The following is a 57,671-nucleotide window of genomic DNA, read 5'->3' on the forward strand; positions in this document are numbered from 1 at the left end:
GAGCTTTCCTTGACCTCCGTTTCCAGAAAGACCCGGATCCTGGGATGTTTTTCCACCTTTTGGATCAAGTCATTGAGGTATTTGGAGACTTCTTCGCCCCTCCAGGTCTTCCGGAGCCTTCTGGCAACCCCTCCAAGTTCGCCGGTCTTCTCAACCAGGTAGGCTTGGCAACCCTGTTCCGCCACGCCCAGGGCGGCTTCCATGCCGGCTACTCCTCCGCCCACGATTAATGCAGCAGGTTTGACTTCAAGCGTTACCTGCTGGAGCGGTTCGATCAATGTCGCCTTGGCTACGGCCATACGGACCAGATCCTTGGCCTTCTGGGTGGCTTTTTCCGGTTCGTTCATGTGAACCCAGGTGTTTTGGTCCCTGATGTTGGCCATCTCAAAAAGGTACTTGTTCAATCCCGCGTCCCGGATCGTTTCCTGGAAAAGGGGCTCATGGGTGCGGGGCGAACAGGAGGCCACCACGACGCGGTTGATCCCTTTTTCCTTAATGACCTCTTTCATCTTGTCCTGGGTGTCCTGGGAGCAGGTGAAGAGGTTATCCTCCACGTGGACCACATTCGGCAGGGTTTTGGCGTATTCCCTCACAGCGGCTACGTCGGCGATACCTCCGATGTTGATGCCGCAATTACACACAAAGACCCCGACCCGGGGTTCCTGTCCGGAGACATCGAGTTCCGGGGGCAGCTCCTTTGTCCGGGTCAGGGAGCCCCTTGCCTCGGCAAGGTCTTGCGTTGCCGCAGCGGCGGAGGCGGATGCCTCCATCACCGATTGGGGAATGTCTTTGGGGGCCTGGAAAACACCGCAAACATAGATCCCTTCGCGGCTCGTGGCCACAGGCGTGAAACTTCCGGTCTCGGCATAATGGTGATGATTCAGGGTGATACCCAGACGTTCCGCCAGTTCACCTATCTCTTCGAGGGGAGAGAGCCCGACGGAGAGCACGACCATATCGAAGACTTCCTCTTGGGGTTCCCCGTCTTCCGTAGCATATTGAATCTTGAGGTTGCCGTCCTCGACCGGCGTGATGGAGTGGATTCTGGATCGGATGAAACGGACGCCGCTCTCCTGTTCGGCCCGGTTGTAGTATTTTTCGAAATCCTTCCCATAGGTCCTCATGTCCATATAGAAGATGGCCGTATCCAGGGGACCGGGGCTGTGTTCCTTGGCGATCACCGCTTCCTTGATCGCGTACATACAACAGACAGCCGAGCAGTACCCGTGGTCACACCGATTGATATCCCGGGATCCCACGCACTGGAGCCACGCGATCTTTTGCGGTTCCTTGTGGTCCGAGGGTCTTACTAGGTGCCCCTCGAAAGGGCCCGATGCCGACAGGATCCGCTCGAATTCCAGGCTGGTGACCACATTGGGATGAGTTGCGTAGTTATAGGTCTCGTATTGTGTCGGATCGAAGGTCTTGAATCCGGGTGCCAGTACGATGGCTCCCACCTCGACGGTGTGTTCCCTTGGTTGCATGGAATGATCGACGGCCCCGGCCAGACAGGCGGAAACACATTGGTAACACTCGGAACAGATACCGCATTTCAGACAACGCAGGGCCTCGTTCCTTGCCTCTTCCTCGCTGAATCCGAGGGCCACTTCCTCGAAGTTGCCCTCCCTGTCTTTGACGGGCCTCACCCGCATGGGTGTTCTGGGGGAAAGGGCCTCTCCCTCAACATCGGGCTTCTCGTAGTTCCATTCGCGGGTCCTGCCTTCTGAAAGATCTTCACCGTTGAGGTAACGCCTGATGCTCTCTGCGGCCTCCTTTCCGCAGGCGACGGCTTCAACAACGGACTTGGGGCCATAGAGGGCGTCTCCCCCGGCAAAGACCCATTCGAGGGGGGTCTGCAGGGTCACGGGATCAGCATCCAATCCACCCCTGGGAGTCGTCCGGATGCCCTCCCTCTCGGCAAAGGAGAGGTCCGGGGCCTGTCCGATGGCAGTGATGACGGTTCCGGCCTCGAGGGTGATGAGGTCGGAATCATCATAGCGAGGATTAAATGCACCCTTTTCATCGAAGACCGCCGTACACCGCTTGAATTCAACGGCTGCGACTCGTCCGTCCTTCTCAATGAAACGCTTGGGACCGAAGCTGTTTACGATTTTTACACCTTCCTCCAGGGCCTCTTCGATCTCGTAGTCCCAGGCAGGCATCTCTTCCCGCTTCTCCAGGCAAACCAGTGTAATATCCTCCGCACCCAGCCTTTTGGCCGAAAGGGCCACGTCGATGGCAACGTTTCCACCACCGATCACGATGACTTTTTTGTTCAGCTGAATTTCCTGCTTGAGAGCCGTTTCCCTAAGAAATTCCACGCCCTCCAGGATTCCAGGAAGATCTTCACCCTCTACATTCAGTTTGCGGCTGAGATGAAGCCCGGTAGCCAAGAAGACAGCCTTGAATCCATCCTCCTTCAAGGTCTTCAGGGTGATATCTTCACCGAAACAGACTCCTGTTTTGATTTCCACCCCCAGGGACTCGATCACCTGGATTTCTGCAGCGATGATATCGCGGGGGAGGCGGTACTCAGGAATCCCTACGGCCATCATCCCTCCAGCCACCGGCAATTTTTCAAAAACCGTGACAGAAAACCCTTGCCGGGCCAAGGAATAGGCCGCGGTCAGCCCTGCTGGCCCCGCTCCGATAACGGCGATCTTTTCTTCTCTCGGCTCTTGAGCCTCGGGGATATAGCGGGTTTCCTCGGAAAGATCCAGATCCGCAATGAAACGGTGGAGATACTGGATGGCGACGGGTTCATCTACATCGTTCCTGGTGCAGGCCCCTTCGCAGGGATGATGGCACACACGACCGCAGATCGCGGGGAACGGATGATCCTCCTTGAACAGTTCCAGTGCCTCCCGGTATTTCCCCTGGTTGATCAACGCGATATAACCCTGGATGCTGACATGGGCAGGGCAGGTGGCCTTACAAGGGGCCGTTCCCCTCTTTTCGATGGCATAGGCGCTGGGCATGGCCTGGGGATAGAGCTTGTAAGCCGCTTTTCGGGTCCGGAGTCCCTCATCAAAGAGATTCGGGACCTCGATGGGGCAGGCCTTGGCGCACTCATCACACGCCGTGCACTTGGCTATATCCACGAATCGCGGTCGTTCGAGGAGCTTGACCTTGAAGCGGCCGGGTTCGCCAGAAACCTCCAGCACCTCCGTCATGGTCCACAGGTCAATATTCAAATGTCTCCCGCATTCCACCAGCTTCGGGGATATGATACACATGGAGCAGTCATTGGTGGGGAAGGTTTTGTCCAACTGGGCCATGACCCCACCGATAGCGGAATTTTTTTCCACCAGGTGAACGAGATATCCGGAATCCGCCAAATCCAGTGAAGCCTGGATGCCGGCGATACCGGCGCCTATGACCATAACCGATCCAGTTGGTGTATCCTTTTTCATGGAATTCATCGTCTCCTTACGGTTTCATTCCAAACAACTTGATTTTTTTGTGGATTTTTATCGATGAAACTCGTCTTACAGGCGTCGGTCCGAGGCAGGGCCGTAGTCCTATCCATAACATTTTCGATTCTACTGCTTTCCGGTTCGGGACCATATTAGGGTAGGGGAGTTGTCCCTCGGGAATAATACCTACCGGAAAAATATGAGAAACAGAACATGCCATATTCAAATCAGGGGTGTCAAGGGAAATAAAGGTCTGACGAACAAGGAGCATTTTCCAGCGGATGGAATCCCCCCTTTAACCGGAAAAGCCGATCATTTCCGCTAAGTTTTTCGTGAAGACGAAAGAAAAAGGGACGATTCTTTTTCCCCAAAAGCAGCAGGGGAGATATATGTCCCGGCTTTTTATAACGGAATGTGTTAAGATTAACCCGATTTATAACGATCCTAGGGAGTGCCCATCCATAAATAGGCAATTTTGTTCAAGGTCAAGGAAGGCGAAGATTTTAACCGCAGGAATACATTAAAGTATTTCGAGGATTAAAATCTGAGCCTGACGCAGCCTGTCCGCCGCTGTCTGGCGGGCTTGTCACGCCGTAGCCATAGCGAAGGCGGAAGATTGGGGAAAAGGGCCATTTATTATCCAATCATCGCCAAGATCGATCGAACTCGAAAAGGTTGAACGGGAATCCGGACCCTATTGTATGAGCTTTGAGCCGGATCTACATTCACTCTTACAATCGGTGAAGATGGTGGGCGTTTTGAATCCTCCGATCCTGCTGTCCAACGAGAGGGATCGTTATGATGTCGTGACCGGCTTCAGGAGACTCGAGGTCTTAAGGGAACTCAAACAAAAAAGGGCGCTTTGCGTGGTCCTACCTGATGGGGCCCGTTTTTCCCCACTTGATTGCTTCCGCATGGCGCTCTTTGAGAATCTGACGGTTAGGCGTTTCAACGAAGTTGAAAGATCCATGATACTAACAAGACTCCTATCCTGGGTGCCCCGGGATGAAGTCGTGTCTGGCTATATGCCTTTGCTGGGGCTTTCACCCCGTGAATCACTATTGGATTTTTATTTGTCGTTGGAGAGCTTTGAAAGGCCCATCCTGGTCCTCCTTTCTAAGGGTCTCCTTTCGATCCAAACGGCTCGCCAACTCTTTCGCTTCAATGAAAAAGATCGTTTAGCGGCGGCCAAGTGGATATCAAATTTAAAGTTAAACACGAATCAACAGGTCAAATTTATTGAATACATTGAAGATATTTCCATTAAACATCATATTTCTATATATGAGATTCTCGACAGGGAGCCTTTTGCAGGGCTGTTACAGGATGGTGCCCTGAAGAACATCCCTCAGCAGGCAAAAAGAGTCATGAGGCTTTTACGGGAAATGCGTTTTCCAAGGCTGTCACGGATTGAACGGTCTTTCAAGAAGAAACTTTCCCGGATCCCTCTACCCGAAGGTGTCAAGATAACGCCCCCATCCCATTTTGAAGCCAATGAATACAAGTTGGAAATAGGGTTTGAGGACCTGCAAACGTTGAAGCGAAAGATCAAGGAATTTCTCGCCAACGAGGAGACCCTGGAGGACATGGAAAGGGAGTTAAGGGAGGATCCATGAATCCAAAGGGCCGATTAAAACAGGTCATGATAGGGGAGGGGGCTGAAGGATATGAACTCACGGAAAAAATCCTTTATCGTTTGAGAGGCGAACCCGGGATCAAGGTTATACGGAACGGCGATCCATATCCAACAGGGAACAATACAACTTTCCCGGCGCAGGGCAAGGAAACCTTGAGGCTTGAAAGGTTTCCAGGGGAGATGTTCAAACCATGCCCGGGAACGATTCAGTATATCTGCTGTGGTTATTGGATTCTTCATGGTGCCACAAATTGCCCGATGGATTGCAGCTATTGTATTCTTCAATCCTATTTTGAAAAATCATCCCTATCCGTCTTTATCAACATTGAAAATGAATTGAATGAAATCTGCCGACAAATCGAGAACCATCCCAATAGGATTTTCAGGGTCGGTACCGGGGAGTTCGCCGACAGCCTGGCCCTAGATCCCCTCGTTGGGTGGACACAACTCCTTACCCCCAGGTTTTCACGCCTAAAAAACGCAGTTTTGGAGTTCAAAACAAAAACGGATCAAATCGCGGGATTGCTCTCTTCTCCTTACAGGGACAGAATTATCGTTTCCTGGTCCATGAACAGCCCGTTTATCGTTACGCGGGAGGAGGGCGGCACCTGTTCCCTTAGACGGAGGCTTGAAGCGGCCAAGAGATGCCAGCAAGAGGGTTACGTGATCGGATTCCATTTTGATCCGATAATAGAACATCATCGTTGGCGGGACGGTTACAAGAGGACCATTGAGATGATGGATAAGTATATCGATCCCAGGGGAGTAATCTGGATCAGCCTGGGCACCATGAGATATATGCCCTCCCTGAAATCCATCATCAGGGCACGACATCCTGGATCCCATGTGCTGGACGGAGAATTCATCCCTGGACTGGACGGAAAGATGCGCTATCTGAAAACCATCCGTATCGATATGTATGACTGGATGAAAAGGGAACTGGATCAGTGGAGCAGGGATCTGGGGGTCTACCTGTGCATGGAGAGCGATGAAGTCTGGAAAAGGAGCCTGGGTTGGAGCGTGAAAAATTCAGAGGGGCTCGCCCGATACCTGGATCAACGGGTAAAAATGTTCTTCCCTTGAGAGGTCGTCACTGGGAGAAAGAAACCCCGTTGCGCTTTGATATTGTATTGTTTCGCAGTGTATGGTAAAGAGGTTAAACTTGAAAAATTATGGAGGAAAAGATCACATGCTTAAGGAAAAGGTCGAAGCCGCCCTGGAAAAGGTGCGACCCTCATTGCAGGCGGATGGGGGAGACGTTCAGCTCGTGGACGTTGATGAAAACGGGGTGGTAAAGGTAAAATTGCAGGGCTCCTGTGCGGGGTGTCCGATGTCTCAGATGACCCTGAAAATGGGTATCGAGAAGATGCTCAAGCAGAATGTTCCTGAAGTCACGAGAGTTGAATCTGTTTAATTAAACAACGAAGAGACCTTTGAAAAACGTTTGATTTTGTTCATGGTCAAGCCTCCGACCCGGAGATAAAAACGAAAATGTTGACTACTTCGGCTTAGGATGCCAAGCGGGACAGGCAGCCATATATCGCAGTATTTCGAGGATCAAAATTCGTCCGCGTTTCACTTGGACTTCCCACACCTTTGGGCGGGCCCCGGTTTGACTATGACGCAGCCTGCCCGCCAGCTGTTTGGCGGGCTTGTCACGCCGTAGCCAACCGTGTAATGGAGACGGAAGACCGGGCAAAAGGGACGTATATTGCAAAGGTCTCAATGAAAAAAGGAACGATGGAGGAAAAAGTCTATGATGGAGATCAAAAAGATCGGTGTTGTCGGTGCCGGAACCATGGGGAACGGTATCGCCCAGGTGGCCGCCCAGAACGGTTATGATGTCATCATGCGGGATATCAAGGATGAATTCGTCGAAAGAGGCCTGAAAAATATCGAGAAATTTCTCACCAAGAGCGTTGAAAAAGGAAAGATCGAGGCATCGGAAAAGGACGCCGTCCTGTCCCGGATCAAGGGCACCACTGATATGAATGATCTTAAGGATTCAGACCTTGTGGTTGAAGTGGTCATAGAAGATCTTGAACTCAAAAAAAAGGTCTTCAAGGAACTGGATGAGCTGTGCCGACCCGAGGTCATCCTGGCGTCCAATACGTCATCCATGTCTATCACGGAAATCGCCGCTGCCACAAATCGCCCGGAAAAGGTATGCGGGATGCATTTCTTCAATCCCGTACCCCTCATGAAGCTCGTGGAGATAATCAGGGGCGTTGCAACGAGCGATGAAACGATCGCTGTCTGTACGGAGCTCGCCCAAAAGATGGGTAAAATCACGGTGGAGGTCAAAAAAGACTCCCCTGGGTTCATCGTGAACAGGTGCATGATTCCCCACATGATCGAGGCCATCAGGATCGTGGAGGAAGGCGTTGCCAGCATCGAGGATGTGGACACGGCGGTCAAAAACGGTCTCAATTATCCCATGGGACCCTTTGAATTGATGGACCTTACGGGAATTGACATCGCTTACTTTGTCACTGAATACTTTTTCAAGGAATTGAACAAGGAACTGAAATGGGCGGCTCCCACGCTCATGAAAAACATGATTCGTGCCAACAAGCTCGGCAGGAAAACCGGAGCAGGATGGTATGATTACGGAAAATAGTTGAGAGTTTCCATCTGAAGACAAAAAAGGCAGCCCTTTCGCTCATGATGGAGGGTTGCCTTTTTTATTGCAGAAACTCTTAAAACAAAAAATCGAGATTAGCGTGGAGGGTGAATATTGTTACTTATTCTTGTGACGCATCAATTTTCTCATTTTTCGATACTTGTGTTTCCGGATCTTTTTGCGGCGCTTCTTCACTACGCTTCCCATGCAGTATTCTACCTCCAGTTCGAATTCAAAACGCATTATATCTACCTTTCATCAGGTAACGTGTCAACCAAAAAAACAGGAGAAGGGATTGTGAAGCATCAAGGAGGGTGAAAAGACGAAAGAGGTCGGTTTGGGAAACCATGTTTTAGTTTACATAATATAAATTATCAGAATCAATCTCCCGAACTCCTGTTCCTCGCGTTTTTTGCGGCATAAAGCCTCTTATCCGCTTCGCCCACAAAATCCTTGATCGACATCTCCTCCTCGAACAAGGCGTAACCAACGCTTGCCATAATATCACCCTCGGCCTTGAAAGATTCCTTAATACGCTTAACGATTCCTTCGGCTACTGCCAAGTCGGCGCCAACCAGAATGATGGCGAACTCATCTCCTCCATATCGATATGCCGAATCCACTCCCTCACGGATACTTTGTTGGATCAGCCTCCCTACGCTCCTGAGAACCTCGTCTCCAGCAAGGTGGCCATGGGTGTCGTTGTAATCCTTGAAGTTGTCCAGGTCCAAGAGGATCAGGGACAAGGGGAATTTTTGCCTCTTTGCCCGCACCATTTCGTCTTTGAGGCGGTCGTAAAAATGCCGCTGGTTGAACAATCCAGTCAGGGAATCCGTAATGGAGAGCCGGTTGAGCTCTCTCCTGAGGTTCCTCTCGTTAAGAATACGCCTGATCTTGGCTTCCAGTTCTTCGAGATCAAAAGGCTTTTTTATAAAATCACTCGCCCCAGCATTAATTACGTCCACATATTTGTATCCTTCTGAATACCCTGTCATTGCAATTATGCTGATATCCGGGTGGGTCCCGGAAACCCGCTTGATCAGTTCCATCCCATCCATTTCGGGCATCTTCATGTCCGTAAGGAGAAAGGTGAAGTCGTTGTTTTCCAAAGAGTCGAGTGCCTCCGGGCCGCTGGAGACCGAGGCCACAGAAAAGCCGAGGGCTTTCAGCAGGTCGGTAAAGACCTCCCTGAGGACCGCATCATCGTCCACGATCAATATGGATTCTTGCGAGTAATCGAAGTCCTGTTTCATGATTCAACCAAAGGGAAAAGTCTCCCCCATCAATGAAGGGAGGTTTTTCGCGTGGGGTCTGATAATCATTTCGTAACAAGCGCCCCACGAAGAGAATTGACGAACGCTTTTTCAATCAAAACTTTTACAATGTCTCCCAAGATATTGGATAAACAAGAAAAATTTACAACTTTATTAGTGTCTGTTCGCCCTGTCCACTGATCCCCTTTTTTGCTGGGGCCCTCTACTAGTACTTCAACACTTTGTCCCTCGAGTTCCCTGTTTTTTGAAAGGGTGATCTCCCGTTGAAGGGACTGAAGGATCGAAAGGCGGCTGGACTTCGTTTCCTCGTCCAGTTTGCCGTCCATACGTTCCGCGGCCGTACCCTTTCGGTCAGAGTATTTAAATGAAAAAAGATTATCAAATCGTATTTTTTGCATGAGATCAAGTGTCAATTCGAAATCCCGGTCGGTTTCCCCGGGAAAACCGACGATCATGTCACTCGTTATCGCTATGGCGGGGCGGGTTTCCCGCAAACGGCTGACGAGTTCCATATAGTGTTCCCGAGAATAATGTCGGTTCATTCTCTTCAACACGGCATTGGAACCCGATTGAACCGGAAGATGGATATGGGGGCATAGGTTTGGAATCTCGGCAAAGCATCTAATCAGATCATCCGAGAGGTCTTTTGGGTGAGATGTGGTGAATCGAAGACGCACGATGCCTTCAACCCGACTCAATCTCCTGAGCAAAGCAGGAAAATCAATGGTTCCCGCGTCCTCGACCGACCGATAAGAATTCACATTCTGTCCCAACAAGGTGATTTCTTTGATTCCTTGGGAAACCAAATTTTCGGCTTCCGCGAGAATGTCCCGAGTCTGCCGGCTTATCTCCCTGCCCCGGACATAGGGAACGATACAATAGCTGCAGAAATTGTCGCACCCCTGCATGATCGTTATGAATCCCTTGACCCTTCCGCGGAAGTAGTCTTTTTTCGAAAGAGGTGGAATCGGGTCAGGGCGAAGTTCAGTAGCCGATACCCTCCTCCCCTCTGAGTAAACGAGATTAAGGATTTCACCGAATCTTTCAATTTCACCCGTTCCCAGCACGAGGTCAAGCTCGGGGAATCTCTTCAGCAGCCTCTCGCCTTCCTTCTGGGCAATGCACCCCACCATGGCGATCTTGACATGGGGTTTCCGCTTCTTGAGGGCTATTATTCGGCCGAGCAGGCTGAATGCCTTTTGTTCCGCTTTGGCCCTAACGGCACACGTGTTGATGAGAACGAGATCGGCACGGGCGGGATTATCGGTCGGGTAAAACCCGGAATCCAGGAGGAGTTGACCCAGATAGTCCGAGTCGTATTCGTTCATTTGGCAGCCCATGGTGGCGATATGATAATACCCAAGCAAGGTTCAGAATGCCCCTCTACAACCAATTGAAATTATTTAGTGTCCATCCATAAATAGGCAATTTTATTCAAAGTCAAGGAAGGCGAAGATTTTAACCACAGGAATACATTGAAGTATTTCGAGGATTAAAATCTGAGCCTGACGCAGCTTGTCACGCCGTAGCCATAGCGAAGGCGGAAGATTGGAGAAAAGGGCCATTTATGGATGGGCACTATTTATTTTACAGCCATAAAACAGATTGCGCTATTTGAATCTCCAGGAATATTCCCTCTCCCCCACACTACAAAAGCAAAATTATTCAGGCTCAGGGCTCTTGTGTCCAGGTGAATCGATACTTTTTAATTGAAGCCCTTCCCTTCCGGAAAGATCTTCAACCAGACGTCCGATAAGATATTCACATCCCGGAGCTATCAGTATTTCGAGTAAAGCTTCTTGAGGGTCAATGGTCCTGACGACGGCTGCTCCGTCATAGGATTCGATGGTGTAGCGGATATAGTGGATGTCCTTCCGGTCGACCCGGTAGTATCGTCTAACCGTTTCCATCATGGTTTTTGTAAGTGGCACCACCCCACATGAGTTTGGCCCTTAGGATCTCAAAGTAGGTTTGATCGGGTGACTTGAGCAAGCGAATCCTTTTATTGGACGCATGGATCATTACCTTGTCCCCGTATTTCAAATCAAACCCCACCTGTCCGTCAAAGGTAATGGTCACCTTTTCTTCCCTGGCCTTTCGCATGGTGATGCAGACCGTATCGGAATCAGGAAGAATTATCGGGCGGTTGGTCAGCGTAAAGGGGCAGATGGGCGTTAGGATAAGGTTGGACATCGTGGGGTAGAGAATCGGTCCACCCGCAGCCAGGTTATAGGCCGTGGAACCGGTGGGGGTTGAGATAATCAATCCGTCGGATCGAAAAGCGGTCAGGAACTGATCATTGATGTAAACATCCAGGTCAAGGATTCTTGCCAGAGCACCCTTGTTGATCACCACATCGTTCAAGACGAGGAAGCTGCCTATATTCTGTCCCCCCCTGACCACCCGGGTTTCCAGCATGAGCCGGCTTTCCTCATCAAGTTGGCCTTTGAGCATCATCTCAACTACCGGATAAAGCCTTTTTAAGGGCACCTCGGTGAGAAATCCCAGCCCTCCAAGATTCACTCCCAAGATGGGCATCCCGAATTTTCCCACCTTTCGGGCGGCTCCAAGAAGGGTACCGTCTCCCCCAAGGACGACCACCCATCCCACATTTGAGGGAATTTTCGATACCCGTTCATGGTATTGTGTTGCGGAACGAGAACCTTCGTTTTGCTCCGCGTTCATGGAATCCATGAAGACTTCGTAATTTCTTGCCTCAAGCCACTCTTTGAGCTTGTGGGCCTCGATTCTTGCAGGCTCATGGTTGTGTTTGAAAAAAATGCCGACAGTACGAGCTTTCATAATGGTCTTTTCCGGGTTTTTAACATCAATGAAGTTCACTTTTGATTGCAGAAAAAACGAATGAAAAACGGGTCCTTATTTGCAAAGGACGGTTTTTTCAACGACCCGCCACTCATGAAGAGAATCTTTACTGGTATCTACCTGGAAAAAATGAATCTCAAGCCCTGGATAATCCCTTACGATTTCCTTGAGATCCACTTTCTCATACCGCCTTTTATTATTGTGATAGGCTTCTTCACTTATTGCATTCGATTCGTAATGGCCCTTGCTTCTCTGCCGAATCCTTCTGAGACAAACCTCATCAGGACAAAGGATCTCCTGAATAAAAAAATTTTTTCCGTATTTCGCAGCGATCTCAGCCGCCCTTTTCCTGAGCGCTTGGGAGACGAAAGTGGCGTCTAGGATAACATCCTCCCCTTTGGCACACAATTGATCGGTCAGCCTGAACATCTCATCATATACCTGATACCTCTTGCCCATGTCCGAGGCCACCCTTTCGTCAAATACGTCTTCATTTCTCAAGATCTCCAGCCGGAGAAGATCCGACCTCAAGATTCTAAACCCCGTGATCCTTGCGACCTGTTCGCTCGTTTTCGTCTTCCCCGAGGCGGGCAACCCGCAAGTAATATACAAGACATTTGAAGTTAATTCATTTTGAATAAAGTGTAAGAAGGGCTCATTCATTTCCAAAATACGTCCCCACTAGGAAAAAATCAGGCACCGCTTTCCTCCGGCTCGATGGAACAACCCGGATTCGGGAGCGGCCGCAGAGCCTTTATAAAGATAAAAACAGGTTAGTCGACATAAGATCGAGCCAATTCAAAGTACCGTGAGGCCTCGCGGATCGCCCTGGTCTTCTCCCCTTCGGGGATATTCGGATCATCGAGCCTGAAACTGTTCACCTTTCCGCGTACATAGGCCCGATATACCTTGTAGAAGGTGAGCAATTCCATCATTTCGGAATCTCCCGTCTCCTCTGCATACAGGGACCACAGGCGGTCCGCGACCTCCTTGCCACCGTGGAATTCAAGATCCATCAGCAGAAAGGCAATGTCGGCGATTGTGTCACTATAGCGGAAACGGTCATTGAACTCGATGCAGTCGATTACGGACACCTTGTCGGTGAGACATACGTGTTCCATGTGTAGATCCCCGTGGCAATCCCTTATTTTTTGCATGGAGATTCTTTCACGGAATAGAGATTCTTTGTTCTTTAAAAAGAGGTCCGTCCATCTACTTAGATGCCTGTAATCCTTTTCTTTTATTGTGATATCAATGTATTTTTCAGTCTGCTCGAAGTTTTCCTCTGTATTGATCCGAAAGGCATCCGGCTCTCCAAAATGATCGATCTCCGGGGATCGCTCAGCGTTCAGGTGAAAGGTCGACAATTTCAAGGAGATCTTTCTCAAGTGTTCTTCCGTCAATTCACCTCTTTGAAAGAGGGATTTCATGAGACGATCCTGGGGAATCCTCCGCATCTTTACGGCGTAATCCACGATCTCACCGCCCGTGTGGTTCATACCGATCCTGTGCACCTTCCCGTCAAAGATGACGGGCAGAACGCCGAGATAGATATCTTCGGCCAATCGACTGTTCAACTTGACTTCCTGGTGGCAGTAAAATTTTCTCTTCTCAAGATCCGTGAAGTCCAAGAATCCGAAATCAACGGGCTTTTTGATTTTGTAAACGAAATTATCCGCAACCAGTACCATTGAGATATGGGTCTGAATCAACCGGACTTCCTTCGTAATATCGGGCAGTGAAGAGGGTTCCAGCAGGTCTTTGATCATGTTCGCCATTTCTTTGGATATCTCCTTTTCCAGATTCCAGGTTCCCGGGGAAGCAAAGGCTCAGCATGTGGGTGCGAAAATCCCTGGGAGCGTACCTCCCCCTGAAACAGTCAGCTGGTTTCCATCCATAAATGGCCTTTTTGCACAATCTCTGCGTCAATCTGCGGGATTCCTTGTTCCCGCCTCTCTTGTAGGGCGGGACGCGTAATCCCTTAATTTGTCCGCGCGAAGCGACGACTCCCCACCCTTTGGGTGGGTCCCCGGTTTCCTTGATCTTGCACAAAAATTCTCATTTCTGGATTGGAAACTCGCCAGTGCCTAAAATTTATTTTATGGATGGGCACCAGCTAATGTTGTTTCCTCATCCCAAAGAGGCAGGCTCCTCTCAATTCAACGAAATCGGCCCTTCCTATTATCCTTTCGGTCGTTTGTCAAGGAAGATCCCCCTTGCGGCAAAATGATACTATTTGCCATCAAGAAATTATACGCGAAAATTTGGAGCCCCTCTTAAAAACAGCTGCCGGGAACAGCATTTCAATTTTAGATATTTTATGATAACAAATTTTCATTATTCGGTCTCAAGAGGCTCGTTAAACACATCCTTGGAACGATTGAACGTTTCATCATCCGGAGGGAGGATCCTTCCCATGCAGCGGGAAATTGTGGCGGCAACCGAATACCTTTCTTCACGTCTTTCCGTGAGTCCCCGGATCGGCATGATTACCGGTACGGGATTAGGTGACCTTACCGGGAAAATTTCTGTTGAAAACAGGATCCCTTACGAGGAGATTCCCCACTTCCCTGTTTCCACGATTCCAGGACACAAGGGAAATCTGGTCGCGGGGACCCTCCTGGGAAAAAGGATACTGGCTATGGAGGGACGCTTTCATCTTTATGAAGGCTATTCCCCCCAACAGATCACCTTTCCCATAAGGGTGATGTCGAAGCTCGGTGTCGATACCCTTCTCATATCCAGTGCAGCCGGCGGATTGAATCCACGATTTCGGCCGGGAGACATCATGGTCGTAACGGATCACATCAACCTGACGGGGCAAAATCCCCTGGTTGGACCAAATCTTGAGGAATTCGGCCCCCGTTTTCCTGATATGTCCTGTGTCTATCCTGAAGAGTACCTCGCCCTGGCAAGGGAAAAGGCCCTCGAATTGGGAATACTGCTGTGGGAAGGGGTCTATGTCGCCATCACCGGTCCGAGCCTGGAAACCCCAGCGGAAACGCGTTTTCTCAGGATGATCGGGGCGGACGCGGTCGGTATGTCTACGGTTCCGGAGGTGATTGTAGCCGTTCATTGCGGAATGAAGGTTATGGCCATTGTAGCTATTACAAACCTCAATCTGCCTGATTGTATGGAAAGCACCTCCATCGAGGAAGTCATTTCCAATGCAAAAAAGGCGGGAGGAAAATTGGCGGACCTGTGGGCGACCATTATTGAAGAATTGCCCGAAAAAAACCCCTGAAAATCGCTTGACATTGAAACCAAAACATCCACGACCGTAAAAGGAGAGGTGTCCCATGACGCAATATGATCTCATCGTCAAAGGCGGGACCATCATCACCCTGGATAATGATCTCTCGATCCTTGAAAACGGCATCGTTGCCGTTAACGGAGACAGGATCGAAGCTCTCCTGCCCCACCCTGAGGAGGGGCGCATACAGGCAAAAGAAGTAATCGACGCAAGAGGAGGACTGGTACTTCCCGGGTTGATCAATGCCCATACCCATGCCGCCATGTCCCTTTTTCGAGGACTCGCCGACGATCTTCCCTTAATGGATTGGTTGAATTATTACATCTTTCCCGCTGAAAAAAATATGGATTCGGATTTTGTATACATCGGGAGCCTTCTCGCCTGTGCCGAGATGATCCTTTCCGGTACCACGACATTTTGCGATATGTACCTCTTTGAAAACTCCGTTGCTCAAGCGGCAGGCCGGGCGGGCATGCGAGCACTCGTTGGGGAGGTCCTTTACGATTTCGATTCTCCGAACTATGGTTCGATCGAGAATGGATTCTCATACACCGAAGGGTTGATTTTAAAATGGGCCGATGATCCCCTGGTCTCTGTAGCTGTAATGCCCCATTCCACTTTCACTTGCAGCCCCGACCTCCTTGTCAAAGCCAATGAACTGGCATTGAAGCATCATGTCCCCTTGGTCATTCACCTGGCAGAAACGCAGGCTGAAGTTCGGGAAGTGGTTGAACGTTATGGGAAAAGACCGGCCGAACATTTAAAGGACCTGGGAATCCTTGGTCCCCATTGTCTTGCGGCTCACTGCATTCACCTGAATGAAAATGAAATCGATCTCCTGGCTGACAAAGATGTGAAAATCGCCCACAATCCCGAGAGCAACATGAAGCTCGCTTCCGGCGTAGCGCCCATCCCGGAAATGATCGACCGCAACTTGGCAGTGGGACTGGGGACTGATGGATGTGCATCCAACAATAACCTGGACATGTTCGGGGAAATGGATACGGCCGCCAAACTTCACAAGATCGTTATGATGGACACCACCGCGGCGGATGCCATCACTGTCTTGAAAATGGCTACCATTAATGGGGCGAGGGCCCTGGGGATGGAACATCTCATCGGCACTCTGGAACCCGGCAAAAAGGCAGATATTATCGTGGTGGATACCCGAAGCCCCCACCTGACTCCGCTTTACAATCCTTACTCTCAACTTGTTTACGCGGCGATGGGAAGCGACGTTACAACCAGCATCATTGACGGCAAGGTGGTGATGAAGGATAAGAAACTCCGTACCCTGGATCCGGAAGAGATCATGGAAAAGGCCAGGGAAAAGTCCTTTCAGGTGAAAAAGTGGATTTCCATGGGCGGGAAACAACAGGATTAAACGAATAAGGGCCTAGATCTCTATCTCCATCCCCTCCCTTGCGAAGAAGACATTCACCTCCCCTGCATAATCGGGGTTGCAGTATTTCCTGGCAAGCTCATCGATCTGCCTGTCCGTACGAAGGGGTTCATGGTGAAACAGGGCCAGCCTCTTGACCTTTGCCCGTTTGGCCGCTGCTATGGCGTGCTCAAAAGAGGTATGCCCCCAACCCACCTTCGAGGCCCTATATTCTTCCTCCGTGTATTGGGTATCGTGAATGAGCAAATCGGCGCCGGCAAAGAATCTCTCGATCCTGCGGTTCTCCTCAGCGGCCACTTCCTCACCTTCCATCGCCATGGTTTCGTCATAGGATGGATCATCGGGATCAGTACAAAAGACATTTCGAAAGGGTTCAGTATCGCATGCTGTGCACACAATTTTGCCATTAAATTCAAAACGATAACCCAAACATAAAATGGGATGGTTTAAATATTTTGTTGTTACCTTGATCCCGTCTCCCAGGTCGATGGTTTCTTCTTTCAGGTCGATATAAGAGATCTCGGCGGCGAGTTCGGCTTGCCGGACGGGAAAATATCGGTAGGATAACTGCCCGCCGACCACCTCCTCAAGGGTTTCATCCTCATAGGTTACAGGTCCGTAAATTTTGAGCCTTGTGTCCGGAATGTAAATCGGGGTAAAAAAGGGGAAACCCATGATGTGATCCCAGTGGGTATGGGTGAGGAAGATTTCGGTTTGGATGGATCCTTTGCTTGAAAGATCGTGGCTGAGGAGTTGATTCCCCAATTCCCTGATACCCGAGCCCGCATCGATAATGAGAAGCCGGTCCGTATCCTTGATTCTGATTTCAATACAGGGCGTATTCCCCCCGTACTTTACGGTTTGAGGCCCCGGGCATGGAATGGATCCCCTGACTCCCCAGAATTTGATCTTCATCTTTTCAACCCTTCCCTGACACTTGGAGGAATATCTTTGCCTTATCCACCTCCTCTGAAACCGTTTCCTTGAGTTCCAGGAGGAGATCCAATGACAAGTTCACCTTGTCAAGAAGGTCCAATATTGTTTGATTTTCGGAAACAAAACGGTCATCATCACCTTTCTGGATTGCATGGGAATAGGTATTTGAAAGGGCGATGGTGGAAAGCAACCTGAAGGTCTCCTCCCCTGCCTGGTGGGGATGGTGATGGAGTGATAAGGAGTCGGTTACCATGGGACTCAGTTTCCATTTTTCTGCGATCAATCTCCCGACGATACAATGGTTGATACCAAACACACTGCTCTCAAATCGATAGAGGGAGCCTTGATCTTCTTCAGCCATTTTCATCGCCTGCAGGTATTCATCCGGAAACCGATTATTCAATGGAATTTTTCCTAAATCATGGAGCAATCCGGCCACAAAATACTCTTCACGTTCGGAAACAGGAACCCTTTGAGCTGCGGCCAAACGTTTCGCTGTAACGCCTACGGTCAGGCAGTGGGTCCAAAATTGTTCCATCGAGAGGGCCTGAAATGAATTCTTTTTCCCGATGCTTTGAAGCACCGCTGTACTCAAGGCTAGATTTTTTACGGTATTCAGGCCCAGCATGATGATGGCCCGCGTAAGAGAACTGACTTGGTTGGGAAGGGAATAATAGGCCGAATTGACGAGTTTGAGAACCTGACCTGTCAGTACCGGATCAAGGGAAATCACCCTGTTCAAATCGTTGGGAGAGGTATCAGGCCTGTTGCAAATTTCCAAGACCTTGGTTACGGTCGTAGAAAGGCTCGGCATCTTGGCGATATCGTTCTGGATGGTCCTCAAGCGCCCTTCGGGCGTTTTCAGTGTATCTGTCATCATGTCGAGCATCATGATCCCACCCCGGTGGAGGGATATTCATCGGAAATCTGCAGGTATAATGGAAGAACACCGAGAAATTACATGCAAAGATCATACCTTAAGAGGTTTCGAGGGTCAAGAGCAGTTCGAATTTCCCTCCCCTAGTCCCTGAGGAAACACCAACCGCTCTCTCCGATTATGCGGGCATTTTCAATCCACAAATTCTTATGAGGGGCCAGGAAACTGCTGAGATATATCTTACTAGTGGGGATGAATTCGAGAAATGAATGAAATCAACCCTTCCTTTGTGGCCCTTGGAAACAGGCTGAAGGGGGTTCCGGAGGTCATAACCCTGGGGCTCAAACCGAACTTTCACGATTATTCATCCCGGGAAAGGAGCCTGATCTTCCGATCTCCACTTATACTCTATCCAACGTTAAATTATGCCCAGTTTTTCAGCACGATTGGTAAAAGAATCTTCCCGAGCCTCGAGAACCACCTTTACGCGGACGAAAAGATCAAACAGACGACGCTGTTTTACATGTTGGGACTCCCCCACCCACGAACCCGCATATATTACGGGAGTCAATGCCGGGAGATCTTGAAGGATTTTTCCCCACCCTTTATTGCAAAACTTCCCAGAGCCTCTTCGCGGGGAATGGGCGTATTTTTCATTGAAGGGATAAAAGACCTGGAGGCCTATTTGGATCGTACAAGGGTCGCCTACATCCAGGAATATATCCCCCATGAGCGGGATCTCAGGGTGATTCTGATCAACGGCGACCCGGTTCTGGCTTACTGGCGATACAGCCCGTCCGGGGGGTTCAAGACCAACGTGAGCCAAGGGGGGAGGATCAGTTTTGAGAGCGTGCCGGATCAGGCCTTGGAACTGGCCCGCAAGGCCGCTCAATTGTGTAACTTCGATGACGTGGGTCTGGACTTGATCCTACATGAGAATAGGTGGTATCTCATTGAGGCCAACATGAAGTACGGGCTTAAAGGGGCGGAAAAAAAAGGCATGAAGATTCGTGACATCATAAGGAAGAAACTTCTTTCAGGGGAGATCGGGGGATCGGTTTCCCATAATCGGTAGAATGAACGTGTTGTCCAAACGCCGGCATCAAAGTTCAATGAAGAAAGGCATCTTTCGGGTTATTCTCGTAATCGTATTATTTGGATTTCTCGGCGGTGCTCTTTTCCTGGGTCTCCTCTATCACACGGTTTCCAGGGAGGCGACCCAGCGGATTCAAAGAGGACTAATCGACAAGATAATCTTTTCCGAAAGCCCGGTCTATTATGATGACGAAAAAAGCATAATTGGCGTATTTTTCGAGAAAACCCATAGAAAATATATTCATTACAAGGATATTCCCCCCTATTTCATCAAGGCCTTGGTGGCTGCTGAGGACAAGAATTTTTTTCATCATCCCGGATTTGATATCAAGGCCATCGCCCGGGCGATGATCGCTAATATTCGTGCCGGAAGAGTGGTTCAGGGCGGAAGCACCCTTACCCAGCAGACGGCGAAAAACGTCTTCAGAAGAGAACGCAGATCCTTCAAGGCTAAATTGAAGGAACTCATGCAGGCCCTTCTCCTTGAAAGAAAATACACCAAGGAAGAAATCCTTGAAATGTACATAAATCAATTCTTCGTAACCGGGTACGGTTGTGGGCTGGAAATCGCTGCGCAATACTTTTTCAACAAGGAGGCCAAGGACCTTGATCTAGTGGAATGTGCTTTCATTGCAGGTTCCGTGAAAAGTCCCAATGCTTACAATCCCTTTACCAAAAAGACAGAGGCCCAAAAAAGCGAGGCCATGGAACGGGCCAAGAGGCGGAAGGATTACGTGCTCGGCCAAATGCTTGCCCTGAATTTCATTACCAAAGAACAGTACAGGGAGGCCGTGAGAAAAGAAGTACCCTTCCGGGAGGGGAAAGTGACTTATCGCTTGAACGTCATTCTCGACTATGTGCGGGAACAGCTTGAGTCCGATTATTTCCGGTCGATACTGGAAGAACAGGGGATTGAAAATATTGCCACATCAGGAATCAAGATCTACACTTCCATAAACAAGGAGATCCAGGAAGGCGCTTTAAAAAGCCTGAGATACCATCTCCCCCTGATGGAAACCCGTATTTCGGGATATCCGAGAGCCGAACTGCAACGAAGGTACGAAGAAAAATACATGGGGATTTCCCTTAGAAGACGGAAAGCGGGGATTCCTTTTCTGTGCCGAATTTCCCATGTCCAAAGGGAGGAGAAAAATCCATATCTTCTGGTAGCGTGGGACAAGGGTGGAGGAATCATAGATTTTGAAGGGTTCAGGGATATAGCAACGGCATGGATCAAAAGTGTGCGTGGCAACTGGGCGAGGCTGAAGGGGCGTGATATTAAATTGTTTCTGAGGAATTTCAAGGTCGGGGATCTCGTCGCGGTGAAGCTTATCGAAGATCCGGAGAACAATGGAGCAAGGTCTTTGAGGTTAACGACGATCCCTGAACTGGAAGGCGGTGTTATCGTCATCAGGAACGGGATGGTAAAGGCCATGGTCGGCGGATACTTTGATCGCTTCTTCAATCGCGCTGTAGATGCCAAGAGACAACTGGGTTCGATTTTCAAGCCGATCGTGTATGCGGCCGCCTTGCAGCTCAAATGGAATACCCTGGATCCCCTCAGCAATGGGCGGGAGCTTTACAAGTACCAGACCACCTACTATGTCCCAAAACCCGATCACCCACCGGAGTCTGACCAAGTCTCCCTGGCCTGGGCTGGAGTGAAGTCGGAAAACCTCGCTACCGTCTGGCTTCTTTATCACCTGACAGATCGCTTGACGATGGAGGAATTTTCAAAAGTGGTCGATTCCCTTGGTCTTTCCAGGGGAAAGCGGGAATCCTACGACGCCTATGTGAGAAGAATCAGAGACATTTACGGCGTCCTGGTCGATAATAACAGCCTCATGGAGGCCGCTTTCGAAGAGGCCAAGAGGGAAATCGTTTCCGATCTCATTTTCGAGGGTCAGGAGGCCGTCCTGCCTCATCTCGCCAAGATGCATTTCGACATCAATCCGGTGAAGCTGGATATCCGGGATCCTGTCGAATTTGGTATTTATCGTCACAGCTTCAAACGGCTGCGACGCTTGAATTCTGAAATGCGAAAGGATTATACGGAGTTAAAGATTCTGCTGGAGGCCCGTGGACCGGGTCAACCGGGAAATCTCTCGGAAATCATGAGACATTTTTTTCTTTCCGAAAAAGGGGGCCGAATCGTATATGTTGAGAATCCGGAATCGGCTTCAAACCTTCATCTTCAACCGATGGAACTCGCACAGCTTCAGGAAAAAATCAGCGATTCCTCGGAAGGCTCCATATGGTTGGACGATGTGATCACGGTCCGGGCCCTCCAACTGATCGTGTCCCGAATGAGGGAAAACTACAAGAACTTCCTGTCCTACAAGCGTTATGACAAGGAAGTGTTATACAAGGTGAGGGATTTCAGGACCCTGGTGAATCTTACCTATGTATCCAGGATGGGGAGGGAACTGGGGATCTGCACACGTTTGGATCCGGTCCTTTCCTTTCCCTTGGGAGCGAATGCCATCAGTATTGCGGATGCCGCCCTGGCCTATTCGACCTTGATGACGGGACAAGTCTTCTCCTTACCGGGTGAGACGAAGCAGTGCAGCATGATTCCCATCATCACCAGGATTGAAGACAGGCGGGGAGTGGTCATCTGGGAATACCATCCCAGAGTAAGGAAGATCCTGTCAGAGCGCGTGTCCAAATCCATATCCGAAATCCTTCGGTTGGTTGTCGACCGGGGAACCGGAAAAGGCGCCAGGGATGTCGTTCGCGTGAATGTCGATATAGGGGATGAGAAGGTGAGTGTCCCCCTGCCCCTTTTTGGAAAAACCGGAACCGCCAACAGGTTCACCAATTCCAGCTTTGTGGGGTTCGTTCCGGGTCCGGACATCCGCACCGGCCTGCTCAACATCAAAGAGGGTTATGTGGTTGCAAGTTATGTCGGATTCGATGACAACCGACCCATGAAAGGAAAGAGAATATCGATATACGGATCTTCAGGCGCTCTTCCCATTTGGACGGATACTGTCGATACCATCGTAAACAGCATCCCTTACAAGGCAAAACTCAAGGTGGCCGATCTTGTTTTCAGCGACAGCCGGATCCCTCCAGGCTGGCACGAATTCCTAGAAAAGGTTCCAGTATCCCCCCGGACCGGTTTACCCCTCCCGTCCGGCAGGACGGAAGAGCAGGAGTCCCCCGCTTTCATATTCGCAGATGTCGACCCTGGAAAAGATACTTGGAATTACCACAGGGATTTTGAGCCCCTCATAGGAGTCAATAGTGATGAACTGGATGAAGAGTAAATGGATCCTATTCCTGCTCGTGGCCGTTCCTGTTTTTTATGGATGCGCTCAGGAAACCGGAAGGGTGCCCCTGATCAAGAAAGAACCCGCTGGGATGTTCAGACCCTTGATTAAGCGGGAAGTCATTGAACGGCAGATCAAAACGCTTACCCAAATCCTTGAAAAATATCCGGTCTCCGAGCGCAGCAGGAAGATCTGTTCCGAGCTACTAGTGGCTTACCAATCCATGCTTGCCGATTCCTCGGGGGAATCAGGCAGGCAGTCCTATGAGGATGCCGCACGAAAGGCCTTTGTTCTATTGAATGATCTGACAGAGACCCTGCTTGAAGAATCTTGCAGAAAGGTCCGGAGTATGCCCGAGCTTATCAGGCGATATTCCCAAAGAAAAAAGGAGATTTTCGACGCCTTTATGGATGGAGACTATCAGGCCGTTATAGACCGATCCATTGAAATGCAAGTGGAGTTCGGAGATGATGCCTTGACTCCAGAGACCGGGCTTGCCCTTGCGGCCTCGCTTGCTAAAAAAGGAATGCTGGAGGAGGCCGTTCGGGTGGGGAAAAGGGTCCTAAGCGAGCTGAGAGAGAAACCGGATCGAGTCGAACTGGGGGCTTGGCTGGTTGAATGGCAGTTGGGGATGGGAAACCGAAGCTCAGCTATGGCTGCCTATGAAAGACTCCTTGACGACATGGAAGGGAGGAGGATGGTATTCAAAAAGGCCCAGCAGGCCCTTCTCAATGTCGCGAGGGAGGAAGAAAAGAGTCGGATAAAAGAGACATCAAACAATATAACTGATAAGCAGAGCCCTGATGCAGGTGCCCTGAAACAACTGCTCCGGGATGTGGACACCCTTATCGCCAGGCAGGAGTTTCAAAGGGCCAAAATTCTCCTGATCAGGGAAAAACTCAGGATCGAAGAAGGAGACCCCCAAAGGCATATTATTGACGAGGTATTCAAGCGGGTGGAGGCCGCGGAAAAGGACCTTTCCGGCCGTACTTCTTCCCCGGGCCGGGATAAGGAGGGTGAGGGGAACGGTCTCAAAATGGCAAGGACCCTGATCGGGGAAGAAAAATATAAGGAGGCCCTTGAGTGGCTCAAGACCCTGGACCCTTCAGAACAGCAAGACAATCCGGAATATTCAAGGCTGAAGGAACAGGCATGGGAGGGAATCATTCTACGTGAAAGGGAGAATGCCGCGAGGCTTTTTTTGCTGGCTCGAAATACGTCAGAACCCTCAAAGAAGAGGGAGTTGCTCTTAAAGTCCCGAAAGATCCTGAATGATTTGGTGGAAAGGTACCCATTGAGCCCCTCGATCAAGAAAATCAGAATGAATATTCAAACCGTCGATGGGGAACTGGAAAAGCTCGGCGTAAAACCGGAGTAAGCCGTCTTGAAACATGCCCCACAAATCCGGGTTGTAGGCCTGGGTCAAGCCTGCGTAGATTATCTGGGAAGGGTCAATAAGTTTCCGGCCGAGGACGAGAAGGTCGAACTGGAAGAACTCGTCATGCAGTGTGGAGGCCCGGCCTCCACGGCATTGGTTGTATTGGCCCGGCTAGGCGTCAAGGTCGCCTTCATCGGGGTTGTTTCCGACGATCCCTTTGGCGTGAAAATACAAAAAGAACTGGAACTTGAGGGAATCGATTCCACTTACCTCAAGACCGTTCCTGGTTTCTCCTCCCAGTTCGCCTTCATAGCCGTGACCAGGGATAACGGGCACAGGACCATCTTCTGGCATCGTGGAACGGTGCCATCCCTTAATGCGGATGACGTCAATCTTTCTCCCTTTTCCGCTGCAGAGATCCTTCATCTCGATGGCTTAATGATCGAAGCATCCATAGAGGCGGCCCGACAGGCCCGAAGGATGGGAATGCGGATCGTCCTGGATGCGGGAACGATGAGGGAAGGTTCTCTTGAACTTGTATCCATGGTCGATGTCCTGATCGCTTCGGAAAGGTTCGCAGAACCCATTGTGGGAAAACAAAGCCCCCCGGAGCAAACCCTAGCCGCCCTCCGTCGGCTGGGCCCGAGGCAGGTCGTCCTTACCCTGGGAGAAAAGGGAAGCATGGCGCTTGACCATGGTATGATCTTGTTCCAGAGAGCGTTTCCCGTGGAGGCCGTGGACACTACCGGCGCCGGGGATGTCTATCATGGAGGATATATCTACGGTCTTCTCAAGGGCTGGCACATGGCCGATTGTATGCGCTTCGCATCGGCGGCATCCGCCCTCAAATGCAGGATGATCGGTGCTCGAAAAGGGATTCCAGGATATGCCCAGCTACAGGAATTTCTAGAAATACACAAGGATATCAAAACGTTGCGTTTGTCTTTCTCCCCTCCTGACCCATGTAGTGATTGTGGCTGATCAAAACATTCGACTCCCCTTTACTTTTGAATCAAAGGAATTATTTTATGAATAAAGAAAAAACCTTTAAAGTTTTGGAGGGGACCGACCGATAAGATAGTCGAAGAGAGTGGAAAGAGGTCGTAAGAACTTTGAGATATGAGTGACATCCCGAGACTTCAACACTATAGATAAAACCATGTGACGGCATTAAGCCTCCGAAGGTTATGCTAGAAAAAAGGGAGTGGCGGATGTTACTCAAATAAGGCTTCTCGGGTGTGCGTGCATCTTTTCCACGGGCATCTTCAATAAAAAAACGTTTATGCAAAAGATGGCCACCGAGGAAAACAACGGCACTTAGGGAAGCCGATAAAAGTGATAAAGGCCCTGTTGATAAGGTAACTTTCAACGTCACTGGATAATTGTAAGCTTCTTGTTAACCAGGTCATTTATCCAATAAAGCGAACTTTTCAAATTAAGACCCGCGGATCCGCTAAGGACCGCGGGTCTTTTCGAATTGTGTATCCTATCCAAGCAGGAGATGATATGTCCCCTCCTCCGCTTACGTTCGCTCCGTTGTCCATGGCTTGGCGCACAGTCCCTGTCGGGAATCCCCGGGTTCAAATTCCCAACTGAAACATCCCGTTCTCATAGATGACGACTTGCTCGCCATCGGCAAGATATGCAGTGACCCTTTTTTTCTCCGTGTTTACAAGATCCCAGTGGAGGGCCGAATCATTAAAACCTAGGGCTTCTTTTTTTTCTTTTGTCAGGGCGTCGGGATTTCCACTGAACGTATCAGAATAGGAGGCTCCAAGGGCAAGGTGGCAATTGCCTTGGCGACCGCCGAAGTTTTCATCAAAGAGTGTATTGGCCATGAAACGGTTGATTCTCGAAAAACGCCTGTCCGTCAATGAAAATTCCCCAACCCGCCTGGCTCCTTTGTCGATTGCGAGTTGGGCGAGGATGAAATTTCGGCCCTTCCGTGCTTCCACCTTTACCACCTCACCCTTTTTAAATGTCAACCTGACTCCTTCCACATAGTTGCCGCTTCGGAAAGAAGGCTGATCTGCGTAATAGATCCCTTCAGTTCCCCTCCAATCCGGAGAAAGGAAAATTTCAAAGCTTGGAATATTATGCCCGGAAATTCCCACCCACTTTCGATCCTTACCGGGGGCGATTTTCAGATCCATGCTTTCGGACTCGACATGGAGATAATCGATATTCATCTTGGATAATTTTTGTTTGATTTTATTAGCTTTTTTGAATATTTCTCTCCACTCCGCAACAGGGTCTGATCGGTCCAGATAACATGCGCGTATCACCTGTTGGTCGTACTGTTTCAAGGAGAGCCCCGATTGTTTGGCAAGCTCCTCCGTGGGGACGATACAAAGGGTCCAACCGAAATGCCCTTCCTCCTCCCGTTTGTCCAGAATATCCCTTAAAGGTTTCCTGGCTATGGTCGCCCTCCCGATCTTCTTGGGATCGATATCACGAAGATGGGTCAAAGATTCGGGTGCGTAGAGATATATGCTCCCGTGAAGATTTGAATACAGTTCCTTTTCTCCCGGTGTCTGGAATACCAGTTGACTTGTGTTGGCGATCTGGAAAAAAGAGTGCTCCATGGTCGGAGTAAGTCCTGCTCTCAGGACCGGATGCATCCCTCTTTGCATGATCTTTTCAAGAAGGATTTCTGCAAGCCTGGTAGCCGGACGATCATACCGGATCAGCACAATGTCTCCCTTTTTGTACCTCCCCTTCCTGGCGGATGTCAGACCCCACATGAGGACCTCCGAGTATTTCTCCAATCGGTAATCGGTAAGCATAGTGATCTCTCCTTTCTATCTTTCCTCTCCCCTTTCCTTGACTATCCACAGAGCCTCGTCGAATCGGTGATAGAATCTTCGCAAACAATACAGAGGCCTATCCCCGGTGCAAGAAATGATCGCAACATGCCCGGCGATTCTATTTCAATTCAATGAGCATTTCAAATTATTCTGCAAGAAGGGAGAAAAGGGTGCACCATTTCGGGTTATTCTCAAGGTCACTCGGCCTGGATACAGGGACCAACCGCACTTCCCCCTTCCCGGGCTTGACAAGGCTTCGTTCCCCCTTAAGTTTGCCTAAAGTACGGAATGATAAAAGAGGAGAAGGAAAAAATATGCTGAGGAAACTGGTTGTGGGGCCTTATCAAACCAATTGTTATATACTTGGATGCGAAAAGACAAAACAAGGTGCCGTCATTGATCCTGGCGACGAGGTCTACCGCATTGTAAGAGAGATCACCAGAAATGCATTGCGGATCTCTTTCATCCTTTTCACCCATGGACATCCCGATCACACGGGAGGAGCGGCCGACTTGAAGAGAATCACCAAGGCCCCCCTCCTTATTCATCGCCTCGATGCACCGGGATTGGGGGTGCCCCCTGACGGATACCTCCAGGAAGGACAGCAGATTCAGGTGGGTCATTACAAACTACGTGTAATCCATACCCCTGGACACTCCCCCGGGGGAGTGTGCTTTCATGCGCCGGGAGCGGTTTTTACCGGGGATGCCCTTTTTGCGGGTTCGGTGGGAAGGACGGATTTCCCCGGCGGTAACCATACACTCCTGATTCAGGGAATCAGGAAAAAGATCTTTCCCCTCGGCGATTCATTGAGGGTATATCCCGGCCATGGACCAGCCAGTACTATCGGAACAGAACGCCGACGCAATCCTTTCTTTGCTGCTTCCATCTGAACCACCCCCACTCCCTGTTTTAATTTTTCTTGAAAGATCCGGCTCCTTATGCTTTCTTACTGGTCTATCATCACAGTTTGACCCCGCGCGTGCACGGGTGGGGAGCCGTCAGACCAGCCGCTGAAGAAGGTTACATCAGCGGTATCGAAAGGAGGATTCGGAAAAAATGCTCAAAATCGGGTTTGTTGGTTGGAGAGGTATGGTGGGGTCCGTTCTCATGGCAAGAATGAGAGAAGAGCAGGACTTCAAGGGCTTCGAACCCGTATTTTTCAGCACCTCAAACGTTGGGGGCCAAGGCCCTGACGTAGGCATGGAAATTCCACCCTTAAAAGACGCCTATGATATCGAACTATTGACTCAGTTGGATATTGTGGTCTCATGTCAGGGGGGAGATTATACCCAAAGGATCCATCCGGAACTGCGAAAAAACGGCTGGAAAGGTTATTGGATCGATTCGGCTTCAACGCTCCGGATGGTTGATGAAAGCATCATTGTGCTGGACCCGGTCAACAGGGCCGTGATTGATGCCGGACTCTCTTCCGGCGTTAAGATCTATGTGGGAGGGAATTGCACGGTCAGCCTCATGCTCATGGCCCTTTCAGGCCTTTTCTCCGAAAAAGTTGTGGAATGGATATCTTCCATGACCTACCAGGCGGCCTCGGGTGCAGGGGCCAAGCATATGAAGGAACTCGTCTCTCAGATGGCCTTTCTCGGTGATGCTGCAAAGGATCTTCTTGAAGACCCCGCCTCCACTGCCGTGGAAATAGATGCCTTGCTCACCCGTGAACTTAGAAGTTCCGCTTTTCCGGCGGAACACTTCGGGGTACCATTGGCCGCCAGTCTCATACCATGGATTGACCGGCCCATGGAAACGGGGCAAACCAGGGAAGAATGGAAAGGCTTTGCTGAAACAAATAAGATCTTGGGTACTGCATCCGATCCCATTCCGGTCGACGGGATATGCGTCAGGGTCGGGGCCATGCGCTGCCACAGCCAGGGATTCACGATCAAGCTCAAAAGAGATATTCCGCTTGCTGAACTGTCCGATATGGTTGAATCGGCCAATGAGTGGGTCCGCCTGGTACCCAACGATAAGGAATCTACAATCAGGGACCTGACGCCTGCCGCTGTCAGCGGAACCTTGAATATCGCGGTGGGAAGACTCCGGAAAATGAATATCGGGCCCGATTTTATCACGGCATTCACCTGTGGAGATCAGCTCTTGTGGGGGGCGGCGGAACCTATTCGCAGGATTCTCAACATTGTGATCGAACATCTTTCATCGTGAACATAATTCGTATCCCATCGCCGGAGAGGAAAATCGGTGGAGGAGTCATTGCCTGAAAGTCCACATAAAGGCCTTCTCACTTTCTTTCACCTCACGGCATTGACAGGATTTCGGAGGCAAATTAAAATTATCCTTGCGGAAGTGGAAAGCTCACTGGTGGGGCTCCCGGACTTCAAATCCGGTGTACCGGGCTAAAACCCCGGTAGGTGGGTTCGATTCCCATGCACTTCCGCCACAGCCAACTTGAATGACGACAGGAATGGGAGCGAGACCATTGAAAAACGTTCGATTTTGTCCAAACTCAAGGAAGACGAAAATTTTAACCGCCCCGCTTGGGATGCCAAGCGGGACAGGCATCCATACATTGAAGTATTTTGAGGACTAAAATTTGTCCGCGCGAAGCGACGACTCCCCACCCAACGGGTGGGTCCCCGGTTTGAGTCTGACGCAGTTTGTCACGCCGTAGCCATAGCGAAGGTGGAAGATTGGGCAAAAGGGGGCGTTTTTCAAAGGTTTCGGATCAGGGACCATTCACTGAGGAATAAAAAGGGCTTGGGCACTATTCCAGGCCCTTTTTTGAGATCGGGTTTCCCGGGTAACGGACCCCCTGAAAAGTGAGTGAAGAAAAATGGAAAAAGGCTTTATCTCCAAATTGTTTTTCATTGTCCTGATCGGCATGCTCATTCTGCTGTTTCGTCTATTCTGGACCTATCTCTCCGCAATCGTCCTGGCCTTACTCATCGCAAGCGCTTTTTATCCGATTTATTGGCGACTGCGCCGTTTGCTGAAATACAGGGAACAGACAGCCTCCCTTTTGATGACCCTGTTTATTCTCATCATCTTGGTAGTCCCTGTCGGGGGATTCGTGGGGACTCTGTCCAATGAGGCATTCGATTTTTATGTGCGAACGAGGAATTCTGTTTCATTAAAAAAAATCCAGGATGGTCTACTGGGGGATTCGCAGTGGGCCAGGAGGATCCGCAAAGTCGGCGAACTTTCCGGGATCCAATTTACACCGGAAACCATCCAGGGATTCGCCGCATCCCTTGGAAAAAATGTGGGCCTGTTCCTCTCCAGGCAGTTGAGTTATATCGCCTCAAATCTCATGAGCTTTCTCATTCATTTCTTTCTCATGATCCTTGTCATCTATTACATCTTCAAGGACGGCAATCGACTTAAGACCTATATCTCTGAACTCGTCCCCTTCCCTGCTGAACAACAGGAACTGGTGGTTAAAAAATTCCGCGAGATGGGCAGGGCGATAATCTTTGGAAACGGATTGTCCGGAATCATCCAGGGGGTTCTTGGGGGTTTCGGTTTTTTCCTGTTCTCCCTTGGATCCCCTTTCCTCTGGGGCACCCTGATCGGTATCATGGCCTTCCTGCCGGTCATCGGCGCCTCCATTATTTTTATCCCGGCCGCACTCATCCTGCTGGCCCAGGGAAAGGCGGGTACAGCCCTCGCCTACCTTATCTACAATGTGTTTTACAGTTCCATCATGGAATACCTCATTAAACCCAGGTTGATCGGAAAAGGAATGCAGATGAACCCCCTTCTGGTCTTCATCGGGATCCTGGGAGGACTGAAACTCTTCGGTATTCTTGGTATCATTTACGGCCCCTTGATCATGACGATTTTTCTTACACTGGCTGAGATCTACAAGCTCGAATACAAAAAGGACCTTTGCTGACCGAAACCGCCGGCCCGTCTTCTTCCTTGACTATTCCCTCAGCTTGCTTATAGTTTAGCTGGTTTCCATCCATAAATGGCCTTTTTGTGCAATCTTCCGCCTTCGGCACGGCTATGGCGTGACAAGCGTGTCAACCCGCCAGAGGCGGGTAAATCTGTGGGATTTCTTCTGACGGCATACCAAGTGTACGTCTCCACGCAAACCCTTGACTTTCTTGAAGTTGCACAAAAATTCTCATTTCTGGATTGGAAACCCGGGCCCGGTGATCCTAAAACGTATTTGTGATCAGGGACGAGCCAAATATAACATTTCGCAAGGAGAACAAAACATGAATCCTCGTAAGCTTATCAAAGGGAAAATGATTCTGATCGTGGATGACGAAGAGGATATCCTCCAACTCTTGATTGATCTTCTGGATGTGTGCAAGATCGACACCGCATCCACTTTCGAACAGGCCAAGGAATTACTGGAAAAAAATTACTATGATGTGGCCATACTGGATATTATGGGGGTCAGAGGGTATGACCTGCTGAAAATCGCAAACGAGAGAGGGATACCCGCCCTCATGCTCACCGCCCATGCCCTTTCCAAGGAAGATCTCAAAAAATCCGCAGAAGAGGGCGCATCCTTTTATGCGCCAAAGGACGAAATCAATAAAATCGATGTCTTTGTCGCGGATATCATCGAAGCCCGGGAAAAGAACAAAAATATCTGGGCCCGATGGTATGAAAGACTCGCAGGATTCTGCGACAGGAGATTCGGGGTCGATTGGAGAGAGCAGGATCGCGAGTTCTGGGATAACCTCATCAAGTATTAGAGAGTGTCCATCCATAAAGCAGGCAATTTTGTTCAAGGTCAAGGAAGGCGAAGATTTTAACCGCCCCGCTTTAGGATGCCAAGCGGCAGAGGCATCCATACATTGAAATATTTTGAGGATTAAAATCTGAGCCTGACCTGAGAGATTGGGGAAAAGGGCCATTTATGGATGGGCACTAGAGAGGATTTTTCCCAGGTTAACGTTCCACCCCCATTGCCTCTCTTTTTCACAATGGTACGAACAGTTCGATGCAAGGTATCCGAGGAGGGCATGAGATGAAGAAACGTGTCGGCATGACCATCACCGAACATATCCTGAAGGAGCAACGGGAAAACCCCGGGGCCACAGGGGACTTCACCCAACTCCTCAGTGAGCTGATCGTCGCCGCCAAAGTCATTTCCAGGGAAGTGAACAAGGCCGGGCTGACGGATATCCTAGGATCCACGGGGGAAGTCAACGTTCAGGAAGAACAGGTCCAAAAACTGGACGTGTTCGCCAATCGCGTGATCATCGAGCGAATGCGCCACGTGGGGCAACTCTGTTGCATGGGTTCGGAGGAACTGGCTGATCCCGTTGAGATTCCTCCCCAGTACCCGAAGGGCAATTATGTCCTTCTCTTCGATCCCCTCGACGGTTCCTCCAACATCGACGTCAATGTCAGTATCGGAACCATTTTCGGGATCTATAGAAGGGTCAGCCGGCCGGAAGAGGGCGACTACACCATGACCGATCTCCTTCAACCCGGGATCAGGCAGGTGGCGGCCGGGTACTTCATATACGGGTCGAGCACCATCATGGTCTATACAACGGGTAACGGCGTCCACGGGTTTACCCTCTATCCGAGTGTCGGGGAATTCCTCCTTTCCCATGAGAACATCCGAATTCCCGAGAAAGGCAAGATTTACAGTGTAAATGAGGGATATTACCAATACTGGGACGAAAAGACCAAGGCCGTGGTGGAATACTTCAAATCCAGGGACGAATCAACGGGTCGCCCCTATTCCGCCCGGTACGTGGGGAGTCTCGTGGCCGATTTCCACCGCAATCTCCTAAAGGGTGGGATATTCATGTACCCCGCAGACCGCAAAGATCCGAAAAAACCTTCCGGAAAGTTGCGTCTCATGGTGGAGGCCAATCCCCTAGCCATGGTCGTGAAACAGGCCGGTGGATATGCAAGCAACGGTTACGGTCCCATCCTGGAAATCGAACCCGAATCACTTCACCAGAGGGTTCCTCTATATATCGGAAGTAAAGAGGATGTGAAAATGGTGGAGAAGATCATGGCCGGCGGATAGGCGGTCACAGAGGAAAACAGGGATCTGTTGAGGGAAAAGGGGGGGCTCTATTTCAGGAGGGCCTCCCTTTCCTTTTGTCCTCAATCATATTTTCTGTCCTTGAGCATGTGTACGAATGTCTCAAGCCGAAGGGCCGTTCGGCTGTCTACAGGACCCGGCCGGTCACCCTCGAGTGTCAGGATGGGGACGGGCAGGCTTTCTCTTAAAAGGATATCGTAGATCTGCCGGTAGCAGAACGTTTGGGTGTAGTGAATCAGCCCGTCCAGGTTTCTTTCCGAAACCGCCTGAAGGATATCGTCGATTCTCCCTTGAATGCCGTACGGGTAGGTATAAGTCAAGTACTGCCCGCAAAGATCATGATCCTGGAAGGCCGGCATACTGAATTGCCTTTGGGTCTCGTTGAAGACCACACGGGCACCTAAAGACTCGATCCGTTCATAAAAAGAGTTGAAAATGGGAGGAACCCCCAGATAGCCGAGCCTGATTTCTTCTTTCATCGGCCGCCTATTCCCCGCATCCGTTAAGAGTGCATCCAGTTCCTTCTCGTAACGGTCCAAATCCGAATAAAAATCAGAACTGCTCACGAGGAAAAGGTGGTTTTCAAATCCCGTGATCACGTTTTTTTCATAGGTCAGCCTGTCGAGCTTCCGTAGCTTTTCCCTGATGGGCATCAATCGTAATCGGATCTTTTCAACCTCCTGCCACGTTGCAGAGAGATCCCGACGCAACCGGTTCATCTGATCCATGAGGGATGCCCTGTCGCGCCGCAGTGGATACTCGAAGTGGAGAACCTCTACACCCCTTCTCTCCAGTACTTCACCGAGAGCCACCGTATTGCTGCAATCCCCACCTGTAACCGCAATGACCCTTTTGATGTCATATTCCAGGACGGCGCCGTATATTCCCTTGATCCAGGAGCAGACACTGTGGCCGAAACCGTCGGATTCGGCCCGTGAAATGAGTTTTTCCGGGTGGGAGGAGGTGATGAAGATATTATTCAAATCAAGAGGTTTTAGACCCGCGGCCAAAACGATCTCCACGGGAATGGTCGAAGTAAGGCCGACAGTCGCTTCGGAATATTGGATATCATACATGGGATTCAGGCCTCAACAAAGTGGAACTTCAGACCGGGAAGCTCCAGGCATGTCAGCTTGTTTCCATAGACGGCCCCCGTATCCAGCCCGATCTTGCTGTCGGTGACAAGAGGTTCAGAAAACGGAGTATGGCCGAAAATCACCCTCTTGCCGAAATCGTAATCGGAATAAATAAATGGCTCCCGAATCCAGATGAGATCTTCCAGATCCTGTTTTTCTAAAGGGATTCCGGGTCGAAAACCGGCATGTACGACATAATGGTCTTCCAATTCGATCCAAGGCAGTAAGGCTTTTAGGAAAGAGACGTGGTCAGGGGGAATTTCGAGTTCTTGTTTCCCTTGAATAGAGGCCCGGCGATAACTCTCAAGGGTTGAATTTCCTCCATTTATGAGGAAGGCCGTGATATTCCCCCTCTCAAGATAATCCAGGAAGATATGTTCGTGGTTTCCCATGAGACATTGAACCTTTTCAGAGACAGCCTGAAGCCTTAATATAAAATCGATAACCCCTTTTGGATCTTCCCCCCTATCCACGTAATCCCCGAGAAAGATAAGCCGGTCCCTTTCAGGCTCCCAGGGAATTTTCTCGATCAATCTCTGAAGCATCCCGAGGCAACCATGGATATCTCCCACAATGAACGTTTTTCCTTTTCCCATCACAGGCCAAAAAACACACGAATGCGGTCTCTCGGATCCAATCGGTGGAGTCCCACCTTTTTTGCCGCGGCGACCGCCTCCTTGTATTCACCGGATGTCAATCGTCGGTTGATCCTTTCATCCCCGTGGGCCTCCCCGCAAGGTCTGTATTGATCCATGATATTGACATAAGTGTCACGGGAAATCTCATCTGCGATAAACCTCATGATCTCCCCGGTTCCCGCAACCCCCCCCGGCATGACTAGATGCCGCACAAGCAGGCCCTTAACGGCAATCCCCTCTTCATCCAAAACCAGATCCCCCACCTGTCGATGCATTTCTCGGAGGGCTTCTCTGGCAACAGCCGGGTAATCCGGTGCACGGCAATACCTCTCAGCCCATATCGAATCCCAAAACTTGAAGTCCGGCATGTAGATATCGAATATACCTTGGAGTAAAGCTAATGCCTCCACCGAATCGTAGCCGCTCGAATTATAAACGAGAGGGACCCGTAGCCCTTTTTCCACGGCCGCAGGCAAGGCTTCAAGGATTTGGGGAATGACGTGGGTAGGGGTCACGAAATTGATGTTGTGGCATCCTTTTCTTTGAAGCTCTATCATCAAATCAGCCATCTGTTGCGCTGTGATGTCGACACCTTCCCGGAGATGACTGATTTCAAAGTTCTGGCAGAAGACGCACAAGAGATTACAGGAACTCACGAAGATGGTCCCGGACCCGTATTTCCCGACTAGAGGCGCCTCCTCTCCAAAATGGGCGTTATAGCTTGCTACCCGCGCTTTTCGGCCGGTGTTGCAAATGCCCCTTTCTCCTTCCAGCCGGTTTACGCCGCAGCATCTCGGGCAAAGCCTGCAGGACTCCAACAACTCCAAGGCTGCCGTGACCCTTTCTTTGAGTTCTCCATGGCGATATGATTCAAGGTAGGACGGTTCCATGTCTTTACTGTTTCATCCTGTTCCAGGATCGGGAAGGGAGACGGCCAAATGGCCGCCTTCTCTCTATTCCCGGTTGGAGCCGAAGATTCTAAGTAGCAAAAGAAAGAGATTGATGAAATCCAGATATAATCGCAATGCTCCCAAAATTGCACCCTTCCTTGTAATCGACTCATCCAGGCCATCGGGTCGGGTCAGAGCCATGTTTTTGAGCATTTGGGTATCGTAAGCGCAAAGCCCTATGAATACGAAAACGCCGACATAAGTAATAAGGGCACCGAGGGCGGTATTTGCCATGAACAGGTTGACCAGGGAAGCGAGGATAATCCCAAACAGCCCCATGACGAGAAATCCGCCGAAGGACGTGAGATCCCTTTTCGTCGTCCATCCATAGATGCTGCAGGCAAGAAAAGTGCCCGAACAGATAAAGAAGGTATTTGTAATGGACTCATGGGCATAGACCCGGAAGATAAAGGAAAGTGTAACCCCGTTCAATGCAGAATAAAGAACAAAGAGCCCGGTAGCCGTCCCCGCGCGCAACCGGTGTATATATCCGCTTATAGAAAAGACCAGAGCCAGTTCGGCAATGATCAGGAGCAGGAATATACCCCGACTTTGAAAGACCAGTTGATACAGCGTACTACTTGATGAGACGTAATAGGCTACAAAGGCGGTTATACCCAGTCCCACACACATCCAGTTGTAGACGCTTCTGACGAATTCATTGACCCTTACCTCGACCCTGCTTTGCGGTGCAGCCACCGTTTGCATGGATTCAAACCTCCTCTCTCTTTTTTGTCTTCATCAATATCGATCAATTTATGGATAAATCTTGATTTTTCAATCCCCTCAAAATCGCTTCCGGAGTGATCCGCCCTGCCCGCACTATAATCGAGGCCCTGGTATCATTTTTAATGTCCCATTCTGGGAATGGGAGGACCTTGGGCCTTCGTGCGAAGACTTTAGTTGGATCTCTTTTTGAGTAGGGTTCAAGGATTCAAGGGGTCCAGGGTTCGAGTGAGAAATCGTGTTTTAATGAAAGATGATTTTCACTTGACCCCTTGAACCCTCGCCCCCTAGGCCCTTAAAGCTATCGGTTTCGGCCGATAGTTGGTGTCCATCCATAAATGGCCAATTTCCGCAATCTCTGCGTCAGGCTCAAATTTTAATCCTCGAAATACTTCAATGTATTCCTGCGGTTAAAATTTTCGCCTTCCTTGACCTTGCATTCGAGACAGGATTTGCGGGGTTCAAGCAGAGACCGGCATGGTCTATTCGCCTGGGTCACTCCGCCGTCCATGATTGGTTGAGGCCCCTTTTACATAAAATCAGCAGAAAATGATAGGATAATATGAGGGGATTTTTCAACCTTCTCACCCATCGTAGGCATTCAAAAAAGATCATGTTTTTCTTGCGGAAAAGACCGATAACATATTCCTTGCCGAGGTTCGACTCGAACCGGAAAAGGCTGTGGAGGTCCCGGGGTGAATCCGCGTCGCCGCGAATTCATGTTGCCATCCTCGCAGGGTTCTTTTACCATCTCGGGTTGGAACGCCCTGCCGGGTACAAAGGATACTTGATCGGGGATACCCCAATGAAAAAAGAAAAGCTGATCATTATAATGGTCGGACTCCCAGCCCGGGGCAAATCGACCGTGGCCACCAAACTCAAGGAAAGCCTGAGTAGTGATGCTCTCCGTGTCAGGATTTTCAACAACGGAGAACTGCGGCGAAAAATGATCCCTGAAAATACCTCCTATGCCCGCTTCTTCGACCCTGACAACAAGGAGGGGGTTTCGTTGAGAGAAAAGATCGGCCGTATCAATGTTCAAAGAGCCAGAACGTTTCTTCGGGGAAAAGGGAATATCGCCATTCTGGATGCCACCCATGTCAGCAGGGAACGGAGAAAACTGGTCCAGGCCCTTTTGGGGGGGTACCCTATCCTTTTCATCGAATGCATCAACGAAAACAAGGAGATCCTGGATGCCAGCATCCTGCGGAAAATCGACATGGCGGAATTCGGTCATCTCAGCCAACAGGAGGCCATTGAAAGCTTCAAGCAAAGGATCTCATACTATCAATCCATCTACGATCCCCTGGAAGACGAAACCAATTTTATCAAGTTGGATTCCCTCAACAACAAGATCCTCCAGGAGGAAATCAACGATGAAATCCCCTATCTGGAACAGATCCGGGATTTCCTGTTGACGGACATGGTGAAGAATCTCTTTCTCATCCGTCACGGAGAGACTTATTTCAATATCGAAGATCGGATAGGTGGCGACTCCAGCCTGAGTGCCGCGGGACGCGAACAGGCATGGGCCCTGGCCGAATATTTCAAGACCAAAAAGATTCCCCTGATATTCACGAGTACCAAAAAGAGAACGATTCAAACGGCGGAACCCATCCAGGCCCTTCAGGAGAGGTGTTCCATAATCCCCTTGGCGGAGTTCGATGAGATTGACAGCGGCATCTGTGAAAAAATGAGCTACGAAGAGATCAAAAGGGGTCTTCCTCACGTCTATGCCGCCAGAAAACAGGATAAATACAATTACGTTTATCCCGGCGGGGAAGGCTATGTCACCATGCAGGACAGGATCTACCGGGGGATCAAGAAGGCCCTTTATCTAAGCAATCCTGCAGATAACATAATGATAATCGGACACCGGGCCGTTAACAGGATGATCCTGTCTCATTTCCTTTATCGCCGAAAGGAGGATGTCCCTTATATCTATATTCCACAGGATCGGTTTTACTACATTTCTTCAACCCATGACAGAAAAGTATTTCAACTAAAAAAGTTCAAGTAGGCCTTTAATTTTCCTCCACACCTCATCCACTTGGATAAGATCCATGCACGGGTTATCCGGTCGGACACACTTCACTTGGCGACAGCCGCAACAAGGCGGGTTTTTGAAAATAACTTCTCCCACCGGGCTGTAAGGACGCCACATGTGGGGAAAAGTGGGCCCGAAAAGGGTGACACTCGGACAATCCACCGCGGATGCGATGTGTGCGGGCGCGGAATCATTTCCCACGAACAAGCGGCACCTTTTGAACAATGCGGCCATCTCGAGAAGCGTCAAACGTGTCGAGCTGAAGGCCGGAGAAAACCCCATGTGCCTCTCTACTTCCCTGACGATCCCTTCTTCGTCCGGTCCGCCGATAAGAAAAATCTTTACCCCGTAAGATTCTCTTAGACGTCTTGCGATTTCTGCAAAACGCTCCGGCCTCCATTGCCTCAACCTTCCTCGTGCCCCCGGATGAATGGCCGCTGCTTTGAGGCCCTCGGGAGACAGACCAGATCCCTTGATCAACACCTCTACCCTTTTCTCGACATGGGCGGGGATCACGATCCCCATGGTTCTTTCAAAACGCTCGATTCCCAGGAGCCGAAGGGCCAGGAGTTGATAATCTACGATATGATAGCGGAAAGGATCCGCCTGAATCATACGATTCATGAAAAGGCGGGAGAGGCGGCTCGACCGGGTATAAGTCACCCGCTCGGGGGCACCGGTCATCAGGGATAGAAAGGCCGCCCGGTCACCGTGGGAATAATCGATGACCAGGTCATACTTTTCTGACCTCAACTGTTTTAATAACTTTATATGGTATCTTATTGATGATATTAGGCTATTCTTTACTTTCTTTCGATCGTAAAGCCATAACCTGCCGATTCCGGGATGATGCGCTAAGACCTCTTCCGTACCCTTGTGTATCATCACATCAACGCGAATCCCAGGGGCTTCTTTATAGAGGGTGTGAATTACGGGGTACAGGGTCAAGGTGTCCCCGATATACCTAAGCTTTATGATAAGGATCTTCGTTGCCTTTAAAAGTGGTTGGTGCAATGATTCAGCGATTCCTCCCTTGTTTTTGCCGGATTAGTTCATGGAGCTTTGCGTATTTGAAAAAGGATCCCCCCGCGTTCATTAAGGAAATCACAAAACCATCGAATCCATCCAGGAATCCCCGTTCAAGAAGATAGGTTCTCAGGAACATCCAGGAACCGTGAAAAAGTGGAGTAAAGGCATGAACCCGCCTTCCACGCTCGAAAAGTTCATTGGCGGCGATATTGGAGTAGCGTTCCATCTTGGCAACCAGTTCGGAGTAGTTCCTGAAACTGAGGTGTTCGATATGAACGTCAAGGTGTTCCACCCTGCCCCTCGTTATCCACCTTTCATGAACAGCACGTCCGTCGAATTCCCCTTTTCTCCTGTCCACGAGACGCACAACGGGGTCTGGCCACCAACCGCAATGCCGGATCCACTTGTCGTGAAGCAGGTTCTTGCGTTTCAGGCTGAAGGCCGCCACCTCTCCCTGATCGGGCCTGGAAATCACCCTACGAATGGTTTTAGCGGTGGCTTCGGGGACCCTTTCATCGGCATCCAGGATCAACACCCAGTCATGGCTGCACCGGTCAACGGCCATCTGTTTCTGCATGGAAAAACCCATCCAGGGCTCAACGAACACCCGTGCTCCGAAAGATTGCGCGATCTCCCGTGTCCGATCGGTGCTCCCCGAATCAACGACAAGGACTTCATCAGCGAAAGAAAGACTTGCCAGGCACCCGGGCAGGCGCTCCTCCTCATTCAGGGTGATGATCGCCACGGAAAGAAGATTTCGGAGGTTCCTTTCATCCATCCTTATAGCCAACTGGGATGGACATTGTTCTCCAGACGGAGGCATCCATTCCCGGAAGATGGTTTATATGAAAACCAGGATTTAGACGGGACTGCCATCTTAATGTGATCCCCTTTGTTTTGCAAAAAAAATCGGGTATAAGGAAACGATTACATATATTTCTCCGCCGGATGCTTTTTTGGGGAGGTCGGGAAATGCCGAGGAGCAGGGAAGGAAGCCCTGAAAAAAAGATAACCAAGGCCATCATCGATTTGCTCGTGAACGTTCCTATGTTCGACACGCTCACAAGTGATGAGCTTCGGATCGTGACCCGCCACATGAATTTTATCGACCTTGAGAAGGGGGAAACCCTTTTCAAGGAAGGAGAAAAGGGCGATTACGTTTGTTTTGTGGTGAGCGGGCATCTGGATGTTTTAAAAGGGGCGGGCGGTGGAAACTATGTCGTATTGGCCACTCTCTCAAAAGGACGCTCAATCGGAGAAATGGCGGTAATCGACAATTTCCCTCGTTCCGCCACGGTAAAGGCCCGAGAAAAATCAACGCTTGTCATCCTTACCCGAAAGGGCTTTGATATGATCCTCTCCCAGCATCCCCCTGTCGGGGTGAAAATCCTTAAGGGGATAGCCAGACTGTTGAGCCAGAACCTGCGTATGACCTCCAGCAGGCTGGTTGACCACTTGCTTCCCTTGAGTTGATCGGAAAGGGCGGGGTAAGACCTTACGGTCCTCATTATCAAGGAGTCCACCATGAAAAGAATAGTTTTTGCCGTTGCTTTCCTGTTGCTCTTGCTTGCAGCGATTTCGCCACTCCGAGCGGGGCCAAAGGTCCTTTGCGACGTCAAAAAGATCCGGGAGCACGGTCTCCTTGTGACCTTTTCATGGAAGGTAAAGGTGAAGGCGGATCACCCAAGACAGGCATGCGACCTGATCCTTTCATTTCGAGATCACAACGGAAAGGAGATCTATACGGTAAAAGAAATCGTGCAATTGAAGACCGGGCACAACCAATTTGAGGGGGTTGAGATATGCGAGAAGGAGCGCTGGAAAAAAATGGTCAAGGTAAAGGCAACCCTTGATTGCGTCTTTTGATGAACCTTTCCATAATAGATTAGTAAAAAGCACCCAAAAACAAATGGTTAAGCTGTAAATTTCGGGTATGTCTTTAGATTTCCTGAATTTCGTATTTGGTTAGAAGTCTTGAAAGATAAGTCCGCTGGATGCCCATGATCTTGGCGGCCTTGCTCCTGTTGCCTTGGGTATGCCTCAAGTTGAGGATGATGAACTCCCTCTTGAACCTGTCCAGGGCCTCCTTGAGCGTCAGTCCGACTTCCATGGATGGGTTTTGCTTACTGGGCCCGAAGATAGGGAGATCTTCAGGCATGATTTCTCGACCGTTTCCCATTACAACGGCACGTTCAAGGGCATTTTGCAATTCCCGTATGTTTCCCGGCCAGTCATAAGACAAGATTTTATCCATGGCCTTTTCTGAAACACTGATGTGCTTGACCCCTCTTTCGTGCTTGAAAAGATCGACAAAATAATTCACAAGGATCGGGATATCTTCCTTCCTCTCCCTCAAGGCGGGCATCCGGATCTGAACAACGTTGAGTCGGTAATATAAGTCCTCCCGAAACCTTCCTTCCCGCACCTCTTTGCTGATATCCCGGTTTGTCGCGGAGAGGACCCTGACATCCACGCTGATGGGGGTGCTGCCCCCAACGCGGTAAAAAACGCCTTCCTGAAGAACCCTGAGCAGCTTCGCCTGCATTCCCAGGGACATCTCGCCGATTTCGTCAAGAAAAAGTGTTCCCTTGTCAGCAAGCTCAAATTTCCCGATTTTGCGGGTCATTGCCCCTGTAAAGGCCCCCTTTTCATACCCGAACAGCTCCGCTTCCAGGAGGGTTTCAGGGAGGGCGGCGCAATTCAGGATAACCATGGGTTTGTCTTTTCTAGGGCCTGCTTGATGGATCAGGCGGGCCAGCAGTTCTTTCCCGGTGCCGCTTTCCCCCAGTATAAGGGTGCTCGTCTTTGAATTCGCCACCTTCAGGGCGTCTGAAATCACCTTCTTCAATGCGAGACTTTCGCCGATGATTTGGTGTTTTTTACCCAGTTCTTCTTTGAGATTCCTGTTTTCCTGTTGAACCTGATCGATTTTGCGGGCATTTCCGATGGCCATGGCGGCCAGGTCTGCGAAGACGTTCAGAAGCTGCATATCCTCCTGTTTGAGGGAGCTGCCGTCTTCCTTGTCTATGATTTCAAAGACACCGATAATTTCACCGTTTATCTTCAGGGGCACACATGCGATGGATCGGGTTTGAAAGCCGATGGATTCGCTGATCTCCTTATACCAGCGTGGTTCTTTGGTCACATCCGGGATCAAGAGCGATTCGCCCTTCTCTGCCACAAAACCAGCAATGCCCTGCCCTACATCGAGTTCATACTGCCGGATCTCATCCTTTCTTTCGCCGATCGCTACCTTGAAATAGAGCTTTTTGCTTTTTGGATCCAGGAGAAGGAGCGAACTGGCTTTGGCCTCCATCATTCGGGTGGCGGTGTCTATGATAAGTTCGAGGAGTCGGTCCAGGTCAAGAACGGACGAGACCCAGGCGGAAATTTCCTTCAGGCGGTCAATAGTCAAATTCGACATCGGTGCTCTTCTTTTCATCGAAAAACCCGAAAATTATACAAAATTAAATGGGTTTCAAAGACATCCGAGGAGAATGCACAGGCTGTATACTTTTTTATCGGTCGGCGCCCCCCTGATCTTTACTCGATCTACGAATTATTTTTCATTCAAACGCAAAAGGAAGTCACAACCTATATGTGTATGAAAGTTGACACGTTTTCCCGCCATAACCCCAAAGATCATGAAATCTCTTGTAAATTGAACGATTTTTTTACAACCCTATGGTTTACTATTCAAAGGCATACAATTTGCAGCGTTTAGTAACGGTGTTTCATGCCGAATCCTATCCATTCATTCAAAAAAACAGGAAGACCGATGTCTAAAGCGAACCTAATGAAATCCTTATTAAAAGAAGCTGAGCTTTATAGGAATCAGGGTCTCCTTGAACAATCCAGGGCAAGCTATCTCAAGTTCCTGAAAATTGCCGAGCGAATCCCACCCTCTGAGAAAAAACACAAGCTGATTCGGGCAGTTCGAGGACGCCTAAAGGAGGTGGAAAAGGAGATCCGCCTGGTAAACGATGAAATCGATCAGCCCCAACTTTCAGATGACATCCAGAATCTCATAAAAAAACTGTTCTCTTTTTCGAGAACAAAAGAATCCGCTGTCATCGAAGGGGCCATCGCCCTGGCGAAATTCGGCCAGTACGAACAGGCCCTGGAAGAGTTCGGCAAGCTCCTCCATAACAGAAGATCCGCCCTGGTAGCGGCCAAGAACATCCTGAGATGCCACCTTTCCCTGGCCTCGCCCCAGGCAGCCGTCGATCAGCTTGTAAGATGGCAGAATTCCCATTCTCCTTTAACCAGAAAGGACCTTGAAATACTCCGCTCTTTCTTAAGCAACCTGTTCGGGAGCATGGACATCGAAGCATCAATCCCGCCGGTTTCTGGATTAGAAGAGGAGGAAGGGCTGGCGCCTTCGGTTCAGACACAAGAAAATTTCATTGATCCGGGAACCGGTTGGGAAGGCTCTCCCGAGTCGGAGAAAAAAGAGCGAGAGAAAGAGGGCATTGAACCGCACGTCGATGGAGAATTTCTGGATATTGCATCCCTGGGATCGGCCCCTGAGGCAGCCGATATTGATGAAAACGGCAGCCTGGATGATATCCTTGACATTTCATCCTTGAAAATCGAGGTAAAGGGAAAACCTCCCGGAGAGAACCATGTCGAACTCCCCGTTTCCTTTCAGGTCGGAAACGTGGTAAGCGTAGTGCTGCCGGCTTCGATGAAGGATCTCCTGTTGGAGTTTCCTGAAGGTAAAGTCCTGCAGGACATGGAAATCCATTCCCCAGTGACCGTTTTCAAGGGGAGCGGAAAGGTTCTGGGGGTCACGGATATCCGGGGGGGGCCTCACGAGGGAGGACATACGCTGGATATCATTGTATACGCCGCCTAATAGGGATATCGGGGTCTACGGATGAACATTCACCCCGATCAAGGCTGATGTTGATTCTTGAAAAGACAGGATGACAACTAAAATCGGTTGACGACGAATATCCATGGCGAAATTCAATCCAAGAGACAGAGTGATCGAGTGCAAGATTGTATATTATGGTCCCGGGCGGGGAGGAAAGACCACCAACCTGGAATATATCTTCAAGGCCTTCAACAAGAATACTACTGCGGAAATGGTATCCATCAATACGAGGGGCGACAGAACACTGTATTTTGACTTTCTGCCCATGGGACTCGGGAAGATTCGAGGCTGTGAAGTCAAGATTCAACTTTACACCGTTCCAGGGCAAACAAGATACCGTTCGACCAGGAAACTCGTATTGAAAGGGGTGGACGGAATCGTATTCGTGGCCGATTCCCTTGCTGTCAGGAGAAAAGCGAACCTCCTCTCCCTGAAGGACCTCCAAGAAAACCTCAAAGAGCAAAACATGAACCTGTTCAATATTCCCCTTGTCCTCCAGTACAACAAGCGGGATCTTGCCAGAGATGGAATCCCTTTGATTCCATTGGAGGTCATGGAAAAGGATTTGAACAGCAAATTGAAAGTTCCGAGTTTTCCGGCCAGTGCCTTGAAAGGAACCGGAGTAGGCACCACCCTGAAACAATGCCTGCTCCTGACCCTGAGACACCTGCAGAAGGAACTCAGGTGGACACGATAGGGGGAACATGTAAAGGATGGACGGTAAATCCTTGTTCAGGGGAAACTTGAACTTTCTTGGTCTAGCTGATGTGTTCCAGATTCTTGGGGGCAACAACGCCACTGGGATTCTCTGCATCACAAGCCCATACGTCGAAGCACCTGCTTCGGTAGATTTTCTAAACGGGAATCCTGTCAATGCCACCCTGGGGCCCCTCAAGGGACTCGATGCGGTCTATGCTATGTTCGGGTGGAGCGATGGTTATTTCGAGTTCCGTCCCGGGAAGACTGCCAAAAAATCTGCCGCGATCAAGTCCAGCAGGATGCAGATCGTCCTTGACGCCCTTCGAATGATTGACGACGGCCGAATCAAAAAGGTAGGCCCCCCTTCATTCGTTGATGACGAAGACTCCGGGAATCTCCAGGGGGAAGGCACAGCAAAAGCGGACCTCTTTCCTGCGATCCAGGGTCCTCCGGTCGACTACCTGTACGTGGTCAAGGATGAGACGGTTCCAAAAGGGGAAAAAATAGTAACCGAAGGTTCTTATGGAAATTGGGTGTGGGTCATTCTGGATGGTCGTGTGAGAATAACGCGAAACACTCCCAAAGGGCCCTTGGTGCTGGCTCAGCTCGCGGAAGGAAGCTTCATCGGGACCTTCACGGCTTTCCAATTCCAAGATTTCATCCGCACGGCAACGGCGACGGCCGTAGGAAGGGTCCACCTGGGTCTCCTCGACACCCAGAGACTGGCCGGGGAATTCGCCTCTCTTTCAAAGGATTTCAGGAGAATTCTTATTGAATTGACGGATCGCCTCAAGACCGTCTCGGATTCCACGGTTCGGTATTTTCTTGAAGGAAACAAAAAGGGAAGCAGTGATGGATCTGGTGGATCCTTGCCAGGATGGATGCCCGTCTCTTCAGGGAATCGTCATTCCCCCCTGGATCAGCAATCAAAAAGGAGCCTGATGCCGATTCCCTTAAAGAAAGAGGATGTCCTTCGATATAGCCTGTTTTCAATCGCTGATACCCCGGAACATCCCCTACCCCGCCGATGGAAAACCCATACCGAAGAAGATGAGCGAACGAAGTGGGAGCTTTTAAAAAGAGAATATGACAACCTTTCCCCAACCCTCAAAAACATGCTCGATCATCTGGCCACCTGTATCGTCGCCACCACCCGATTGTTTTTATTCTATGAAAGCAAAAAGGGCGAGCCCTGGATTGATCTTACCCCCCGATCCTGAAAAATGATGTCGGGAAAGCCTTGGCCGCCGTTTGTGGATGGGAGCTTGTTGGGGCAGCACTTGATATCAGACATTTGCTCCGACGAGAGCCTTTAGCGGCATTATCACGGATTAAGTGAGCGATATCAAGGACTGCCCCGGATCAAGGGTCTTGTTTACTGTTGTTGACTTTTGCTGGTGGGCGGGCTATTTTCTGATTTTTACTGAAGAGAGGAGAACTTAGAAACATGCGGAAGGTTGTCATTTCGGTCCTGGGAACGGACCGGCCGGGAATTGTGGCAGCGGTCTCAAGGATCCTCGGCGAAAACCATTGTAATATAGAAAATGCCACTCAAACCATCTTACAGACAGAGTTCGCCGCTATTTTCATCGCCAGGATGCCGAAAGACCTTGAGACCGATGATCTGCTCTCACGCCTTCGCAGGGGATTGAAGTCCCTCGGTCTTCACGCATTCCTGAAATCCATGGAGACCCTTCCTGATTTTCCGTCTCCGCCTGAAAGCGAACCCTTCGTGATTACGACCACCGGTCCTGATCGACAGGGCCTGATTTCGGGAATCACGGAGATTATGGCCCGGTTCAGGGCCAATATCACCAATCTCAAGGCCCTTTACCGCAAAAACACGGATTCTACGGAACGGACGACAGTCATCATATACGAAGTGGATGTACCGGTCCAGATAGACCATCAGGCCTTCAGGCAAGCCCTCAGGGACCGGGCCGATGATCTCGGGCTGGATCTCAGTATCCAGCACCGTGACATCTTCGAGGCCATCCACAGGGTTTGAAAGACCTGTTCTGCACAACACCCCTGCTCTTTCCCAGGACTTTTTTACTTTTGGATTGAATTTGATAGAGCAATTGGAGATCTCCCATGTTAAGTGATCGAGAAGTTCTCAGCACCCTGGAGATGTTGAAAAACGAACACCTTGACGTAAGAACCGTGACCCTTGGCATCAGCCTCTTGGATTGTGCAAGCCATGAACTGGATCGATTTAAAAACCAGATCCACCGCAAGATCACCTTGCTGGCCAAGGAACTGGTTCGGGTATGCGATGAGGTGGGTGACAAGTATGGTATACCGGTTGTGAACAAGCGAATCTCCGTAAGTCCCATCGCCGTCGCCGGAGCTGTATTTTCCTCGGCCCAAATGATTGAAGTGGCACGCACCCTTGACGAGGCTGCAAAGGAGGTCGGGGTTGATTTTATCGGCGGGTTCACCGCCCTTGTGGAAAAAGGATTCGCAAAGGGAGATCTCTCTTTGATCGAGGCCCTGCCAGAGGCCCTCTCCGTAACCGAAAGGGTGTGTGCCTCCATAAACGTTGCTTCCACAAGGGCCGGTATCAATATGAATGCGGTCCGCCTGATGGGGCAAACCATCAAGACAGCGGCCGAATATACGGCGGAGGCCGATGGACTTGCCTGTGCAAAACTTTGCGTTTTTTCAAACATTCCCCAGGACATCCCCTTCATGGCGGGGGCTTATCTCGGAATCGGAGAGCCCGATGCCGTTATAAATGTAGGTGTAAGCGGTCCCGGAGTGGTAAAAAAAGCCATTGAGCGGGCAAGGGAATCCCGGCCGGGGCTCGATCTGGGGCAGATATCCGAGATCATCAAGCGAACTGCGTTTAAAGTAACCAGGGTGGGGGAATTGATCGGCCGGGAGGTGGCCCAGAGACTCAGTGTCCCATTCGGAGTGGCGGATCTTTCCCTGGCCCCGACTCCCCATGTGGGGGACAGTGTAGGAGAAATTTTTCAAAGTCTTGGGCTGGCCAGTATCGGGGTGCCGGGCTCAACGGCTGTTCTGGCGCTTCTGAATGATGCGGTAAAGAAAGGGGGAGCTTTTGCCAGTTCCTTCGTGGGAGGATTGAGTGGGGCCTTTATCCCTGTGAGCGAGGATCTCAATATCTCGGAGGCGGCCCGCCGGGGTTTGCTTTCCTTGGAAAAACTGGAGGCCCTGACGAGCGTTTGTTCGGTGGGGCTGGACATGGTGGCGTTGCCGGGGGATATCGCTCCTGAAACGATCGCAGCCATTATTGCGGATGAAATGGCAATCGGGGTCATCAACCGAAAAACGACTGCGACACGGCTTATCCCGGTCCCCGGGAAAAAGGCCGGGGAGAGGGCCCATTTCGGAGGCTTACTGGGCTCGGCCACCATCATCCCTGTGAGAGACGAGGAATCCTCCCGGGACTTCATCAGGCTGGGAGGACGAATCCCGGCCCCGACCCAGAGTTTGATCAATTAGCCTGCGCCCAACCACAATCTTCCGGGCCTGATGCCTTTCCCTCAAAAGCTCGAAAAGGGAATCGTTATAGCCATTGCATTTTTTCGAGTGGGAAACCGGATCATTTGAAAAGCCGTCGTTGGTTCAACGGGAAGGTATGGCAGGAATGAAACGACCTTCCACCGCCTGTGTTTATTTCACGAAGTGGATGTAAAAGGAGGAATTCGATTTAGTGCCCATCCATAAATAGGCAATTTTGTTCAAGGTCAAGGAAGGCGAAGATTTTAACCGCAGGAATACATTGAAGTATTTCGAGGATTAAAATCTGAGCCTGACGCAGAGATTGGGGATCCGGGGGGAGGTAGATCCGGCCGCTATTTCCACTACGTTTCACTTTTTTTTCGATTATCTCTTCTCCGTAAACCTCGAATTTCACGCTCCCCTTGGTGACATCCAAGGATATCTCCTTCTTTTCCTTTTTCTTCTGCTCCACGTCTGCCCGCCTCTACCAAAATGGAATCCCGCGATCCATTTACGACCGCATTCATCTCATAGGGTTTCTCCCCAAGCGCCTATAAAAAGGTCCCTTTATCCGGAAAATTCTTTACGATTCCAAAACCTTTCTCAAGTTGATGAAATTGCTTCGATCGAAACCCAGGGTCTTGAAAAAGGAAAGGAGATCGGTGGAGTCCCACCTTACTGATGTATACACATTGGTGATGCCCTGTTGACTGTAATGGTCGAATATTGTCTCTGCAAGTTTCTTTCCGATCCCCCTCCCCATGTATCGGGGCGACACACCGAGGACACTGATCCATGCGCTTTTATCCAAGCCGAAATTTCCGGATGCAACATAACTGATCATATATCCGATCACTTTCCCCTGGTGCTCGGCGACATAACTGGCATCCCCTTTTCTTCCGACCTGTTCCTCGATGATCCTTTTCAAATCGATGTTGTCAGGAACAGAGGAAATGGCCGTTTCGATCTTAATGATGTCATCGGCATCCTCTTCTCTTAATCTTCTGATCAGGACATCCTCCACGGGTTACCATCCTCCGATTCAGTATAGGTTAATGCCCATCCATAAATGGCCCTTTTCCTCAATCTCTGCGTCAGGCTCAGATTTTAACCCAAATTATGCGTGAATGCTGAAATTTATTTTTATTACAATATTTAAAGCATCCTGACAGCACCCGATGGGTGAAGGATAAAAGGATGTTCCCTCCGCTACGTTCGCTACGCCGTCCATGGCTCCGCTCACTGCCGATTTTGGCTCTTCCGCTCTCCTGCTCCAGAGCCAAAATAGGCCGCTCCGGGAAAATTTTTGGCTCTTCCGCTCTCCTGCTCCAGAGCCAAAATAGGCCGCTCCGGGAAAATCCTTTTACCCTTTCTTAGACAGGCGTTCACACATAATTTGGGTTTAATCCTCGAAATACTTCAATGTATGGTGCCTCTGCCGCTTGGCATTCTAAAGCGGGATGGTTAAAATCTTCGCCTTCCCCTCCGGGGCGTAGGCCTTACGAGCCGGAGGCTTGACCTTGAACAAAATTGCCTGATTTACGGATGGACACTAGGTTAATTGAAAAGGTTCGGCTATTAAACCGGAAATCGTTTATTCACTTGTTTTCCGGGATCAAAATGCCCCTGCATCGGGGAAACGCTTTCACTGAACTGTGGTATCGGCTTCTTTCCGAACCCGTCGGCAGACATGCCTTGATATCACTCTTCCATTTGAGCTTTTTAATGGAGCGGAAAACAAAAATCAAGAAAAACAGAAACCTAAATTGAGCGATTTCCGAGTTTTCAGGAGATGCAAGGCGCGCGAGCCACGCCAAACAACCGGCGGGCAGGGATTCAGGAATGAGGCGTATATATCAGTACGCCGCAATGACGGAATCCGAAGCGCCTGTCTGCGTGCCTGCCTGTCCCGTTGGGACGGCAGACAGGCAACGCACAGGCAGGCAACGCAGCTTTCATAAAAATCTCCGTCCCCAGTGAAAATTGCCCGCATCCTTGGAGCACCCTCTAAAAATGTTGAGATTTAACGGGGTATATCCTATGCTTTCATTTAAAAGGGTTAGGCTTCCAAGGGAGTTTTCGATGACCTGCAGTTCGGTGAATGAACAGGAGTTGCTCAAAAGGATCCTTGAGCTCGAAAGGGAGAGCGAAAGACGCAAGAAGGCCGAGGAGGCCTTGAGGGAGAGTGAGAAACGCCTCTCCCAAATCGTTCAAGGAAGCTCCATACCCACCTTCGTTATAGACCAAAGGCATATCCTCACGCATTGTAACAAGGCCTTTGAAAACCTGACCGGGATCAGGGCCGAAGAGATTGTCGGGACCAACAAGCAATGGCTCCCCTTTTACCCCAGCAAAAGACCGGTCCTCGCAGATCTGATTCTTGACGGGGCCTCCGAGGAGGAGATTTTACGGTACTATGGGGGCCGTTGCAGAAAATCCAGGATTGTCGAAGGGGGCTACGAGGCGGAGGCTTTCTTTTCTGATGTTAGAGAAAAGGGAAAATGGCTTTTTTTTACGGCCGCCCCCATCAAGGACTCGGATGACCGAATCATCGGTGCGATTGAGACACTCCAGGACATTACGGAACAAAAGCGGACCGAAGAGGCCTTGCGCAGATCCGAGAGGCGTTACAAGAGGCTTCTTGAATTCCTCCCCTCCCCGGTCGTCCTGTTCACCTTGGATGGTAGGGTATCTTACCTGAACTCCGCTTTCACCGAGACTTTCGGGTGGACTTTGGATGAACTGGAAGGCAAGAGAATCCCATATGTCCCGCCTGGCCTTGAAAAGGAAACATCAGATAACATCAAGCGCCTTTTTGAGGAAGAAGTCATCCTCCATCACGAGTCCAAACGGATTACCAAGGACGGCAGGATCCTGGATGTCTCCATTCGAGCATCCACCTATTCCGAAACCGGGGATGAACCGACGGGTGAACTCGTTATTCTCCGCGATATTACCAAGGAGAAGAAAATCGCCCGCAACAACGAGGCCATTCTCAGGATAAGCACCGCCTTGCCCGAGTATCCCGACCTTGAGGAACTCCTTGACTTTGTGAGCAATGAAATCAAGAGGCTTTTCAATACCGAGGGAGCCCTTGTGGCCCTGATGAACGAAGAAAAGCAGGAACTCTTTTTTCTTGGAGTGGCTTACGACGAGAGGGCGGTGCAGGAAAAGGTCAAGGATGCGCGCTTCTCCATGGACCAGTTGATTGCGGGGAGGGTCATCAAAACCGGGCGCCCGATTATCATCAACGATATCAAGGAAGAATTCGCCCTCCATCAGAAAAGAGATCGGAAACTAGGCTACCAAACCAGAAACCTTCTCTTGGTCCCCCTCAGGAGTTTTGACCGCATCATCGGGGCGCTTTGCGCTGTCAACAAAAAGGAGGGGGATTTCGAACAGGCCGATGCCGACCTGCTCAGCATGATCGCAGGGACCGTCGCCCTTTCCATTGAAAACGCCCGGTTCGCCGAGGAAATCAAACAAGCCTATCGCGAAGTCTCGGCCTTGAACAGGGCGAAGGACAAGGTCATCAATCATCTTTCCCATGAACTGAAAACCCCTGTCTCTATCCTGGCGAGTAACTTGAAAATACTTGAAAAGAAGCTTTCAACTCTCCAGGATAACAGCTGGAAACGGGCAATGGATCGTTCCAAAAGAAACCTGGATAGAATCCTGGAACTTCAATACAAGGCCCATGATATCCTCCAGGATAAGCATTACAAGATCCACGACCTCCTTTCCTCCATGCTGGATCAGGGTGCCGACCTGTTTGAGTCTCTTCTTGAAGAACATATTGGTGATAATCAAGTGATCCCTCTTATACGGCAGAGGATCGACGAAATTTTCAGCGCAGGTGAGTCAGCCCCCAAGCACATCTTGCTGGGAGATTTTCTGCGGGAAAGATTGGCCGCCCTCAGACCACGGTTTTCACATAGGACTATTGATATCTTGGTCCAAATCGAAGCCAACCCCTCACTGTTTCTCCCCCAAGAAGTCTTGGAAAAAGTGATCGACGGCCTCTTGAAAAATGCAATAGAAAACACACCGGATCAGGGGAGAATTGAAGTCAGGATACTGGAGGAACAAGGGGGTGTTTCCCTGGTGGTCCACGATTACGGAGTCGGCATTCCCGAGGATGCCCGAAAACGAATCTTTGAAGGTTTTTTTTCAACCCAGGCCACCTTGGACTATTCGACCAAAAGGCCTTTTGATTTCAATGCCGGTGGAAAAGGCACGGATCTATTGAGAATGAAAGTGTTTTCCGAGCGTTACGGATTTTACATCAAGATGAATTCTACGAGATGTCGTTATATCCCCCGGGAAACGGACAAGTGTCCGGGTGAGATCCGTGCCTGTAAATTCTGCGCCTCTATTGAAGACTGTCACCGGTCAGGCGGTACCACATTCACCGTTCATTTTCCCGTCCCATAGAAGGGAAAACGGCTCCCGACAGAGCGCATACACCGCGGAATTTTCCGCAAGCAAAGGGTTCGATTGCGTATGGTTCAAGTGGCCGAGTGATTGTTGTAGAACTTAATAAGCCGGCCTCCATGCATTTCCATTTGACCCCTTGAACCTTCGACCCCTGGGCCCCTAAAATTATCGGTTTCAGCCGATAGTAGTTTACTTTATTTAAAGGAGTTGTTTATGTCTCATAATTCAGTCGAAGGCCCCAAGGATTCCTTGGAAAGCTTTGCAGATCTTCTTGATTCTTATGGTCCGGGTTCCCAAGAGGATTTTCGGATCGGCGACAAAGTCAAAGGGAAAGTCATCTCGATCGGTAAAGAACGGATCTATATCGATACGGGAACAAAGATCGACGGATTTGTGGAAAAGGAAGCCTTTCTGGACGATTCCGGTCAATTGACCCTTGAAGTGGGAGACAGTGTGGAACTTTACGTGGCCGCTTACAGTGGAGACGAAATTACCCTGGTAAGAGCGCTTACGGGGGGAGGAGGCCTGGGGCTTCTTAGGAGGGCCTTTGAAAATTCGGTCCCGCTTGAAGGTAAGGTTACGGGGCAAGTGAAGGGAGGGTTCCAGGTGGAGGTCAACCGCAAACGCGCATTTTGCCCGTTAAGCCAAATGGACCTTCGCTACGTTGAAGACACAGAATCCTACCTTGGAAACACTTATCGCTTCCTTATCACCCGCTTCGAAGAGAACGGAAGGAATATCGTACTATCCAGACGTAAATTGCTTGAAAAGGAAGGAGCTGAAGAAAGAAAAAAATTCCTGGAAACCCTCCGCCCCGGTGACCGAATTCAAGGAAAGGTGACCAGGCTGATGCCTTACGGGGTTTTCGTGGAACTTTTCCCAGGCCTGGAGGGCATGGCCCACATTTCTGAACTCTCATGGTCTCGGGTGGAGAAACCTGAAGAGGTCACCCGGGTGGGTGATAACGTCGAGGTGATTGTGCTGGACATCGAAAAATCATCAAAAGGAGCCTTTCCCCGGATTTCCCTTTCCCTGAAGCAGGTTAGCGGTGATCCTTGGGAGCGGGTGGAAGAGTCCATCCGGGAGGGAGACAGGATAGAGGGAAAGGTTACCAGATGTACAAACTTCGGGGCCTTTATCGAGATCACGCCGGGGGTTGAGGGCCTGGTTCATATCAGTGAGATGAGTTACCTGAAAAGGATTCAAAGGCCCGAAGAGGTGGTGCAAGTCGGACAAAGGGTCCCTGTCCTGGTCAAGGAGATCGACCAGCCCAATCGAAGAATATCCCTGAGCATCAAAGAGGTGGAGGGTGATCCGTGGGTCGGTATCCAGGAAAGATATACGCCGGGACAGACCCTGGAAGGGATCCTCGATAAGAGAGAGTCGTTCGGAATCTTCATTCAGCTGGAGCCCGGTGTCGTAGGCCTGATGCCCCAGTCAAAATTGGGGTCTGCACCGGATCCCGCTATCTTGAGCAAGTTGAAACCAGGGGATCCGATCGCGGTCATGATAACGGAAATCCAAGCGGGACAGCGGAAAATAACCCTTGCCCCGGCTGATTCCAAGGGAGAGAACGATTGGAAACCCTTTGCAGGAAGTAATGCCGGATCCCTCGGCACCCTCGGAGAAAAACTCCGTCAGGCCATTCAGTCAAAGTCGGGGAAATCGGTGTGACAGCTTCATACTTGAAAAATATCCTCTTCAAGGGGTGTCAGGATTTCATAACCTGAATCCGTCACCAGCACGGTATTCTCGATTCCCACCGCTCCTTCTCCCGGGAACACGATCTTTGGTTCAAGAGCAAAGGTCATCCCCTCCTCCAGGGGATAGTCGTGTTTCTCTGCGAGGAACGGCGGTTCGGAGAGTTCCAATCCGATCCCATGACCGATGAAGCGGCTCTGTAAACCCCGGGGACCGAGAAAAGTGTCCGCATAACCCATTTTCGCTGCGAGTCCCAGGGCGAGTTCGAAGAGTCGGGCGCAATCCATTCCCGGCCGGGTCTCCGCAAGGACGGCATCATGTATCTCCCGGCAGGCCCTGTAAGCGTCAACGAATTTTCGGGGCATCCTCCCGATGGAAAACATCCGGGTCTGGTCCGAGAGGTACCCGTGAAAACAGGTGCCGAAGTCCACCAAAATGGGCTCACGGGCCTTCATCCTCCTTCGGCTCGCCCCTACCGGAAAGATGGGAGACACCCCGAATCCCCCCATAGGAGAATCGGATTGACTGACGATGCCTCCCGAAGGGCCGCTCAGGATGTGCCAGGTATAGGCCTCATAGTTCATGCTTCTGACCCGAAGCAGCCCTTCATGGCCGTATTTCTTGGCGGTCGCCTCCAGCCATCCTCCGAATTCGATTTCCGTCATTCCTTCTCCGAGGATTCCAAGGGCCTCGTGATATGTCTTCCGGGCTATCTCTCCCGCCTCCTTCATGAGGCGAACCTCAAAGGGTGATTTTCTCCGCCTCACTTTTTTGATGATTCCGGAGGCGTCCCTGATCTCGCAACCCTGAAAAATGCTTGTATAGTACCGGAAGTCCCGGACCGGCAGTACATCCAGTTCGATTCCGAGACTCCCCGGAAGGTATCCAAGGTGTTCTTGAATCATGGACGGCAATTCCCTGAGGGACACCATCTCAACGATTCTATCCAGTGGAGACTCCACCCTGCTCCGTTCCACTTCCCTGCGAACGGCGAGGAGCGGGGCCCCATGGACGGGCACCAGCAGGATGGCATCCTGTGCGGTTCCGGAGAAATAGAAAAGGTCGATTTTTTGAACGACCAGCACGGCTTCCAGATTCTCCCTCAACATTTCCCGCCGCAGCCTCTCAAGACGCAGGGAGATCTCCTCCAGTGGTGTAAAGACAAACCCCAAGGATCGTGCCATTTCTTCCAAGTGATTCCTGATCCATTCTGCGTAATTCATCACGTTTCCTTTCCCGTGGTAAAAACCTGAGGCGGCCTGGGGTTCCCCTGGATCCCTCGGCCTTCGAGGTTCCGGCATTGTACGGGGGAGGCACTCAATTTTCAAGCGCTCTTCCTCTGTGGATATATCCGTCTTTTTCCTCAAGCCCCACCTAGGGCTTCGGATTGACAGCCCAGAATAGGTATCCTATTCTTTCTTTTCTGGCAGATGCAGATTCTGGAAGGTATGGAAAATGATTCTTAAGCGGCTTGAGGTAGGAAGTCTTTCTGTCAATTGCTATATCGTGGGAGATGAAGCTGTCGGAGAAGCCGCGGTATTTGATCCCGGGGGGGATGTGGAAACAATCCTCAGGGTCCTTTCCGAGCATGAACTCCGCGTTAGATACATTCTCAACACCCACTCCCACTTTGACCACGTGGGGGGAAACCAGGCCCTCAAAATAGCCACGGGCGCCCCGATTCTCATACATCGGGATGAGGGGCCCTGGCTTCAAAAGGCCGACGAGAGGGCGGCCCTTTTTGGATTTTCAGCGGAAAAGTCCAAGGCAGACCGGTATCTTGAAGAAGGAGACTCCCTCCGGGTGGGTTCCATCCGTTTCGATGTCATGGAACTGAGGGGGCATTCTTATGTAGGGCTCGGGTATCTTTTCGAGGGAGATATGAATCCAGGAGAAGATTCAGGCCATAGAAAGATATTGATCTGCGGGGATATCCTGTTTTCCGGAAGCATCGGGAGAACCGATTTTCCCGGGGGGAACCTGGAAGTTCTCTTGGAAAATATCCGTACCAAGATTTTTACTCTCCCTGACGATACCCTCATCCTCCCTGGTCATGGACCCATGACAACGGTAGGCCGCGAGCGACGTTTCAATCCGTTTGTTCGAGACTGAACAAAGGTCATCCCCTTAATCTGCGACCACTTCCCGGAGTACGGACAAGTTTTCGAGGATTTTCCCTGCCCCCCTTGCCACCGCCAGCTGGGGTTCCTCGGTGATATGGACAGGAAGCTTCGTCTCTTCCTTTAATAAGGTTCCCAGATTACGCAATAGGGCGCCCCCGCCCGTCAACATGATTCCCTTGTCCAGAATGTCCGCTGAAAGTTCCGGCGGCATCTGTTCAAGGGCGCTCCGTATTGTTTGGCAGATGGAATTGATTTCCTCTGATATCATTTCCCGCACTTCCGCTGAATCCAATTCCAAGATTCTGGGAATTCCAGAGACGAGGTCCCGCCCCCTTATCTCGGCCTTTCTTCCTTCGCCGTCGGGATATGCGCTGCCAAGACGGATCTTCAATTTTTCAGCGCTTTCCACCCCGATGAGAAAATTGTAATTTCTATTGATATACTGTTCGATGGCCTCGTCCATTCGGTCCCCGGCGATTCTTACAGACTTGCTGTAAACAATACCCCCAAGGGAAATAACGGCGACCTCCGTTGTCCCCCCACCAATATCCACAACCATGTTCCCCGTGGGTTCGGTAACTGGAAGCCCGGCTCCAATGGCCGCGGCCATGGGCTCTTCCACAAGGTGAACCTCGCTTGCTCCCGCCGAGCGGGCACACTCCCGGACCGCCTTCCTTTCAACAGGGGTGACACCGACAGGGACACCTATTACAACTCGAGGTCTACCCAAAAACTTCCCGCGACGAAGCTTACCCATAAAATAGCGCAGCATGGTTTCAGCAAGCTCAAAATGGGCTATCACCCCGTCTCTCATGGGACGAATGGCCTCGATACCCTCGGGGGTTCTCCCCAGCATCATCTTGGCTTCGCGCCCCACCCGCAGAATGAGGTCCGTTCCGTCTTCTCCCCTTTTCACGGCCACCACGGAAGGTTCATTCAACACGATTCCCCTTCCCTTGGCGTAAATGATAGTGTTGGACGTTCCAAGATCGATCGCCAGGTCATTTGAAAATTTACCCACTAAAGAGACCACAATTCCGTT

The 57,671-nt window shown here is 50.3% G+C and carries 48 protein-coding genes and 1 tRNA gene (1 of these 49 only partly in view); 27 read left to right on the forward strand and 22 right to left on the reverse strand.

What is annotated here, in order from left to right; genetic code table 11:
• A protein-coding gene (locus tag JRF57_05115; GenBank protein MBW2303075.1) for an FAD-dependent oxidoreductase crosses the window boundary here: on the reverse strand, window positions 1-3,422 show its 5' portion. It extends 1,024 nt beyond the left edge of the window; the window shows 3,422 of its 4,446 coding nt (coding positions 1-3,422); its start codon is at window positions 3,420-3,422; its stop codon lies off the left edge, out of view.
• Window positions 3,423-4,117: 695 nt separating this feature from the next.
• Between JRF57_05115 and JRF57_05120 the strand changes: the two genes are divergently transcribed.
• The 4 genes from JRF57_05120 (at window position 4,118) to JRF57_05135 (ending at window position 7,672) form a co-directional block, all read left to right on the forward strand.
• Window positions 4,118-5,032, forward strand: coding sequence for a ParB N-terminal domain-containing protein (locus tag JRF57_05120; protein MBW2303076.1), 915 nt, complete (start codon window positions 4,118-4,120; stop codon window positions 5,030-5,032).
• Window positions 5,029-6,135, forward strand: coding sequence for a DNA photolyase (locus JRF57_05125; GenBank protein MBW2303077.1), 1,107 nt, complete (start codon window positions 5,029-5,031; stop codon window positions 6,133-6,135). The genes JRF57_05120 and JRF57_05125 overlap by 4 nt, the downstream gene beginning before the upstream one ends.
• 106 nt (window positions 6,136-6,241) lie before the next feature.
• Entirely contained in the window at window positions 6,242-6,466 is a 225-nt protein-coding gene (locus JRF57_05130; GenBank protein ID MBW2303078.1) for a NifU family protein, read from the forward strand.
• Window positions 6,467-6,811: 345 nt separating this feature from the next.
• The gene (locus JRF57_05135) at window positions 6,812-7,672 is read left to right on the forward strand and encodes a 3-hydroxyacyl-CoA dehydrogenase family protein (protein MBW2303079.1); all 861 of its coding nucleotides are present in this window, start codon (window positions 6,812-6,814) and stop codon (window positions 7,670-7,672) included.
• Window positions 7,673-7,792: 120 nt separating this feature from the next.
• On the opposite strand, the gene JRF57_05140 is transcribed toward JRF57_05135, so the two are convergent.
• The 7 genes from JRF57_05140 to JRF57_05170 form a co-directional block, all read right to left on the reverse strand.
• The gene (locus tag JRF57_05140; protein MBW2303080.1) at window positions 7,793-7,882 is read right to left on the reverse strand and encodes an AURKAIP1/COX24 domain-containing protein; all 90 of its coding nucleotides are present in this window, start codon (window positions 7,880-7,882) and stop codon (window positions 7,793-7,795) included.
• 173 nt (window positions 7,883-8,055) lie between these two features.
• Window positions 8,056-8,928, reverse strand: a complete 873-nt coding sequence (locus JRF57_05145) for a diguanylate cyclase (protein ID MBW2303081.1) — start codon at window positions 8,926-8,928, stop codon at window positions 8,056-8,058.
• Window positions 8,929-8,993: 65 nt separating this feature from the next.
• On the reverse strand, window positions 8,994-10,289 hold the full coding sequence (miaB, locus tag JRF57_05150) for a tRNA (N6-isopentenyl adenosine(37)-C2)-methylthiotransferase MiaB (GenBank protein MBW2303082.1): 1,296 nt from the start codon (window positions 10,287-10,289) through the stop codon (window positions 8,994-8,996).
• A 321-nt stretch (window positions 10,290-10,610) separates the two neighbouring features.
• Window positions 10,611-10,862: a DUF4911 domain-containing protein gene (locus JRF57_05155; GenBank protein MBW2303083.1), complete on the reverse strand. Its 252-nt coding sequence runs from the start codon at window positions 10,860-10,862 to the stop codon at window positions 10,611-10,613.
• Window positions 10,846-11,751 carry an NAD(+)/NADH kinase gene (locus JRF57_05160; protein MBW2303084.1) on the reverse strand — a complete coding sequence of 302 codons (906 nt, stop codon included), beginning with the start codon at window positions 11,749-11,751 and terminating at the stop codon, window positions 10,846-10,848. Before JRF57_05160 ends, JRF57_05155 begins: the two co-directional genes overlap by 17 nt.
• 75 nt (window positions 11,752-11,826) lie before the next feature.
• On the reverse strand, window positions 11,827-12,384 hold the full coding sequence (locus JRF57_05165; GenBank protein MBW2303085.1) for an ATP-binding protein: 558 nt from the start codon (window positions 12,382-12,384) through the stop codon (window positions 11,827-11,829).
• 161 nt (window positions 12,385-12,545) lie between these two features.
• Window positions 12,546-13,550 carry a phosphotransferase gene (locus JRF57_05170; protein MBW2303086.1) on the reverse strand — a complete coding sequence of 335 codons (1,005 nt, stop codon included), beginning with the start codon at window positions 13,548-13,550 and terminating at the stop codon, window positions 12,546-12,548.
• A 638-nt stretch (window positions 13,551-14,188) separates the two neighbouring features.
• On the opposite strand from JRF57_05170, the gene JRF57_05175 reads away from it, so the two are divergent.
• Window positions 14,189-15,016, forward strand: a complete 828-nt coding sequence (locus tag JRF57_05175) for a purine-nucleoside phosphorylase (protein ID MBW2303087.1) — start codon at window positions 14,189-14,191, stop codon at window positions 15,014-15,016.
• 55 nt (window positions 15,017-15,071) lie between these two features.
• A complete protein-coding gene (locus JRF57_05180) occupies window positions 15,072-16,409 on the forward strand; it encodes an amidohydrolase (protein ID MBW2303088.1) in 1,338 nt (445 codons plus the stop codon).
• Between the two features lie 12 nt (window positions 16,410-16,421).
• Here the strand turns inward: JRF57_05180 and JRF57_05185 are convergent, their stop codons facing one another.
• Both JRF57_05185 and JRF57_05190 read right to left on the reverse strand, forming a co-directional pair.
• On the reverse strand, window positions 16,422-17,342 hold the full coding sequence (locus JRF57_05185; protein MBW2303089.1) for an MBL fold metallo-hydrolase: 921 nt from the start codon (window positions 17,340-17,342) through the stop codon (window positions 16,422-16,424).
• A 4-nt stretch (window positions 17,343-17,346) separates the two neighbouring features.
• Entirely contained in the window at window positions 17,347-18,240 is an 894-nt protein-coding gene (locus JRF57_05190; GenBank protein MBW2303090.1) for an HDOD domain-containing protein, read from the reverse strand.
• Between the two features lie 265 nt (window positions 18,241-18,505).
• On the opposite strand from JRF57_05190, the gene JRF57_05195 reads away from it, so the two are divergent.
• The 4 genes from JRF57_05195 to JRF57_05210 are packed head-to-tail and all read left to right on the forward strand — an operon-like array spanning window position 18,506 to window position 24,969.
• Window positions 18,506-19,315 (forward strand): RimK family alpha-L-glutamate ligase, encoded by an 810-nt coding sequence (locus JRF57_05195; protein MBW2303091.1) that lies wholly within the window; start codon window positions 18,506-18,508, stop codon window positions 19,313-19,315.
• A gap of 37 nt (window positions 19,316-19,352) precedes the next feature.
• Entirely contained in the window at window positions 19,353-22,607 is a 3,255-nt protein-coding gene (locus JRF57_05200) for a transglycosylase domain-containing protein (GenBank protein ID MBW2303092.1), read from the forward strand.
• Window positions 22,588-23,988, forward strand: a complete 1,401-nt coding sequence (locus JRF57_05205; protein ID MBW2303093.1) for a hypothetical protein — start codon at window positions 22,588-22,590, stop codon at window positions 23,986-23,988. The genes JRF57_05200 and JRF57_05205 overlap by 20 nt, the downstream gene beginning before the upstream one ends.
• 6 nt (window positions 23,989-23,994) lie before the next feature.
• Window positions 23,995-24,969 (forward strand): sugar kinase, encoded by a 975-nt coding sequence (locus JRF57_05210; GenBank protein MBW2303094.1) that lies wholly within the window; start codon window positions 23,995-23,997, stop codon window positions 24,967-24,969.
• Between the two features lie 599 nt (window positions 24,970-25,568).
• Here the strand turns inward: JRF57_05210 and JRF57_05215 are convergent.
• Window positions 25,569-26,774: an aminopeptidase gene (locus JRF57_05215; protein MBW2303095.1), complete on the reverse strand. Its 1,206-nt coding sequence runs from the start codon at window positions 26,772-26,774 to the stop codon at window positions 25,569-25,571.
• Window positions 26,775-27,109: 335 nt separating this feature from the next.
• Between JRF57_05215 and JRF57_05220 the strand changes: the two genes are divergently transcribed.
• From JRF57_05220 to fbp, 6 genes are all read left to right on the forward strand, one after another.
• On the forward strand, window positions 27,110-27,688 hold the full coding sequence (locus tag JRF57_05220) for an MBL fold metallo-hydrolase (protein ID MBW2303096.1): 579 nt from the start codon (window positions 27,110-27,112) through the stop codon (window positions 27,686-27,688).
• A gap of 166 nt (window positions 27,689-27,854) precedes the next feature.
• Entirely contained in the window at window positions 27,855-28,976 is a 1,122-nt protein-coding gene (gene asd / locus JRF57_05225; protein MBW2303097.1) for an aspartate-semialdehyde dehydrogenase, read from the forward strand.
• 137 nt (window positions 28,977-29,113) lie between these two features.
• A tRNA-Sec gene (locus JRF57_05230) sits at window positions 29,114-29,211 on the forward strand.
• 393 nt (window positions 29,212-29,604) lie between these two features.
• Complete coding sequence (locus JRF57_05235; GenBank protein MBW2303098.1) at window positions 29,605-30,666, forward strand: AI-2E family transporter; 1,062 nt, start codon at window positions 29,605-29,607, stop codon at window positions 30,664-30,666.
• 328 nt (window positions 30,667-30,994) lie between these two features.
• Complete coding sequence (locus JRF57_05240; protein MBW2303099.1) at window positions 30,995-31,483, forward strand: response regulator; 489 nt, start codon at window positions 30,995-30,997, stop codon at window positions 31,481-31,483.
• Window positions 31,484-31,758: 275 nt separating this feature from the next.
• A complete protein-coding gene (fbp, locus tag JRF57_05245) occupies window positions 31,759-32,778 on the forward strand; it encodes a class 1 fructose-bisphosphatase (protein MBW2303100.1) in 1,020 nt (339 codons plus the stop codon).
• A gap of 80 nt (window positions 32,779-32,858) precedes the next feature.
• On the opposite strand, the gene JRF57_05250 is transcribed toward fbp, so the two are convergent.
• The 4 genes from JRF57_05250 to JRF57_05265 all read right to left on the reverse strand — a co-directional run bounded on the left by JRF57_05250 (window position 32,859) and on the right by JRF57_05265 (window position 36,228).
• On the reverse strand, window positions 32,859-33,872 hold the full coding sequence (locus tag JRF57_05250; protein MBW2303101.1) for a 2-hydroxyacyl-CoA dehydratase: 1,014 nt from the start codon (window positions 33,870-33,872) through the stop codon (window positions 32,859-32,861).
• 5 nt (window positions 33,873-33,877) lie between these two features.
• On the reverse strand, window positions 33,878-34,528 hold the full coding sequence (locus JRF57_05255; GenBank protein ID MBW2303102.1) for a serine/threonine protein phosphatase: 651 nt from the start codon (window positions 34,526-34,528) through the stop codon (window positions 33,878-33,880).
• On the reverse strand, window positions 34,528-35,460 hold the full coding sequence (locus tag JRF57_05260) for a radical SAM protein (protein ID MBW2303103.1): 933 nt from the start codon (window positions 35,458-35,460) through the stop codon (window positions 34,528-34,530). Before JRF57_05260 ends, JRF57_05255 begins: the two co-directional genes overlap by 1 nt.
• Before the next feature lie 63 nt (window positions 35,461-35,523).
• Window positions 35,524-36,228 (reverse strand): Bax inhibitor-1/YccA family protein, encoded by a 705-nt coding sequence (locus tag JRF57_05265; GenBank protein MBW2303104.1) that lies wholly within the window; start codon window positions 36,226-36,228, stop codon window positions 35,524-35,526.
• Window positions 36,229-37,051: 823 nt separating this feature from the next.
• Here JRF57_05265 and JRF57_05270 point away from each other — a divergent pair.
• Entirely contained in the window at window positions 37,052-38,266 is a 1,215-nt protein-coding gene (locus JRF57_05270) for a histidine phosphatase family protein (protein MBW2303105.1), read from the forward strand.
• On the opposite strand, the gene rfaQ is transcribed toward JRF57_05270, so the two are convergent.
• Window positions 38,249-39,307 (reverse strand): putative lipopolysaccharide heptosyltransferase III, encoded by a 1,059-nt coding sequence (gene rfaQ / locus JRF57_05275; protein MBW2303106.1) that lies wholly within the window; start codon window positions 39,305-39,307, stop codon window positions 38,249-38,251. The two genes, JRF57_05270 and rfaQ, sit on opposite strands and share 18 nt — an antisense overlap.
• Window positions 39,308-39,311: 4 nt before the next feature.
• On the reverse strand, window positions 39,312-40,100 hold the full coding sequence (locus tag JRF57_05280) for a glycosyltransferase family 2 protein (GenBank protein ID MBW2303107.1): 789 nt from the start codon (window positions 40,098-40,100) through the stop codon (window positions 39,312-39,314).
• Between the two features lie 194 nt (window positions 40,101-40,294).
• Between JRF57_05280 and JRF57_05285 the strand changes: the two genes are divergently transcribed.
• Together JRF57_05285 and JRF57_05290 are read left to right on the forward strand one after the other, a co-directional pair.
• Window positions 40,295-40,795, forward strand: a complete 501-nt coding sequence (locus tag JRF57_05285; protein MBW2303108.1) for a cyclic nucleotide-binding domain-containing protein — start codon at window positions 40,295-40,297, stop codon at window positions 40,793-40,795.
• Window positions 40,796-40,846: 51 nt separating this feature from the next.
• Window positions 40,847-41,188 (forward strand): hypothetical protein, encoded by a 342-nt coding sequence (locus tag JRF57_05290; protein ID MBW2303109.1) that lies wholly within the window; start codon window positions 40,847-40,849, stop codon window positions 41,186-41,188.
• 73 nt (window positions 41,189-41,261) lie between these two features.
• On the opposite strand, the gene JRF57_05295 is transcribed toward JRF57_05290, so the two are convergent.
• Window positions 41,262-42,746, reverse strand: coding sequence for a sigma 54-interacting transcriptional regulator (locus JRF57_05295; GenBank protein ID MBW2303110.1), 1,485 nt, complete (start codon window positions 42,744-42,746; stop codon window positions 41,262-41,264).
• A 354-nt stretch (window positions 42,747-43,100) separates the two neighbouring features.
• Here JRF57_05295 and JRF57_05300 point away from each other — a divergent pair, with 354 nt between their 5' ends.
• The 5 genes from JRF57_05300 (at window position 43,101) to JRF57_05320 (ending at window position 48,368) form a co-directional block, all read left to right on the forward strand.
• Entirely contained in the window at window positions 43,101-44,180 is a 1,080-nt protein-coding gene (locus JRF57_05300) for a hypothetical protein (protein MBW2303111.1), read from the forward strand.
• A 103-nt stretch (window positions 44,181-44,283) separates the two neighbouring features.
• A complete protein-coding gene (locus JRF57_05305) occupies window positions 44,284-44,898 on the forward strand; it encodes a GTPase domain-containing protein (protein ID MBW2303112.1) in 615 nt (204 codons plus the stop codon).
• A gap of 16 nt (window positions 44,899-44,914) precedes the next feature.
• Window positions 44,915-46,120 (forward strand): DUF4388 domain-containing protein, encoded by a 1,206-nt coding sequence (locus JRF57_05310; protein MBW2303113.1) that lies wholly within the window; start codon window positions 44,915-44,917, stop codon window positions 46,118-46,120.
• 227 nt (window positions 46,121-46,347) lie between these two features.
• A complete protein-coding gene (locus JRF57_05315) occupies window positions 46,348-46,908 on the forward strand; it encodes an ACT domain-containing protein (protein MBW2303114.1) in 561 nt (186 codons plus the stop codon).
• Window positions 46,909-46,994: 86 nt separating this feature from the next.
• Window positions 46,995-48,368 carry a PFL family protein gene (locus JRF57_05320; GenBank protein ID MBW2303115.1) on the forward strand — a complete coding sequence of 458 codons (1,374 nt, stop codon included), beginning with the start codon at window positions 46,995-46,997 and terminating at the stop codon, window positions 48,366-48,368.
• Between the two features lie 208 nt (window positions 48,369-48,576).
• Here JRF57_05320 and JRF57_05325 read toward each other — a convergent pair whose 3' ends face one another.
• Window positions 48,577-48,840, reverse strand: a complete 264-nt coding sequence (locus JRF57_05325) for a DUF2080 family transposase-associated protein (protein MBW2303116.1) — start codon at window positions 48,838-48,840, stop codon at window positions 48,577-48,579.
• 111 nt (window positions 48,841-48,951) lie between these two features.
• The gene (locus JRF57_05330) at window positions 48,952-49,392 is read right to left on the reverse strand and encodes a GNAT family N-acetyltransferase (GenBank protein ID MBW2303117.1); all 441 of its coding nucleotides are present in this window, start codon (window positions 49,390-49,392) and stop codon (window positions 48,952-48,954) included.
• 1,058 nt (window positions 49,393-50,450) lie between these two features.
• On the opposite strand from JRF57_05330, the gene JRF57_05335 reads away from it, so the two are divergent.
• Complete coding sequence (locus tag JRF57_05335) at window positions 50,451-52,802, forward strand: PAS domain S-box protein (protein ID MBW2303118.1); 2,352 nt, start codon at window positions 50,451-50,453, stop codon at window positions 52,800-52,802.
• 216 nt (window positions 52,803-53,018) lie between these two features.
• Window positions 53,019-54,479, forward strand: a complete 1,461-nt coding sequence (locus JRF57_05340; GenBank protein ID MBW2303119.1) for a 30S ribosomal protein S1 — start codon at window positions 53,019-53,021, stop codon at window positions 54,477-54,479.
• Window positions 54,480-54,484: 5 nt separating this feature from the next.
• On the opposite strand, the gene JRF57_05345 is transcribed toward JRF57_05340, so the two are convergent.
• Window positions 54,485-55,729, reverse strand: a complete 1,245-nt coding sequence (locus JRF57_05345; GenBank protein ID MBW2303120.1) for an aminopeptidase P family protein — start codon at window positions 55,727-55,729, stop codon at window positions 54,485-54,487.
• 232 nt (window positions 55,730-55,961) lie between these two features.
• Between JRF57_05345 and JRF57_05350 the strand changes: the two genes are divergently transcribed.
• The gene (locus JRF57_05350; GenBank protein MBW2303121.1) at window positions 55,962-56,618 is read left to right on the forward strand and encodes an MBL fold metallo-hydrolase; all 657 of its coding nucleotides are present in this window, start codon (window positions 55,962-55,964) and stop codon (window positions 56,616-56,618) included.
• A 15-nt stretch (window positions 56,619-56,633) separates the two neighbouring features.
• On the opposite strand, the gene JRF57_05355 is transcribed toward JRF57_05350, so the two are convergent.
• A complete protein-coding gene (locus JRF57_05355) occupies window positions 56,634-57,665 on the reverse strand; it encodes a rod shape-determining protein (protein ID MBW2303122.1) in 1,032 nt (343 codons plus the stop codon).
• Between the last annotated feature and the right edge of the window lie 6 nt (window positions 57,666-57,671).

It is taken from the genome of Deltaproteobacteria bacterium (assembly GCA_019310525.1).
Taxonomy (GTDB): Bacteria; Desulfobacterota; DSM-4660; order Desulfatiglandales; family HGW-15; genus JAFDEE01.

What these genes read in the sequence shown, in the direction of transcription:
- JRF57_05280 (MBW2303107.1), bottom strand. Translation starts at nt 40,100, where the DNA reads ATGGATGAAAGGAACCTCCGAAATCTTCTTTCCGTGGCGATCATCACC.
- JRF57_05235 (MBW2303098.1), top strand. Translation starts at nt 29,605, where the DNA reads ATGGAAAAAGGCTTTATCTCCAAATTGTTTTTCATTGTCCTGATCGGC.
- JRF57_05300 (MBW2303111.1), top strand. Translation starts at nt 43,101, where the DNA reads ATGTCTAAAGCGAACCTAATGAAATCCTTATTAAAAGAAGCTGAGCTT.
- JRF57_05270 (MBW2303105.1), top strand. Translation starts at nt 37,052, where the DNA reads ATGAAAAAAGAAAAGCTGATCATTATAATGGTCGGACTCCCAGCCCGG.
- JRF57_05180 (MBW2303088.1), top strand. Translation starts at nt 15,072, where the DNA reads ATGACGCAATATGATCTCATCGTCAAAGGCGGGACCATCATCACCCTG.
- JRF57_05350 (MBW2303121.1), top strand. Translation starts at nt 55,962, where the DNA reads ATGATTCTTAAGCGGCTTGAGGTAGGAAGTCTTTCTGTCAATTGCTAT.
- JRF57_05170 (MBW2303086.1), bottom strand. Translation starts at nt 13,550, where the DNA reads ATGGCGAACATGATCAAAGACCTGCTGGAACCCTCTTCACTGCCCGAT.
- JRF57_05200 (MBW2303092.1), top strand. Translation starts at nt 19,353, where the DNA reads ATGAAGAAAGGCATCTTTCGGGTTATTCTCGTAATCGTATTATTTGGA.
- JRF57_05315 (MBW2303114.1), top strand. Translation starts at nt 46,348, where the DNA reads ATGCGGAAGGTTGTCATTTCGGTCCTGGGAACGGACCGGCCGGGAATT.
- JRF57_05125 (MBW2303077.1), top strand. Translation starts at nt 5,029, where the DNA reads ATGAATCCAAAGGGCCGATTAAAACAGGTCATGATAGGGGAGGGGGCT.
- JRF57_05120 (MBW2303076.1), top strand. Translation starts at nt 4,118, where the DNA reads ATGAGCTTTGAGCCGGATCTACATTCACTCTTACAATCGGTGAAGATG.
- JRF57_05160 (MBW2303084.1), bottom strand. Translation starts at nt 11,751, where the DNA reads ATGAAAGCTCGTACTGTCGGCATTTTTTTCAAACACAACCATGAGCCT.
- JRF57_05195 (MBW2303091.1), top strand. Translation starts at nt 18,506, where the DNA reads ATGAATGAAATCAACCCTTCCTTTGTGGCCCTTGGAAACAGGCTGAAG.
- JRF57_05240 (MBW2303099.1), top strand. Translation starts at nt 30,995, where the DNA reads ATGAATCCTCGTAAGCTTATCAAAGGGAAAATGATTCTGATCGTGGAT.
- JRF57_05340 (MBW2303119.1), top strand. Translation starts at nt 53,019, where the DNA reads ATGTCTCATAATTCAGTCGAAGGCCCCAAGGATTCCTTGGAAAGCTTT.
- JRF57_05250 (MBW2303101.1), bottom strand. Translation starts at nt 33,872, where the DNA reads ATGTATGATATCCAATATTCCGAAGCGACTGTCGGCCTTACTTCGACC.
- miaB (MBW2303082.1), bottom strand. Translation starts at nt 10,289, where the DNA reads ATGGGCTGCCAAATGAACGAATACGACTCGGACTATCTGGGTCAACTC.
- JRF57_05310 (MBW2303113.1), top strand. Translation starts at nt 44,915, where the DNA reads ATGGACGGTAAATCCTTGTTCAGGGGAAACTTGAACTTTCTTGGTCTA.
- JRF57_05175 (MBW2303087.1), top strand. Translation starts at nt 14,189, where the DNA reads ATGCAGCGGGAAATTGTGGCGGCAACCGAATACCTTTCTTCACGTCTT.
- JRF57_05260 (MBW2303103.1), bottom strand. Translation starts at nt 35,460, where the DNA reads ATGGAACCGTCCTACCTTGAATCATATCGCCATGGAGAACTCAAAGAA.
- JRF57_05155 (MBW2303083.1), bottom strand. Translation starts at nt 10,862, where the DNA reads ATGATGGAAACGGTTAGACGATACTACCGGGTCGACCGGAAGGACATC.
- JRF57_05335 (MBW2303118.1), top strand. Translation starts at nt 50,451, where the DNA reads ATGACCTGCAGTTCGGTGAATGAACAGGAGTTGCTCAAAAGGATCCTT.
- JRF57_05140 (MBW2303080.1), bottom strand. Translation starts at nt 7,882, where the DNA reads ATGGGAAGCGTAGTGAAGAAGCGCCGCAAAAAGATCCGGAAACACAAG.
- JRF57_05145 (MBW2303081.1), bottom strand. Translation starts at nt 8,928, where the DNA reads ATGAAACAGGACTTCGATTACTCGCAAGAATCCATATTGATCGTGGAC.
- JRF57_05220 (MBW2303096.1), top strand. Translation starts at nt 27,110, where the DNA reads ATGCTGAGGAAACTGGTTGTGGGGCCTTATCAAACCAATTGTTATATA.
- JRF57_05305 (MBW2303112.1), top strand. Translation starts at nt 44,284, where the DNA reads ATGGCGAAATTCAATCCAAGAGACAGAGTGATCGAGTGCAAGATTGTA.
- JRF57_05295 (MBW2303110.1), bottom strand. Translation starts at nt 42,746, where the DNA reads ATGTCGAATTTGACTATTGACCGCCTGAAGGAAATTTCCGCCTGGGTC.
- fbp (MBW2303100.1), top strand. Translation starts at nt 31,759, where the DNA reads ATGAAGAAACGTGTCGGCATGACCATCACCGAACATATCCTGAAGGAG.
- JRF57_05265 (MBW2303104.1), bottom strand. Translation starts at nt 36,228, where the DNA reads ATGCAAACGGTGGCTGCACCGCAAAGCAGGGTCGAGGTAAGGGTCAAT.
- JRF57_05185 (MBW2303089.1), bottom strand. Translation starts at nt 17,342, where the DNA reads ATGAAGATCAAATTCTGGGGAGTCAGGGGATCCATTCCATGCCCGGGG.
- JRF57_05320 (MBW2303115.1), top strand. Translation starts at nt 46,995, where the DNA reads ATGTTAAGTGATCGAGAAGTTCTCAGCACCCTGGAGATGTTGAAAAAC.
- JRF57_05290 (MBW2303109.1), top strand. Translation starts at nt 40,847, where the DNA reads ATGAAAAGAATAGTTTTTGCCGTTGCTTTCCTGTTGCTCTTGCTTGCA.
- JRF57_05285 (MBW2303108.1), top strand. Translation starts at nt 40,295, where the DNA reads ATGCCGAGGAGCAGGGAAGGAAGCCCTGAAAAAAAGATAACCAAGGCC.
- JRF57_05130 (MBW2303078.1), top strand. Translation starts at nt 6,242, where the DNA reads ATGCTTAAGGAAAAGGTCGAAGCCGCCCTGGAAAAGGTGCGACCCTCA.
- JRF57_05135 (MBW2303079.1), top strand. Translation starts at nt 6,812, where the DNA reads ATGGAGATCAAAAAGATCGGTGTTGTCGGTGCCGGAACCATGGGGAAC.
- JRF57_05215 (MBW2303095.1), bottom strand. Translation starts at nt 26,774, where the DNA reads ATGCTTACCGATTACCGATTGGAGAAATACTCGGAGGTCCTCATGTGG.
- JRF57_05205 (MBW2303093.1), top strand. Translation starts at nt 22,588, where the DNA reads ATGAACTGGATGAAGAGTAAATGGATCCTATTCCTGCTCGTGGCCGTT.
- JRF57_05345 (MBW2303120.1), bottom strand. Translation starts at nt 55,729, where the DNA reads ATGAATTACGCAGAATGGATCAGGAATCACTTGGAAGAAATGGCACGA.
- asd (MBW2303097.1), top strand. Translation starts at nt 27,855, where the DNA reads ATGCTCAAAATCGGGTTTGTTGGTTGGAGAGGTATGGTGGGGTCCGTT.
- JRF57_05255 (MBW2303102.1), bottom strand. Translation starts at nt 34,528, where the DNA reads ATGGGAAAAGGAAAAACGTTCATTGTGGGAGATATCCATGGTTGCCTC.
- JRF57_05190 (MBW2303090.1), bottom strand. Translation starts at nt 18,240, where the DNA reads ATGACAGATACACTGAAAACGCCCGAAGGGCGCTTGAGGACCATCCAG.